We start from the raw sequence: 57,671 nt of genomic DNA on the forward strand, positions 1-57,671 counted from the left end.
CAAATGACGACAGTTATGAGTTTGAAGCGTCGAAAGCCTTGACTGAAAATGACACTAAGTTTGTCGGTCTTGCTCTAGATGAAGACTCACAATATGAACTCAGCGATGAGCGTATCGCAACTTGGGTGGAGCAGATTCTGGTTGAGTACCAAGAGTCGCTTTAGAAGCAAAAATATTTATAGTAAACATCGTCTTTCCCGAGAGGAAGGAACGACCGAGTTGGGAATCTCTTAAAGCAACAGAAAAACTCAAGAGATTCCTTACTCACTCATTCTTCGTTCTAAGGAATGACAACTCCACGGCCTAAACGGCCCTAGCAACACAACCCACTTCTAAACCTCACCCAATCAAACACCAAACCCGGATCGGTTTTACGCAATGGCGCAATATATTGGTGGCCGGTAATTCTCGGCAAAGTAATCAGCGGAAATTGACTCTGTATCTGCTTGGTAAGCTCAGTCAGCGCAGCGTATTGCTCATCGGTATAGGCGACAAAATCGCTCCCTTCTAGCTCAATGCCAATCGAATAATCATTACACTTCTCTCGGCCAGAAAAACTAGAAGCGCCGGCATGCCATGCGCGGGCAATAAAAGGCACAAATTGCACTACCTCACCATCACGTCGAATCAAGCAATGTGCCGATACGCCCATTTGGTGAATAACTTTAAAAAATGGATGCTCATTAGGATCCAAATTTCCGGTGAAGAACTGTTCGATATAAGGACCACCAAATTGGCCCGGTGGCAGGCTAATATTGTGCACCACTAGCAGTGAGATATCCGCCTCATCGCTTCTTTGATCATAAAACGGCGAAGGGACATGTCTGGCTTCACTGTACCAGCCTTGGTTATCAATCATTTTTCAGCTCTTTCTATCCTAATCAATGGTGATTTTATCCCTTTGGCCATGAAATGCGAGATTAATGGCTGAATTTCACGCTGAGTCATCGTATCATGCCCACCACTTGTTCAACTGCGTATTAGATTTGCGATGAAAAACACACATAACAGCCAAGAACGCCTCGAATATTTGAAACAGCAACTGCCTTTAGAAATTGCTCGCACTGTTGCCGAAACGATTAAAGAAGATCTAGGCGGAACTCTGGATCCTGCTGCAGATATTACCGCAAGTCTAATTCCTGCTGATGCTCACAATGAAGCAACACTGATCACTCGTGAACATGGTGTCTTTTGTGGTAAAGCTTGGGCGGATGAAGTGTTCAAACAGCTCGGCGGCGAAGTGACTATCAAGTGGAACGTCGAAGATGGCGATCGCGTTGAGCCGAACCAAGTACTTTGCACACTGTCAGGCCCTGCACGTGCCCTACTGACCGGTGAGCGCAATGCGATGAACGTTATCCAAACGCTGTCTGGCTGCGCAACGATTACTGCTCAATACGCTAAAGAGCTTGAAGGCACGGATTGTCGCCTGCTCGATACACGTAAAACCATTCCTGGCCTGCGCAGTGCATTAAAGTATGCAGTTGCATGTGGTGGTGGCTTTAACCATCGTATTGGCGTGTTTGATGCTTACCTAATTAAAGAAAACCACATCATCGCCAATGGCGGCATTGCTCAGACGATCAAAACAGCTAAAGAGCTGAACCCTGGCAAACCAGTGGAAGTTGAAACAGAAAGCCTTGCAGAGCTGCAAGAAGCGATTGAAGCAGGTGCCGATATCATTATGCTGGATAACTTCACCACCGATATGATGCGTGAAGCAGTCAAGATTAATGCAGGTCGCGCTGCACTAGAAAACTCAGGTAACGTGACTCTTGAGACACTACGTGAGTACGCTGAAACGGGTGTTGACTATATCTCAGTTGGCGCACTGACTAAGCACTTGAAAGCGATGGACCTTTCGATGCGCTTTAAGTAATACAACGCTAGTGAACAGCGCTGATGATTAAATCCCAAAGCAGAGACCATTGAGTCTCTGTTTTTGTATCAATGCCAAGCTCCTCTTCGATAAACTTTGCTCTCGCTCCAATGAATATGCAAAGTAAAATCAAATAACGTAGCAAGTTTTAACAATCGACTCGGAAAGCCCTAAGCCAGCGTTACCTTCACTGATATATAGTGATTATCCTCTCTCCCACTTTTCGCATTTCGTCCATGGAGAGAAATAATGCAAACTAAACAACGCAACCATCAGGCTGGCTTTACCCTAATTGAGCTGATGATTGTTGTGGCCATCATTGGCGTGCTGGCAACCATTGCTATCCCGGCTTATACCAACTACGTCAAAAAGTCTGAAGCGGCATCAGCTTTGGCGACGCTCAAATCTCTTATTACCCCCGCTGAGCTTTTCTACCAAGAAAATGGCACCGCCTCTGCTGCCACATTGACTCAGCTAGGTACAGCTAGTGGCGTCAATAAGTTAGGCACTCTCGCGTCAGAACTGGCGAGTTCAGGCTCTACGCCGACGCTTAAGTTTACCTTCGGCTCTGACAGCTCAATGACCAGCTCAGAAGTTCTCACCTACTCTCGCGATAGTGCGAGTGGATGGAGCTGTAGCGCCACCAGCACAGTTCCAACTTTAAGCGGATGTTAGAAAGCCAACGATGCTAACCAACCTTCCTTCTATCTTACGCCAAGCTCAACTCATCGACACGGCGCAGGAAGCCCAACTGGTTGAATACGTTAAAGCTTCAGGCGTATCGGTGCCTGAAGCTGTGCTTGAATTGCGCTTCATTGAACATCGCGAGCTCACCAAACAACTCTCCGTGATTTTTGGCCTACCAGAAACAAGGCTCAGTCAGTTTAACTACCAGACTTTGTGTAACAAACTTGGCTTAAGAGAGCTTATCAGCCGCTTTCAAGCCTTACCTATCACTCAAACTTCGCAGCTTTTAACTCTAGCCGTCGCCGACCCGACCAATTTGGAGATTGAAGATGAATTTCGCTTTGCGACGGGGTTACAAGTCGAATTGGTCTTAGCTGACATAAAACAACTACAAGGTACGATTCGCCAAGTATATGGTCAGGCGATTACTGGAGAGGCCTTAGGACATAATAAAGATCTCAATGAACAAGAGCTTGCCTCATTGGTCCAAGTCTCTGCAGATGAGCTATCAAACATTGAAGATCTGAGTACCGATGAAGCACCAATCAGCCGCTTCATCAATCAAGTCTTGCTTGATGCCGTGCGAAAGCGGGCGTCTGATGTTCATTTCGAACCCTATGAGCACCTTTACCGAATTCGGCTACGTTGCGATGGCATTTTGGTTGAAACTCAGCAACCTGCCCACCACCTTAATCGCCGCCTTGCTGCACGACTAAAAATACTCGCCAAGCTCGATATCGCCGAAAAACGCTTACCTCAAGATGGGCGAATTAAACTCAAGCTGAATTCAGAGACCTCGGTGGATATGCGAGTCTCGACCTTACCTACACAATGGGGAGAAAAAATTGTTCTGCGCATTTTAGACAGCAGCAGTGCAAGCCTCGACATCGATAATCTCGGCTATAACGCTCAGCAGCAAGCGCTGTACTTGTCCGCTTTAAGCAAGCCGCAGGGGATGATTTTAATGACTGGGCCGACAGGGAGTGGCAAAACCACCTCACTCTACACTGGGCTGAAAATTCTCAATACCAGCGAGGTGAATATTGCCACCGCCGAAGACCCAATAGAAATCAACCTAGCCGGAATCAACCAAGTACAAGTCCAGCCACAAATTGGTTTTGGCTTTGCACAGGCATTGCGTGCTTTTCTTCGTCAAGACCCAGATGTGGTGATGGTTGGCGAAATTCGCGACTTGGAAACCGCCGAAGTTGCCGTTAAAGCGGCTCAAACAGGCCATTTAGTGCTATCTACCCTGCATACCAATTCCGCCGCTGAGAGCGTGGTTAGAATGCGCAATATGGGCATTGAAGCATTTAATATCGCATCCTCATTGAGCTTAATCATTGCCCAGCGTCTGGCGAGAAAACTCTGCCGCCACTGCAAGCAGCCAACCACTCTGCCTCCCCCATTGGAACAACAGCTGAACCTTACTCCTGAGAGCGTGATTTATCAGGCCAATAAGCGAGGCTGCAGTGAATGCAACCAAGGCTACTCAGGACGGACAGGGATCTATGAAGTGATGGCGTTTAACCACTGCCTTGCACAAGCTATCAGTGAAGGTTTAACGGTAGAACAACTCGAGGCTCTCGCCAAACAGCAAGGTATGCAGACCTTAAAAGAGTCTGGTATTGAAAAACTTCTTGCGGGAATAACCAGCTATGACGAGTTGCAGCGAGTGCTCTACATTTAGCAGGGAATAAAAATGGCAAAGCGCTCACAAGCTCAATTAAAAAACTATCGTTGGAAAGGTACTCATCGCTCAGGCAAGCGAGTCTCCGGTCAACTGCTGGCGTTAAATGAAACCGAAGTGAGGGATAAGCTTAAGCAACAAAAGATAAGAATTAGAAGACTCAAGGCGAAGCGGATTTCCACCTTTACTCGTTTAGCTCAGCGAGTAACAAGCAAAGATGTCACGCTGTTAACTCGACAGCTTGCGACCATGCTCGCTACAGGGGTGCCAATCATCCATGCTCTAAAACTGGTGGCCGATAACCACCGTAAAGCGGAAATGAAATCGATACTGGCACACATTTCCAAAGCGGTTGAGTCAGGTACACCAGTATCAAAAGCAATGCACACAGCAAGTCGCCACTTTGACAGTTTATATGTTGATCTTGTCACAACGGGAGAACAAACCGGCAATCTTGCTGACGCCTTTGAGCGTATTGCCACTTATCGAGAAAAGTCAGAGCGGCTCAAAGCGAAAGTCATTAAGGCTTTAATTTACCCCGGTATGGTTGTCGTCACCGCACTAACGGTGTCCTACCTAATGCTTACTATAGTCATTCCTCAATTTGAATCGATGTTTAAAGGCTTTGGTGCGGACCTACCATGGTTTACCGAAAAAGTTCTGCAGCTCTCTTATTTCACTCAAACTTACGGCTCGAGCGTACTCTTAGCTCTAGGGGGCTTGGTCTTCATCATGAGTCAAATCAGTAAGCGCTCTTCTCACGCTCGTTTGGCCGCGAGTCGACTTGGACTAAAAATACCAATAATTGGCGCTGTCATGGGTAAGGCTTCGATCGCAAAGTTCAGCCGCACATTAGCAACTAGCTTAAACGCAGGTATCCCAATTCTTAGTTGCTTAACAAGCTCAGCCAAAACGGCAGACAGCACTTATTATCAACAGGCTATTGAGCGTATTTATGATGACACAGCAGCCGGAGTACCTATCTATATTGCTATGCGTAACGCAGACTGTTTTCCGGAGATGATCTTGCAGATGGTCATGATTGGCGAAGAATCTGGTCGCTTAGATGATATGCTCAACAAAGTAGCCGCGATCTATGAGTTTGAAGTGGAGAATACCGTCGATAACCTGAGCAAGGTGCTAGAACCTATGATTATTGTTTTTCTTGGCGTAGTCGTGGGCGGATTAGTGATCGCAATGTACCTACCTATCTTTAACTTAATGAGTGTCTTAGGATAATATACAAATCAACACTCTTTACTGGCGACCAAGCTGCACCTATTTATGGATATTTTTTATTATTACCCTTGGCTATTTCCCGTATTGGCCGCTATCTTCGGTCTGATAATAGGCAGCTTCCTTAATGTCGTCATCCACCGCCTACCGATCATGATGGAGCGCGAGTGGCGTAAAGAGTGCGCTGAAAGCTTCCCTGAGTATAAAATTGAGCCGCCACAAGGCACTTATAACCTAAGCATTCCAGCTTCTACCTGCCCAAAATGCGACACCCGCATCCGCATTATCGATAATATCCCGGTCATTAGCTGGCTACTACTGAGAGGTAAGTGCCATCAGTGCAGCAATAAAATTAGTGCGCGCTATCCGCTTGTCGAGCTCCTAAGCGGAGTAATGTCCTTGATGGTGGCGGTTCAGTTTGGTTTTAGCTTCTATGCTATATGCCTGATCTTTTTCACCTTTGTGCTCATCTCCGCGACCTTTATCGACTTAGATACCATGTTGCTACCGGATCAGTTAACTCTGCCGTTAACCTGGGCAGGTATAACCATAGCACTTATTGGTATCGGTCCTGTATCATTGCAAGATGCCGTTATCGGCGCCATCGCTGGATACTTATCACTGTGGGTTGTCTATTGGGCATTTAAGCTTGCGACAGGCAAAGAAGGTATGGGCTATGGCGATTTTAAATTACTCGCCGCTTTGGGCGCTTGGTTAGGCTGGCAGTACCTACCTATGATCATTTTGCTCTCTTCATTGGTTGGCCTGGTGTTTGGATTGATTCAATTACGACTCAAGCGACAAGGTATTGATAAAGCCTTCCCTTTTGGTCCTTACCTCGCCATTGCCGGTTGGATCGGTTTAATGTGGGGAGATCTTATCCTTGACTGGTATTTAGGCAACTTTGTAGGTATTTAATATGGCCTTAGTTATTGGATTAACTGGTGGAATTGCCAGTGGTAAAACAACCGTAGCGAACCTTTTCAATCAAGAGTTTGCTATTGAGATTGTTGATGCCGATATTGTCGCTAGACAAGTTGTTGAACCCGACACGCCGGGGCTCAATGCCATCACCGAGAAGTTTGGCAATCAAGTGATTCAAAAGGACGGTACGCTAGATCGAGCAAAGCTCAGAGAAATCATATTTAGCCAACCAGAAAGTAAAGCATGGCTAAATCAACTGCTGCATCCGATGATCAGAAAACAAATGCTGGATGAGCTTACCAAGGTCAAATCTGACTATGCATTACTGGTCATCCCGTTAATGGTCGAAAACAACTTACAATCTTTGGCAGATAAGATTTTGGTTGTCGATGTCGATGAAGAAACTCAGATCCAACGCACCGTAGAACGTGATAAGGTAGACGCATATCAAGCAAAATCTATCCTAGCCTCTCAAGCAAGCCGAGAGCAACGACTGGCCATTGCTGACTATGTGATTAAAAATGATGCAAAAAACCAAAAACTTTTGCCTCAAATCACAGAATTGCACCAAAAGTTCCTAGAAATATGCAGTGAAAATCTGTGAGAATAGGATGACAAGAACCCAGAGCTGCATATTAATGACAACCCACTACTTCGAACACCCACTCAATGAAAAGACCCGTATTTACCTGAGAGTAGAAGCCCTGCTCAATCAGCTAAATATTGCGGCGAAGTTTAGTGACGACATGCAGCACCTGACCTTCTATCGTTCTCTGTTTGATATCGTCGAAATCTTTGAGCAAATTCAACTTAAGAGTGAATTGGCTAAAGATATCGAAAAGCAGCGTCTTGCTTACCGCTCTTGGCTTAATGTCGAAGGTGTCGATCAAGCAATGCTGAAAAATGTGTTAAGCGAAGTTGATGCTGCGCACGCAGGCTTAATGGGTGCAGAACGTTTCGGCCAAAGTTTAAAAGAAGATCGTTTCTTAAGTGCCATCCGCCAACGTTTCAATTTACCAGGCGGCTCATGTTGTTTTGACTTACCTGCGCTGCATCACTGGCTACACCTACCTATCGAGAAAAAGCGTGCCGATGCGAACAAATGGTTAAGCTCATTAGAGCCTCTCTCAATCGCTCTAAAACAGTGGCTCAAACTCACCCGTGAAACTGGTCATTTCCGTGCAATCCAGGCTAAATCAGGCTTTTACCAAAGTGATGCTGAAGACGCGAATATTCTCCGTCTAGAACTGCCCGTTCATTATGGGGTGTATCCGATGATTTCCGGCCACAAAAATCGCTTTGCGATTAAGTTTATCGAGTTTGAATCAGGCCAAGCCTCAACCGCCGAGATAGACTTCAAGTTAGCCGTTTGCTGCTAATCCACCCCGAATATTCTTATTATTCCTAGTATACTAGCGATATCGTTCGCCTTAAGTTAGAGAATTACCATGTCAAAAATTACCATAGTGCCATGTCCGCAATGTGGCCAAGACGTTCCATGGGGTGAGCAAAGCCCTTTCCGTCCATTCTGTAGTAAGCAGTGCCAAATGATCGATTTCGGCGAGTGGGCTGATGAAGAAAACACAATTCCAGGCGCGCCTGATATGTCTGATTCAGATGGTTGGTCAGAAGACCAATACTAGTAAGTCGAGAGCGCTGCACCACAGGATATGAAAGAAAAGAAGCTGATGTAAGAACATCGGTTTTTTTGTATCCGTCGCATTACTTGGGCTGTCATGTCATACGTTATTTTTAGCTTAGAACGTAGATATTTGCCTTTCTACCTAGGAAGTGGCGCGGAGTTTACGCCAGTAAATGAGCACCGATGACAACGGTAGAGAGGGAAATAGCAAGTTATAAGCAAAGAATAAAAAAGCGGAGGCCAAATGGCCTCCGCTAATACTATGAGAACGCTAGTTATAGCATTACTTCTTAGCAAGTTTCTCTTTGATACGAGCTGACTTACCAGAACGCTCACGTAGGTAGTACAACTTGGCACGACGTACTGCACCACGGCGTTTAACTTCAATGCTATCAACCATTGGAGAGTGAGTTTGGAACGTACGCTCTACGCCTTCACCGTTAGAAATCTTACGTACAGTGAATGCAGAGTGTAGACCACGGTTACGGATTGCGATTACAACGCCTTCGAAAGCCTGTAGACGCTCACGGTCACCTTCTTTTACCTTAACTTGAACAACAACTGTATCACCAGGTGCGTAGTTAGGTAGGTCTTTTTTCATTTGCTCTTCTTCAAGAGCCTTGATGATGTTACTCATTTTTTATATTCCTAGAATAAACTGATACTAAATTTAATAGGTTACTGCTTACTTCTTATCAGAGCGGTGCTCTTTGATAAATTCGGCCAGTAATTGTTCCTGTTCGTCAGTCAGAGCTAGGTTTTCCAGGAGTTCTGGTCTTCTAAGCCAAGTACGGCCTAACGACTGTTTAAGTCGCCAGTGACGAATATCCTTATGGTTACCAGACTTGAGTACCGAAGGTACTTCTTTACCGTCTAACACCTCAGGACGCGTATAGTGTGGGCAATCTAACAAGCCATTCGCGAAAGAGTCTTCTTCCGCAGACGCAAAATCTCCAAGCACTCCCGGAATAAACCGAGACACTGAGTCAATTAACGTCATGGCTGGGATTTCCCCACCTGTCATCACAAAATCCCCAATTGACCATTCTTCGTCAACTTCAGATTGAATGATGCGCTCATCTACCCCTTCATAGCGACCACAAATCAGAAGCAAGTTCTCATTTGTTGCCAACTCTTCGACTCCTTTTTGATCGAGCTTGCGACCTTGAGGAGAAAGGTAGATGACTTTCGTCTTACCTGGTGAGGCTTGCTTAGCTGTCTGAATAGCATCGCGCAAAGGCTGTACCATCATCAGCATACCTGGGCCACCACCATAAGGTCTGTCATCAACAGTGCGATGTTTGTCGTGCGTGAAATCACGAGGATTCCAAGTCTTAATCGACAAAAGACCTTTTTTAACCGCTTGACCTGTTACTCCAAAATCGGTAACAGAACGGAACATTTCAGGAAATAGGCTTATTACGCCAACCCACATGTTTATCTCGCTCTGAATATTTGGAGTTTAGAATCCAGGATCCCAGTCAACTTCGATCCGTTGAGCTTCACGATCAATATTTTTGATCACTTGCTCTTCAAGGAACGGAATTAATCGTTCCTTTTGCCCGAAAGCATCTTTAAGATTTGCTTTAATTACCAAAACATCGTTGGAGCCAGTTTCTAGCATGTCAGAGACAGTACCTAGATCGTAACCTTTATCAGTTACTACTTGCATTCCAATCAAATCACGCCAATAGAACTCGTCTGATGGCAATTCTGGTAATACCGCAGGGTCAATTAGAATCTCAAAGTTTGTCAGTAATTGCGCTTCTTCGCGCACATCCAGACCTTCCAGCTTTACCACCAAACCTTTGTTATGGCGCTTCCAGCTTTCTGCTTTGTATTCAACCCACTGACCACCTTGGTTAATCCACCAAGGAGCGTAATCAAATATGCTTTCAGCATTGTCTGTGTAGGATAAAACTTTAAGCCATCCACGAATGCCGTAAGAAGCACCGAACTTACCCACAACAATCTTGTTATCGCTCATCGTTTCATTACCTTTCATCGACATAAGCTAATTTCTTCTTTTGGTAAGAATTAAGCCGCTTTTTGAGCGTCTTTAACTAGCTTAGCAACGCGGTCAGATAGAGATGCGCCTTGACCAACCCAGTGGTTAACGCGATCTAGATCTAGACGTAGACCTTCTTCTTGACCTTGAGCTGTTGGGTTAAAGAAACCAACTTTCTCGATGAAACGGCCAGTTGCTGCATTGCGGCTGTCCGCTACTACGATTTGATAAAATGGACGCTTCTTAGCGCCGTGACGTGCCAAACGAATGGTTACCATGTCGTCCTCTTTGCTTCTCAAAAATAAAATTAACCCCAGAGATCATTTATTGCTAAATGATTTGGGGCTCGTGCCAAAATAAAGCTCCGGAATTTTACTCTTATTCCGGAGCAATGCAAGGTCTTTAGCTACTTTTTCACCAACATAAAACTGGTTTTAAGTTTGTGAGCTAGCTAACACCTTGAAATTTTTATCGCTAGACGAAATTAACGACCGAATGGATTAAAGCCGCCACCGCCGCCCATTCCACCCATGCCGCCCATCATGCCTTGCATGTTGCGCATCATGCCTTTCATGCCACCTTTCTGCATCTTCTTCATCATCTTCTGCATTTGGGTGAACTGCTTCAGCAATCGGTTTACGTCTTGTACTTGAGTACCAGAACCCGCCGCAATACGCTTCTTACGCGAACCTTTGATCAATTCAGGGCGCTGACGCTCTTTCATCGTCATTGAGTTGATGATCGCTTCCATCTGCTTAAACATCTTATCGTCAACTTTATCTTTCACGTTGTCCGGAAGATTGTTCATGCCTGGCAGCTTATCCATCATGCCCATCATGCCGCCCATGTTTTGCATTTGTCCTAGCTGCTCACGGAAGTCTTCAAGGTCAAAGCCTTTCTTCTCTTTGAACTTCTTAGCCAGTTTCTCTGCTTTTTCGGTATCGACATTACGCTGAAGGTCTTCAATCAGTGACAGTACGTCACCCATACCAAGAATGCGTGAAGCGACACGATCTGGGTGGAACGGTTCTAGTGCGTCAGTTTTTTCACCAACACCTAAGAACTTAATCGGTTTACCTGTAATATGACGAACAGACAGCGCAGCACCACCACGCGCATCACCATCGACTTTGGTTAGAACCACACCCGTTAGTGGTAGGGTATCGCCAAAAGCTTTTGCCGTATTCGCCGCATCTTGACCTGTCATTGCATCAACAACGAATAGCGTCTCAACTGGTTTAATTGCACTATGTAGCTGTTGAATTTCAGCCATCATATGCTCATCAACCGCTAAACGACCTGCGGTATCGACAATAAGCACGTCGTAGAATTTCTTCTTCGCGTGGTCAATCGCTGCGTTAGCAATATCGATAGGCTTCTGATCGGCTGTCGATGGGAAGAAGTCCACACCAACATCAGTGGCCAATGTTTCTAGCTGTTTAATCGCCGCCGGGCGGTAAACGTCGGCAGAAACAACCAAAACTTTCTTTTTATCACGCTCTGTTAAAAGTTTGGATAGCTTACCTACAGAGGTCGTTTTACCTGCACCCTGCAGACCGGCCATTAAGATCACAGCTGGCGGTTGAGCAGCTAAGTTAAGAGCCTCGTTAGACTCTCCCATTACTGCTTCTAGCTCAGATTGAACAATCTTAATGAACTCTTGTCCTGGCGTTAGAGATTTCGACACCTCTACACCCACTGCACTCTCTTTAATACGTTTAATAAAGTCACGTACTACAGGCAGTGCTACGTCAGCTTCAAGAAGTGCCATGCGCACTTCGCGCAACGTATCTTTAATATTATCTTCGGTCAGTCGACCTTTACCGCTGATGTTTTTCAGCGTTTTGGATAATCGATCCGTTAAATTCTCAAACATCTTTGTCTCTTTACCTAGACGGTTGCAAGTAGGCTCGCCCATCACTTTTGGCGAAAATTACTATGAGTATACCTTAGCCAACCCAAGCTTGACACTGCCTAGATTACTTTTGATATCTCATGCTGAGGAAATGAAAGTGATAATTCATAGCTCAAGCCGTTGATGCAGGGTATAATTTGTTAAAAATCCACCAGCTGTTAGAGAATAATGGACAACTTAATTGCCGTTGTTGCTGCAATACTCTATTCATTAGCGATTGCAACCATAGTTCCGGGACTTGTTCATCAAACAGGGATCCGCGTTAAAACCGTTTTCGTCAGTGCTATTCTTGCGCTGGCTTTTCATGCGTGGTTGCTTAGCGATCTTATCTTGGGCTATTCAGGTCAAAACCTAAGTATCCTGAACGTGGCTTCTCTGATTAGCTTTATCATTTCTTTGGTGATGAGCGGGGCAATGCTTAAAACTCGCCTGTGGTTCTTATTACCTGTGGTATACAGTTTTTCAGCGCTTAACTTAATCGCAGCTGCTTTCTTACCAAGCACCTATATTACTCACCTTGAGCAAGACCCTAAACTGCTGATTCATATCTCTTTAGCGCTATTTTCCTATTCAACCTTAACCATCGGTGCTCTATATGCACTGCAGCTGGCTTGGCTAGATCACAAGCTGAAAGCGAAGAAAGCGCTAGCAATCAATCCAAACTTGCCGCCATTGCTGATGGTCGAGCGTCAGCTATTCAATATTATTTTGATCGGTAACGTGCTACTGACAGGCACACTATTGACTGGCTTTGTATTTGTTCAGGATATGTTTGCTCAAGGTAAAGCGCATAAAGGGATTCTCTCCTTTATTGCTTGGGTGGTTTACTCAGTCCTACTTTGGGGTCATTACCGCAAAGGTTGGCGCGGTCGCAAAGTAACCTGGTTTGCAGTCGCTGGTGCAACCTTGTTGACCTTAGCCTACTTCGGCAGTCGCTTTGTCCGCGAGATCATTCTTAACTAATCGAGAGAGAAAGGTGCATCAAGTGCACCTTTCTTTTACAATACCTCACTCTGTATTTGAAATTGACTTAACGCGCAGTTTAGGTCATAAATTAACCAAACAATCATAAGGAAAAGATAAGCTTTGGACGACATATCAACGGGTATCTTATTTGCGCTACTCGCGTGTCTTATCATTATTTCAGGATATTTTTCAGGCTCAGAGACAGGGATGATGTCTTTGAACCGCTACCGCCTCAAGCACCTAGCCAACAATGGTCATAAAGGGGCAAAACGGGTAGAAAAGCTGCTCGACCGTCCAGACCGCCTTATAGGGCTTATCTTAATTGGCAACAACCTCGTTAATATTCTCGCTTCGGCTATCGCGACCATCTTAGGTATGCGCCTTTATGGCGATCTCGGTGTCGCTATTGCGACTGGTGCTCTGACTATGGTGGTGCTTGTTTTCGCTGAAGTGACACCAAAAACACTTGCCTCGCTTTACCCTGAGCGCGTTTCTTACGCCAGCAGTATTGTTCTGACCATTTTAATGAAGCTACTCTCGCCGCTAGTGATGTTAATTAACTTCATTACCAATGGTTTCATTCGCTTGCTGGGTATCAAAGTCGATCACGGCGGTGATGACCATCTCAGTTCGGAAGAGCTCCGCACCGTAGTAAATGAAGCCGGCAGCCTGATCCCACGCCGTCACCAAGATATGCTGATTTCGATTCTCGACTTAGAGCACGTCACGGTAAACGACATTATGGTGCCGAGAAATGAAATTACCGGAATCGACATCAATGATGATTGGAAGTCGATTGTTAGACAGCTAACTCACTCTCCTCACGGCCGCGTGGTTCTCTACCGCGATCAGATTGATGAAGTGGTTGGTATGCTGCGCCTGCGTGAGTCATATCGTTTAATGCTGGAGAAGAATGAGTTCACCAAAGAGACGCTGCTCCGCGCCGCTGATGAGGTGTACTTTATTCCAGAAAGCACCCCGCTTAATGTCCAACTGCTTAAATTTCAACGCAATAAAGAGCGTATTGGTCTTATTGTCGATGAGTATGGTGACATTATTGGCCTAGTGACCTTAGAGGATATTCTGGAAGAGATCGTCGGTGAATTTACCACATCGATTGCACCAAGCTTGTCTGATGAAATCACGCCACAAGGTGATGGCAGTTTCCTTATCGAGGGCAGTGCCAATATCCGTGATATCAACAAAGGCTTAAAGTGGACGCTGCCAACCGATGGCCCGAGAACACTCAACGGTCTGATCTTAGAACATTTAGAAGACATTCCAGAAAGTCATTTAAGTGTCCAGGTATCAGGACATCCAATGGAAATCGTCGAGCTCGAAGAGAATCGCATTAAGCTGGTCAAAGTATTCCCGGTGATTAAGGCAGACTAGTCTTAAGCTGTACAATCAAAAAAGCCTCGGTAATCCGAGGCTTTTTTTCATCTTTATCACGCTTAATCTTCTGCCACACTAAATAGGTTTTCCATATTCAAACCTTGTTTGATCAGAATCTCTCTTAAACGGCGTAGCCCTTCGACCTGAATTTGACGAACACGCTCACGAGTTAGATTGATTTCTCGACCTACTTCTTCCAGTGTTGATGGCTCATAACCCAGTAAACCGAAACGACGCGCTAGCACCTCTTTCTGCTTAGGATTCAGCTCATCTAACCAATGGATAAGTGAGCTCTTAATATCATCATCCTGAGTCGAAACTTCAGGGTCAGAATTGTTAATATCAGGAATGATATCAAGCAGAGCTTTTTCCCCATCACCACCAATTGGTGTATCAACTGAACTAATACGTTCATTCAAACGTAGCATTTTGCTCACGTCATCAACGGGTTTATCAAGCTGAGTGGCAATCTCTTCCGCCGTTGGCTCATGGTCAAGTTTTTGCGAGAGCTCACGAGCAGTACGCAGATAAATATTGAGCTCTTTAACGACGTGGATAGGTAAACGGATGGTACGTGTTTGGTTCATCAGAGCACGCTCTATGGTTTGACGAATCCACCATGTTGCGTAGGTAGAGAAGCGAAAACCGCGTTCAGGGTCAAACTTCTCTACCGCTCGGATTAAACCGAGGTTTCCTTCTTCAATAAGATCAAGTAGTGCCAAACCACGATTGCTGTAACGACGGGAAATTTTCACTACTAAGCGAAGATTACTTTCAATCATACGTTTACGCGCAGCTTCGTCACCTCGTAAGGCACGACGTGCATAAAGAACTTCTTCTTCGGCGGTAAGTAGTGGAGAAAAGCCAATTTCGCCTAAATAAAGTTGTGTCGCATCTAGACTTTTCGTCGATGCATCAAACTCTTCTTTAGCCTCTTCAGCTTGTGTAGGTTTGGTCGGTTTTTTCTTTTGAAACGTTTGAACTGTTTCTTGATCGATTTCGAATTCTTCGACTTTCGTTGCTGCATTGCTGATACTCATAGCGCCTCCCCCTGGCGAGCTAGCAAGACATTACTACGTCTAATGTCGCTATATTACCTAACAGTAAATTTTTACGGCAAGTAGCGTTTTGGATTCACTGACTTACCTTGATAGCGAATTTCAAAGTGTAAGCGAACACTGCTGGCTCCAGAGCTGCCCATTGTTGCGATTTTTTGACCAGCTTTGACACTTTGCCCTTCGCGTACTAGCAACCGATCATTATGTGCGTATGCACTTAGGTAATTGTCGTTATGTTTTATAATCACGAGATTACCGTAACCACGTAGTGCATTGCCCGAATAAACCACGGTGCCGCCTGCTGTAGAAACAATGGATTGCCCACGCTGCCCTGCGATATCAATCCCCTTGTTCCCTTGATCCCCAGCAGAAAAGTTCTTGATTACTCTCCCTTTAGTTGGCCATAACCACTTGGAAACTTTATTGTTGTTTGTCGATGTACTACTGGTATTTTTGTTAACATTTTGTTTACCAGTAGATTCAACATACTCCTTTGATTTCGATTGATCAACCTTCTTTGGTGGTTGTTTTGCCACCGTTTGTTGATTGTTTTTTGAACTGGACGTATTAACTGCCTGAGTAGAGTTTTTGCTCGATGCCGTATTCTGTTTTGGAATAGAAGGGGTCGCAACAGCAGCTACAGCGACGCCAGCCCCAGTGCCACCGTACGCTGGCGCATTATAAGCAGGTTGCCAAAGTTTGAGTTTTTGACCAGGGAAGATGGTGTAAGGCTTGGTTAAACCGTTGTAACTAATGATTTCACTTACATCTTTGTCTGTGACATAGGCTATAAAATACAGCGTATCGCCCTTTTCGACCTGATAGTAACTTCCTCGATAACTCCCTCGAGAGACCGAGCTATAGTCTTTCTTCAATCCAGTCACAGGCGCAGGGGAATGCGCAGCACATCCTAATAATGTACTGCAAATACCTAAGACTAATAGAAAGTAAGACTTAAACTTCATCGCTAAGCTAGATCACCAGCAACCAGAGGAACAAAACGAACCATTTCTACCACTTGAGAGAGAAACTCATCGCCACTACGAACGATTTTTAGCAATTGCTGCTCATCCGTTCCAACAGGGATCATCAATATCCCGCCCTCTTTCAGTTGCTCTAAGAGTGCAGAAGGAACAGATTCAGCAGCTGCAGTAACAATGATGGCATCAAAAGGGCCTTTCGCTGCCCAGCCTTGCCAGCCATCACCATGCTTAGTGGATATATTGTAAATATCCAGCTGCTTTAGACGACGCTTTGCTTCCCATTGCAGAGTCTTAATACGTTCAATCGAATAAACGTGCTCAACAAGCTGAGACAACACCGCTGTTTGATAACCAGAGCCAGTACCAACTTCAAGTACCTTACTGCTGCGTGTAAGCTCCAACATCTCTGTCATCTTCGCCACTATGTATGGCTGAGAAATAGTTTGCCCTTGCCCTATCGGCAACGCATTGTTGTCATAAGCTTGATGAATCATCGCCTGAGAGACAAATTGCTCTCGCGGCAATCTATAAATTGCATCTAGCACTTTCTGATCTTGAATCCCATTCGCAACCAGAAATTCGCGCAATCTATCGGCATGTGGGTTTGTCATGCTTAACTATCCTTTAACCAATTACCCATGCTTTGTATCGACTCATGCGCCGTTAAATCCACCTGTAATGGTGTGATTGAAACAAAGCCTTGTTCGATAGCATTAAAGTCCGTGCCCTCTCCTGCATCCTGTTCTTTGCCCGGAGGGCCTAACCAATAAATATCATGCCCACGAGGATCTTTCTGCTTAATCATCGCTTCAGCGTGATGACGCGCACCGAGTCGGGTGACTTGCGTCCCTTTTAGCGCATCATAAGCTAAATCAGGCACATTGACGTTTAACAAACGGTTAGTCGGGATTGGCTTATTCGCATGCTGCGAAACCAATTGTCGCGCTATCACTGCCGCTGTAGCAAAGTTTTCCTTACCCACCAGCGAGAACGCGATAGATTGCACCCCGAGGAAGTGCCCTTCCATCGCGGCAGCCACCGTACCGGAGTACAGGACATCATCACCAAGATTCGCACCGTGGTTAATCCCTGTCAGCACTAAGTCTGGCAGTTCATCTTTCATCAACTCATTAAGAGCAAAGTGAACACAGTCTGTCGGCGTGCCTTGCACCGAATACACTTTCGGCGCAATTTCATTAACACGTAAAGGCTGCTCGAGCGTTAAGGAATTCGATGCACCAGAACGATTTCGGTCTGGTGCAACAATCGTGACTTCAGCCATATCACGCAATGCATCAGCCAGGGTATGAATACCTTCAGCGTGCACGCCATCATCATTACTTATTAAGATTTTAAGTAAGTTGTCGCTCATTAATACTGGCGCTCCACTTCAACTTCTTCAATCAGCTCTCGGATGATTGCGGTAGCAAAACAGCCTGCGTCTAATGAAAAACGTAGCGTGATGTTATCGCCATCAACTTGCCAAGTTAAATCCTGAGGCATTAACGAAATAGCGCGGCGGTCATGGCGCATGCGATTACCACGAATTAACGCCATGAGATCCGGTTCAGCATCTAAGTGAGGCTGCTCAAGAGCTAATGCCTGATCGGTTGTCGGCAATGCATTATCACCAGCAAGTGCTGCTGTTAGCAGTGTCGTACCTTCAGCAATACCATTATTAAATGATTCAACCGCGTCGGCTATCACTGACTCTTGCTGACCATTAACCTCTACAAGATCGCCCACTAGAACTTGGTCAAAGCAGCCCTTTTCAATGCGCTCAGAAACAATGGTATTAAAAATCCAAGAGCGAGCAGCAGATAGATAAAGGCTACGCTTATTCTGATTACGGGTACGAACGTTTTCACGCCCCCAGCGGCGAGCCTCATCGAGATTGTTGCCTTGATTACCAAAACGCTGGCTGCCAAAGTAATTTGGTACACCTGTTTTCACAATAGACTCGAGCCGTGCTAATACTTCATCCACATCGCTGACATCGGATAACGTCACGGCAAACTGGTTGCCAACTAAGTCACCTGGGCGGAGCTTTTTGTTGTGACGGTCAGTCGCTAAAATTTCAATGCTTGGGTACTGAGCCAGAAATTGACTGAAGTCAGGCGTATCACCTTTCGGTAAGTGAACACTTAACCACTGCTCTGTCACCGCATGACGGTCTTTCAAACCAGCCCAACTCACATCTTTGGATTTAACGCCACAAGTCTTGGCCAGTTCATTGGCAACAAAGCTAGTGTTCTCACCGGTTTTACGAATACGCACCATCAGATGCTCACCCGAACCGGTAAAGTCGAAACCTAGGTTTTCGTTAACTTGAAAATGTTCAGCTTTGGCTTTTAATTTGCCTTTCGCATTTGGCTTGCCATTCAGGTAAGCCAAAGAAGATAAAATATCAGACATACTCTTTCCACTCTAGGTCGCTTTAGATAGTGTAAAACAACCTAGCATTTATTATTTTTTAAGCAGCAGTACAACCGCTTCCGTTGCAATGCCTTCTTTACGACCAGTAAAACCCAGTCGCTCAGTCGTTGTCGCTTTGACGTTGACATTACCCAGTTCGGTTTCAAGATCTTCGGCAATCACTTGGCACATAGATTCTATATGAGGAGCCATCTTAGGTGCTTGAGCCATAATGGTAATATCAGCATTGCCTAACACGTAGCCTTTTTCTTTTACACGGCGGTAGACATCTCTTAGCAAATCTCGGCTATTCGCCCCTTTCCACTTATCATCAGTATCAGGGAAATGACGACCAATGTCGCCCTCTGCGATAGCACCTAACAGCGCATCACACAGTGCATGCAGCGCCACGTCACCGTCAGAGTGAGCAATCAGCCCTTGCTCATACGGAACCGCAACACCACCAATAATTACCGGGCCTTCGCCACCAAATTTATGCACATCAAAGCCGTGGCCAATTCGAATCATGAGTTATCCTTTGTTTCTATTTAGATAAAACTCGGCTAATGCTAAGTCTTCAGGCTGAGTTATTTTTATATTGTCTGAGCGACCTTGAACTAGAGCTGGCTTAAGGTTTAGCCACTCGATAGCTGAAGCCTCATCAGTAATTTGGACGCCTTGTTTCAAGGCGTCAGCCAAAGCTTGCGTTAGCATCTGAGTTTTAAACATCTGTGGAGTAAGTGCGTGCCACAGTGCTTCCCTATCTACAGTATGATCAATCTCTTGATTCTGGTTTGAGCGTTTCATCGTATCTCGAACCGGAGCTGCGAGGATCCCCCCGAGTTGATTGGCTAGGGCAGACTCAATCAAACGATCAATATCTGCTAAATCAACACACGGTCTTGCTGCGTCATGAACCATGACCCACTCAGATAATTGGTGCTGCTTCACATAGTGTAATGCAGATAATACCGAATCAGCGCGCTCTTTGCCGCCTGCCACACGAATGACTTGCGGATTTGATGCTAAAGAGAGCTCAGGAAAGTATGGGTCACCATCAGTAATTGCGACCACCACATGACTCACCGCAGAGTGAAGTAATAACTTCTCTATGGTGTGCTCTAGTACCGTCTGTTGATTGATCTGAAGGTATTGCTTTGGTCGATCCGCTTTCATGCGGCTACCGACACCCGCCGCTGGAACAATTGCGACAATCGATGGAGAGATTGCAGACATCTAGTTATCGTCTCCAATAATTCGATAAAACGTTTCGCCTTCTTTAATCATACCCAGCTCATGCCGGGCACGTTCTTCAATTGCATCAAGGCCTTGGCGCAAATCATCAATCTCAGCGAACATTTCATTGTTGCGCCCTTGAAGGTTGCTATTGACCTGATGCTGCACCTGAGTTTCCGCATTGACCGCTTGAAAGTCAGAAATTCCATTTTTGCCGAACCACAATTCAGCTTGTAGCCAGCCTAAAACTAAGAGTAGGGTCAGAGCAAAAATTCGCATATCGTCAATTAAAGAAGAGAGAAAAAGAAAGACCACATATATATCACAATGTCGCTGCTGGCGCGAGATTGGACAATGTGGTCTTACAAAGAAAAGACTGATATTTAACGATTAGTTGAGTGCTAGGAAAGCAAACAAACCTAAACCAAGTAACAGTCGATAAATAACAAACGGTGTCATACCCATCTTAGAAATCAGCTTCAAGAAGAAGTGAATACAGATATAAGCACTAATGAATGACGTTACGATACCCGTCATTAAGAAGCCAAAATGAATCGGTTCACCACTGGTAACCAGCTTCAAGCCTAAATAGCTGCCTGCTAGTAAGATGATTGGAATCGACATTAGGAACGAGAAACGCGCTGCTGCTTCACGGGTAAAGCCAAGATAAAGCGCCGCAGTAATCGTCGCCCCCGAGCGAGAGGTACCCGGAATCATTGCTAACGCTTGGCTAATACCGATAAACAGTGCTTTTTTCCAGTCTGCTTGGTATTCGTCATCCGCCAATTTAGAGTTTTTATCGACATACCAAAGCAGTAAACCAAATACGATGGTCGTCGTCGCAATCACCCACGCACTGCGTAAATAAAGCTCGATGAAGTCTTTCATCAATAAACCAAAGATACAGGCAGGAATCGTCGCAATAACAATCATCCAAGCTAATTTGGCTTCTTTACTGCGCTCACCTTTAAAGATAGAAGCAAAGAAAGCACTCAACAAAGAGACCACTTCTTTGCGGAAGTAGATGATGACCGCCGCTAACGTACCAACGTGTACCGCGACATCAAAGGCTAAACCTTGATCTTCCCAACCTAGAATAGCCGATGGTAGGATCAGGTGCGCCGAGCTTGAAATCGGCAAAAATTCGGTTAAGCCTTGAATCAAAGCAAGGATAAAAGCTTCAAAATAACCCATTAGATTCTCTTAATTATTAACTAAACCACTTTGCTACTGGTGAAAGCGGTAATTCAAACTGAAACTGTTGAGCGATCTGTTCGATCGTTCGACCATCGTTAGGGACCACCAACTGAGGGCAGAGTTCCAACAACGGTTGCAACACAAAGGCATATTTGAAGATATCACTACGCGGCAACTCTGGCGTATCTTGGGAAATCTGTTCACCAAATAGAATGATATCGAGATCAACCGTTCTTGGCTCCAATTTACCCGCATCGACTGCGCGGCCCCATTTGAACTCAATATCACGTAATTGGCGTGAAAATTCCGTTAAATCAAACTGCGTCTTCATTTCTACAACTAGGTTGTAAAATGGCTGACTTTCAAACCCTACCGCTTCACATTCATAAATCGTCGAGATTCGCAGTTCAGCATCTAAGGCTCTTAGTTCGCCGATTGCCGCTTCAACGTGCTTATGCCGGGCTATGTTTGAACCTATTCCGACATAAACAGTAATCATGCATTGCCTCGCTCAATGACCACGCCGACACCTTTCGCTTGAGCAACAGCACCAGGCTTGGTTAAACGAATTTTAATCCAAGGAACATTAAATCGTGCCATTATCAATTCCGCCACTTCTTCAGCAACACGTTCAACCAACAGGAAGCGTCCGCCTTCGATATGGTCTAATACCGCTTGGCTTACTTGCGAATAATCAAGCGCATCGACAACATCATCACTCTTACCCGCAGGACGATTATCATGTGCCATTTCAATATCAAGCACGAGTTTTTGCTTAATCTCTTGCTCCCAGTCATAAACACCAATGGTAGTGATTACTTCTAATTGCTCGATAAATACTTTATCCATGTGTTAATTCCTTTAGAGGTCGGATACCCAAGCTAGGTAAAAAGTCGTACTATTTCAATCTCAAACACTCTTGCGGTAGTTTGAGCGTGTCAGGCGCGATATAATATCAATTAGTTGCTTGACTAACACCTGTTTCAGACGAGTTACCTTACTATGACCCCATTAGCACTGGTTATGATCATTGTTGCCTACCTTCTAGGCTCGATCTCGAGTGCTGTTTTGATCTGTCGTATTCTACGTTTACCTGACCCTCGCGGCGTTGGTTCAAATAACCCCGGCGCCACTAATGTGTTGCGTATCGGTGGGAAAAAAGCGGCGGCAGCTGTTTTACTCTGCGACATGTTAAAAGGAACGCTTCCAGTCTGGGGCGGTTACTTCCTTGATATTGAGCCAGTCATCTTAGGCGTGATTGCTATTGCCGCCTGCCTAGGTCATATGTATCCACTCTTCTTTCATTTTAAAGGTGGAAAAGGCGTTGCGACCGCTTTAGGAGCAATTGCGCCAATCGGCTTAGATCTGACGGGAATGATCATTGCGACCTGGTTAAGCGTCGCTTTTGTGTTTCGCTACTCTTCTCTGGCCGCCATCGTCACAGTTCTACTGGCGCCGTTTTACACTTGGATGATTAAACCTCAATACACTTTGCCTGTGGCTATGCTGTGCTGCCTGATTGTTTTTCGCCATCATCAAAACATCAAGCGACTTATTGATGGGACAGAGCCCAAAGTGGGTGAGAAGAAGAATGGATTAAATAAAGCCTCTTAATATAGAGGCTTTATTTTTATAGAAGCTTTATGTTTAAGCCAGGCTAAGCGTAAACGCGCGATAAGAAGTTTTTCAGCATCTCAGTGACAAACTCTGGCTGTTCAAGATTTGAAATATGCCCCGCCTTAGGGATCTGAATCAACTCCGAACCAGTAATGCAATCGTGCATCAGATAAGACTCAAGTACCGGGCGAGGCTTATCTTCTTGGCCTACTGCGATCAACACAGGCAGAGCAAAATTTTCAATCTCTTCGATTTGATCGCGTCGACCAAAGACCATTCGACCGACTCTTGCCACTTCAACTGCTTGCTCGCCTTGTAACTGACTCAGAAAGTGAGAGAACTGCTCTACTAACTTCGGATTGTCCTGACTAGCATTATTAGCAAAAAACAGCGGCGTAACCGCTTCTACAATTGGCGCCGGAACCGCTTTAGCCTGAGTAATTGCATCTAACATGCCAAAGTATTTTTTATGGGTAACTTCTGGCTCTAATCCGACAAAGGTATCCATCAATACCAGTGAGTGAACGCGTGAAGGAACCAAAGAGGCCACTTCTGTTCCCCACATCCCGCCGACCGATAGACCAACAATAGAGAAATGTTCAATCTGTAAATGGTCCAAAAGAGCCACTACCTGCTTGGCATAATCTGACAATGAGCGGGTTGTTTCTGGCGCTGCATCAGACTCACCATGAGCCCATAACTCAGGCACAATGCAACGATAGTGCTGACTGAGCGCTTCTACTTGTGGCGCCCACATCTTGCTATCCCATAAATAGCTATGACCAAACACCAATACTGGCCCTGTACCTACATCTTGATAAGCCATTTCTCGGCCATCGACAGCAAACTTGTGCATACTTCTATCCATTGATTATTTTTATAAAATCGGAGGGTAACATTATTTCCTCAACTAAGAAGTCGGAACTCTCTTGGTTCAGATAAAGAAAAGGCCGCCATGATAGCGACCTTATTTAAACAGATTATGACGATTACGCGATCGGTTCCAATTGATCAATTGGCCAACGCGGTGTGGCTTGTACCGATAAGTCAGCCACTTCACCATTTTTAAGTCGTTGCATACCTGCATAGGCAATCATTGCACCGTTATCGGTACAAAACTCAGTGCGCGGATAATAAACTTCACCACCAATCTTCTTCGCTAACTGCTCAAGATCAGCGCGTAAACGTCGGTTAGCACTTACCCCACCGGCAATAACAATACGCTTGAAGCCAGTTTGCTCTAATGCGCGTTTACACTTAATGGTTAACGTAGCACATACCGCTTCTTCAAAAGCTAACGCAATATCCGCACGAGTTTGCTCATCATCACCATTGGCGGCAATGGTATTGGCAGTAAACGTTTTAAGACCAGAAAAGCTCATATCAAGTCCAGGACGATCGGTCATTGGACGTGGGAATTTAAAGCGACCCGGCGTGCCTTTTTCCGCCAATTTAGATAGTAGCGGGCCACCTGGGTAATCAAGCCCCATCAGTTTAGCGGTTTTATCGAATGCTTCACCAGCAGCATCATCAATCGACTCACCGAGGATCTTATATTCACCAATCCCTTTCACTTCAACCATCATGGTGTGACCGCCTGACACCAATACCGCTACAAATGGGAATGGCGGTGGGTTATCTTCAAGCATCGGCGCTAATAAGTGACCTTCCATATGGTGGACAGGTACCGCTGGTACGCCCCACGCATAAGCGACACTACGGCCAATCGTTGCACCAACTAGTAGTGCACCCACTAAACCAGGACCAGCGGTGTACGCCACACCATCGATATCTTTTGGTGTGAGGTTCGCTTCTTTTAATGCCGCTTTAATAAGAGGAATAGTCTTTTTCACATGATCACGGGATGCAAGCTCTGGTACTACACCGCCGTAATCAGCATGCAGTTTTACCTGGCTATATAATTGATGAGAAAGCAGTCCTTTCTCATCATCATAAATTGCAATTCCTGTTTCATCACAAGAGGTTTCGATACCAATAATGCGCATGCTTTGTCCCGGATGTATTTGTCTCTAATTCAAAATTGGCGCAATCTTACCTCGCCTTGGCTTCGCAAACAAATTTTGTGCAAACTCTACCCAACAAAATACTTTACAAAGGCTATGCGATCGGATTAAAATTCCGCACCATTTTTGATCAAGCTGGTTTGAGACCGAACATCAGTGTTTGGCTCACTAACGTTCCAGCATTAACGAATTAACCCCTGAGGTGAAAGGCATATGCCAGTAGTTAAAGTACGTGAAAACGAACCGTTCGACGTTGCTCTACGTCGTTTCAAACGCTCTTGCGAAAAAGCAGGTATCCTTTCTGAAGTGCGTCGTCGTGAGCACTACGAAAAACCAACTACAGTTCGCAAACGCGCTAAAGCAGCAGCTCAAAAGCGTCACGCTAAGAAGCTAGCTCGCGAAAACGCACGTCGCGTTCGCCTGTACTAATAACTAAGTCCTAAAGGATTATAGTTATGGCTCTTATTGACACGCTCAAAGAAGAGCAAAAATTAGCGATGAAAGCCAAGGACAAACCGCGCCTTGGCACTATCCGTTTAGCTCTGTCAGCAATTAAGCAACGTGAAGTCGACGAACAGATCACTCTGGGCGATGACGACATTCTTGCTGTGCTAACTAAAATGGTTAAACAGCGTCGCGACTCTGTAGCTCAATTTGAATCTGCTAATCGTCAAGATCTAGCAGACGCTGAGAAAGCTGAAATCGCTGTACTTGAGGACTTTATGCCTCAACCGCTTACTGATGAAGAAGTAACTGCACTAGTTGAAAGTGCGATTGCCGAATCTGGTGCTGCGGGCATGCAAGACATGGGTAAAGTGATGGGCGTTCTTAAGCCTCAAATCCAAGGGCGCGCAGATATGGGTAAGGTAAGTGGTTTAGTTCGCGCTAAACTGGCTTAATCTCCCACCCTATTGCAACAAGCCGTGCTATCCTCTGGAATGCGCGGCTTGTTTGTATCTACCCTCTCTAATTGTTAGTGCATTTTTCTAAGGTTTTATGGCAGGACACATCCCTCGTAGTTTCATTGATGACCTCCTTGCTCGACTCGATATCGTCGACATTATTGATGCTCGCGTAAAACTTAAGAAAAAAGGCAAAAACTACGGTGCTTGCTGCCCGTTCCATAACGAAAAGACCCCTTCATTTAGCGTCTCGCAAGAAAAGCAGTTCTATCATTGCTTTGGTTGTGGCGTACACGGTAATGCCATCGACTTTATGATGGAGTACGAGCGCTTAGAGTTTGTTGAAGCAATTGAAGAGCTGGCATCATTCCTTGGTTTAGATGTTCCAAGAGAACAGCACCAAGGCGGTAGCTTCCAATCCAATCAACCTAAAGCCAACTCAGAGCAAAAGCGCAATCTCTATGACTTGATGGGCAGTATCGCTCAGTTCTATCGTGATCAACTCAAGCAGCCAAAAAGCAAAGTTGCCATTGATTACCTAAAAGATCGTGGGCTTTCAGGCCAGATTGTGCAGAAGTTTGGTATCGGTTATGTCGCTGATGAGTGGGATTTAGTACGTAAGAACTTCGGTCAAACGCCGCAAACTCAAGAGATGCTTGTCTCTGGCGGCATGTTGATTGAAAACGATAAAGGCAACCGCTACGACCGATTCCGTGGTCGAGTGATGTTCCCTATTCATGACCGCCGTGGTCGAGTCATCGGTTTTGGTGGCCGTGTTCTGGGTGACGGAACGCCTAAATACTTAAACTCACCAGAAACCCCTATCTTCCATAAAGGCAAAGAGCTCTACGGCCTGTATGAAGTGATGCAAGCTTATCGCGAGCCACCGAAAGTCTTGGTGGTGGAAGGTTATATGGATGTGGTCGCTTTGGCCCAGTATGGTGTCGATTACTCAGTAGCCTCACTAGGCACATCGACAACTGGCGATCATATTCAGCTATTGTTCCGCCAAACCAATACAGTGGTTTGTTGCTACGACGGAGATAGAGCGGGTAAAGAAGCCGCTTGGCGCGCTTTAGAAAACGCTCTGCAATATCTAAAAACAGGCAATACGCTTAAGTTTTTGTTCCTCCCTGACGGTGAGGACCCAGATAGCTACGTACGTAAGCATGGCAAAGAGGCGTTTGAGCAGCAGATCGAACACGCAACACCACTATCAAGCTATCTATTTGATAACTTAATTGAAATACACCAGCTAAACCTTGGCAGTAACGAAGGTAAATCCGCACTGCGAGCACACGCCAGCGCTCTGATTGATAAAATACCCGACCCTTACTTCCAAGAACTGCTAGAAAAACTGCTCGATGAGCGCACCGGTTTTGACAACCGACGACGCCAGCCTCGCAAGAAGCAAAGTAACAGTCGACCTCAACCGCATAAAGAGATCAAACGTACGCCAATGCGTGAAGTGATCGCTTTGCTTATCAAGAATCCGAGCTATGCTCAAATGGTACCAGATCTCTCAAGTGTGAGAGAGTTAACAGTGCCAGGGCTAAGTTTATTTGTCGAAGTGCTTGAATATTGTCATCAACATCCCAATATAACTACGGGCCAGTTAATAGAACATTGGCGAAACAGTAGCCACGAGGCACTCTTATCTCGACTTGCAGGGTGGGAAATCCCCCTCGATGAAGATAATGAACAAGATATATTTTTAGACTCATTGGACAAAATACTTGCCCAGTGCGTCGAAAAACAAATTGAAAACCTGCAGGCTAAAGAAAGAAGCGTCGGTTTATCAACCGAAGAAAGAAGGGAGCTGCTAGCGTTAATGCTAGATTTAAAAGCGTAACCCTGTTCGATTAGTCAGCAATAAATAAATTTGTTAAGATGTGTGGTTTGCAACTCGCATACTAATTCCTTCACCAGATACTAAGTTGGATACCGTCTATGGATCAAAATCCGCAGTCACAGCTGAAACAACTTGTCATTAAAGGCAAGGAACAAGGCTATCTGACCTACGCAGAAGTAAACGACCACCTGCCCGCAGAAATCGTCGATTCAGAGCAGGTCGAAGATATCATTCAGATGATCAACGATATGGGCATTCGAGTAGTTGAAACTGCTCCTGATGCCGATGATCTTGCACTGAATGATGACGATACAATCACCGATGAAGATGCGGCAGAAGCTGCAGCCGCTGCGCTATCTAGCGTAGAAAACGAAATCGGCCGAACCACTGACCCAGTACGTATGTACATGCGTGAAATGGGTACTGTTGAGCTATTGACTCGTGAAGGCGAGATCGATATTGCTAAGCGTATTGAAGATGGTATTAACCAAGTTCAAAATGCAGTGGCAGAGTATCCAGGCACCATCCCATACATTCTTGAACAGTTTGATAGAATTCAAGCAGAAGAACTACGTCTTACTGACCTTATCACGGGCTTTGTTGATCCTGATGCTGACGAAACGGCAGCACCTACAGCGACTCACATCGGCTCTGAACTTGCAGAGTCTGAACTTGAAGATGAAGACGCTGAAAAAGAAGAGTCTGACGACTCTGACGATGATGAGGAAGAAGAGGAAGATACAGGTATTGATCCTGAGCTTGCTCTAGAGAAGTTCACTGCGCTTCGCAATACGTTCCAAAATTACCAGTTGGCATGTAACGAGTACGGCAACGAAAGCCCGAAAGCAACACTTGCTCACGAAATGGTTATCGACGTATTCAAAGAGTTTCGTCTTACTCCAAAGCAATTTGACTACCTAGTTGAAGAGCTGCGCACGTCAATGGAACGTGTACGTACTCAAGAACGTCTTATCATGAAGGCGACGGTTGAATACGGTAAGATGCCTAAGAAGTCATTCATTACTCTATTTACAGGTAACGAATCGACTGACGCTTGGTTAGATGAAATTCTTGCATCTGATAAGCCATACGCTGAAAAAGTTCGCCGCAGCGAAGATGACATTCGTCGCTCGATCTCTAAATTGAAGATCATCGAAGAAGAAACATCTCTAACGGTTCAAAACATCAAAGATATCAGCCGTCGCATGTCTATCGGTGAAGCGAAAGCTCGCCGTGCGAAGAAAGAGATGGTTGAAGCAAACTTACGTCTGGTAATTTCTATTGCGAAGAAATACACCAACCGTGGTCTACAGTTCTTGGATCTAATCCAGGAAGGTAACATCGGTCTGATGAAAGCAGTAGATAAGTTCGAATACCGTCGTGGTTACAAGTTCTCGACTTACGCAACGTGGTGGATCCGTCAGGCAATCACTCGTTCAATCGCAGACCAAGCACGTACGATTCGTATTCCGGTACACATGATCGAAACGATCAACAAGCTGAACCGTATCTCTCGTCAAATGCTACAAGAGATGGGCCGCGAGCCACTACCGGAAGAACTGGCAGAGCGTATGCAAATGCCAGAAGATAAGATCCGTAAAGTACTGAAAATTGCTAAAGAGCCAATCTCTATGGAGACACCAATCGGTGACGACGAAGATTCGCATCTAGGTGATTTCATTGAAGATACAACGCTTGAGCTACCACTAGACTCTGCAACTGCAGGCAGCCTAAAAGTAGCGACAAAAGACGTTCTAGCGGGCCTTACACCACGCGAAGCAAAAGTACTGCGTATGCGTTTTGGTATCGACATGAACACTGACCATACTCTTGAAGAAGTAGGTAAGCAGTTCGACGTTACTCGTGAACGTATCCGTCAGATCGAAGCAAAAGCACTGCGTAAACTTCGTCACCCAAGCCGCTCAGAAACTCTGCGCAGCTTCCTAGACGAATAATCGACTTGATGTTTGATTGATTAAAAGGTGAGCACTTGCTCACCTTTTTTGTCTCTAGGGATTTAAGTGGATAAAAACTAAGCGCATTTAGCCTTAATCGCGTCTAGACAGCCCGATCCTCATCCCCTATAATCGTTGACCTATTAAGGCCCCTTAGCTCAGTGGTTAGAGCAGTCGACTCATAATCGATTGGTCCGCAGTTCAAGTCTGCGAGGGGCCACCAAATACAGAAAAGGCGCATAGAGCAATCTATGCGCCTTTTTCGTTTTAAGCTAAAATCACCAATCTAAAAGCCTTTGGCCTTCTTGATTAAGTCGTAAGCATTTTGAATTTCTTGGGCTTTTTCTTTCGCCACATTCATCATTTCAGGCGGCAACCCCTTGGCCATCAGTTTGTCTGGGTGATGCTCGTTCATCAGTTTACGATAAGCGCGCTTAACCGTTTTAGCATCAGCATTACCATCCACGCCAATCAATTTGTATGCATCACTTAACTGCTCTGCACTAGACGCTTGTTGCCAGCCACCTCCTGAATGGTGAGAGCCTCCACCCGCTTGGCCCCCAAAACCACCTTGCTGAAAACGAAATGCCGCTTCTTGCATTCTTAGTCGTTGTTCAAGCTGCTCAGAAGAGAAATTCAAGCCACGAGCAATTTTGTGCAGTACATTACGCTCACTTGGGTGGATATCACCATCAGCAAACGCTGCCGAGATCTGTAGCTCTAAGAAAAACTGCATAAGGTCAAAACGACCACCTGCCGAGATACGAACTCGCTCTAGCACGGTATCTAAAGGAAAGTCACTCTCTTTGCCTTCACGAAACGCATTTTGCGCTGCTTTGCGTTGCTCGCCGTGTAGGCTCATGCGATCCATCATGGTGCTCGCAAGCTGGATCTCTTCTTTAGTGACCTGTCCTTTCGCTTTTGCAACATGGCCCATGACCGCGAATGCGGCTTTAAAGAACTCCTCTTGACGCTGAGCTTGGCTTGGTCCACTGCCAAAACCAGTATTAAACCCAGCTTGACGTAAACGACGAGCTTTATCGAATTGGTGACCTATAAATAAGCCGAATACAGCGCCAAATGCTCCCCCAAATAGGAAACCAAAGAAGGTGCCAAGAATTTTGCCAAAAATATGCATTATGTGCTCTCAATCTCTGAATTTTTTCGCCGTGAAGCGGTCTGATAGTGCCGTAAGCTTCAAATTACTTTATTATAAGGACCGTTTTATTTTACATTCGGTCACCTATTCACCGGATATATCAAGTTCAACAGGATAGTCAAACTCGATGTTACGTTTTCCACGCTCCTTGTTAGCCGCTTCAATCAGTGCTGCTTTTGTAGTGCCTCAGACTCAAGCAGAAACTATATCAGACGATAGTGTGCAGGAACTGCCCGCTGTAGATCAATGTTTGATCAACGAACCTGAGCCTGAAAACCCAAATCAACTACCTGTAAACGTCGAAGCAGATAGCTTAGAAGCTATTAACGGTGAAAAAGCGACCTACCGTGGTAATGTTGTTGTCGTGCAGGGTAAAAAGCGTATGCTTGCTGACAATGTTACTTTGCACCAGCAAGAAAATGTGGTTGTAGCAGAAGGTAATGTGACCTTCAGTGATGGTGAAGTTAAGACGATTTCAGACAAAGCCACCAACAACCTAAATACTGATTTTGTTACGCTTGAGAATACCAATTATCAGTTCTTGTGTGAACCTGGTCGTGGGGAAGCCGTTTATGTCTCTAAGACCGGTAAATCCGTCTACGAAATAGAAGATGGCTCTATCACCTCTTGTCCTGAAGGTGATAACTCATGGCGTATGGTAGCTTCGAGTATTGACATCGACCAAGATGAAGAAGAAGCGACCTTCTACAACCCCCGCTTTGAGGTTGTTAGTGTCCCTGTATTCTATCTTCCGTATCTTACTGTGCCGATTGGTGATACGCGTAAAACAGGTTTCCTTTACCCAACTGCGTCTTACGGTTCAAGTGACGGCTTTGAAATGGAGGTTCCTATCTATTGGAACCTCGCGCCTAACTACGATCTAGAGACCACGTTTAAATATATGCAAGAGCGCGGAACTCAGCTCAACAGTGAACTGCGCTATCTATCTGACTTAGGCTTTAGCTCTTTCAAATCAGAATATCTTCCTGATGATAAAAAATACACTGAGTATGGCGATCGTTGGGGCTTCCAATGGCAGCACTCTGGAATTTTCCAGAAGAATTGGAAGTTTGAGGTCGACTATTCTAAAGTCAGTGATATTGCCTACTTCTCACATATCGACTCATCAATCGGTAATCGAGAAGATGGTCAGCTAATCCAAGAAGCACAAGCTACCTATCGTTCAGAATCATGGGACGCATCGCTTCTAACACGTGATTTCCAAGTTCTAACGACCAGTAACAACTTGCCTTATCGCTTACTACCTCAATTAGAGTATAACTATTACGCTCCTGAGCTTATGCGTTACCTCGACTTTGATATGACAAGCCATATTTCGAGATTCGATACCGATGCGGAAGGTAAACCGTCAGCGACTCGCGTGCATATCGAGCCAGGTCTAACCATCCCTATAGGTACAACCTGGGGCAGTTGGACTACAGAAGCAAGGTTACTTGGTACTTACTATCAACAGGATCTTGATGGCGTAGATACCACCAGTGGCGACAAAGATTCAAACCCGTACTACGGCCTTGAAGAGAATGTCTCACGCGTTATTCCGGAATTCCGAACTCATGCGGGTGTAGTGCTAGAGCGAGATACCACTATCTTTAATGGCTACACTCAAACACTGGAACCACAGGTTCAGTATGTTTACGTACCAGAAGAAGATCAAAGCAGTATAGGCAACTACGATACGACACTGCTACAAACTGACTACTACGGCCTATTCCGTAGTCGCAAGTACAGCGGCGTAGATAAAATAGCTAAGGCGAACCAATTTAGCTACGGTGCCTCTTCTCGCTTCTTTGATGACGGTTACAAAGAAAGGCTGAATATCTCTTTTGGTCAGATTTTCTATATCGATAAAGACACTAAGAGCGATACCTTTAACTCGGAAGACACAAGAAAGTCTAATTACTCAGCGTGGGCTGTCGAAATGGACTTTAACTATGATGATTACCTGTTTTATCATGGTGGTATCCAATACGATATTGATACCAGTGAAGTTCAGCTAGGTAACAGCACTCTTGAATACCGTTTTAATGGTGGCTACGTCCAAGGTAACTACCGCTATGTGACTAAGGATTACTTGCAAGATACCGTAGATTTTGATGTTAGCGACATCACATTGGATGGTATTTCACAAGCGGGCTTACTGGCTGGTTATCAAATTAATCGCAACTGGAACACCAGTGCACAATATTTCTACGACTTAACCACTGAAGAGTCACTAGAATGGCTAGCACGTCTTAATTACACATCAGACTGCTGGTACGTTGGGTTTACCTATACCAAACAGCTACAAAGCTGGGATCCAAGCTTCTCAAGCTACCCTAACTCAAACCCTGTCTATGAAAACAACTTTAGCCTCAACTTCGGCATCATTGGTTTCGGTACAAGAATTGGTGCAGATTCAGGGATGACCGGATTAGATAGCGCAGGTAACTCATTAGGTTACGGTCGCCCATTCTTCTTAAACAACTAATTAGCAAGCCTGATGTCTAAGACATCAGGCGATTTGAATTTATAGGACTTTCAATGAAGTTTTGGAAACAAACATTACTGACACTGATGATCGCAAGCCCGCTAGGCTTAGTGCAGGCAGAGCCTGTCGCACTAGATAAAGTCGCTGTGATAGTAAACACAGGCGTTGTGTTACAAAGTGATATCGATACCTCAATTAAAACGCTTAAGGCCAATGCAAAGAAAAAAGGTCAATCTTTGCCATCAGAAGAGATTCTAACTGAGCAAGTAACCGAAAAGCTGATTGTCGACACGATTCAACAGCAAGAAGCGGAACGCCTAGGTGTGCGTATTGATGATAATCGCCTTAACGAAGCGATTGGCGAAATTGCGAAAAACAACCAGCAAACCGTAGAACAACTGCGTGCCTCTATTGCCAGTGAAGGCCTAAGCTATGCGGAATTTCGAGAGCAGATCCGTAAAGAAATTGCCGCCAGTGAAGCTCGCAATGCGCTAGTTCGCCGCCGCATCAACATCTTGCCAGCAGAAGTTGATAACTTAAGTGAGTTATTAGCCCAAGAGACTAATGCCACGGTTCAATACAAAATTGGTCACATCCAACTGCGTGTAAATGACGGTGATGATAAATCACAAATCGAAGCTCAGGCTAAAGAGTTGGTAAAAGAGCTCAATAATGGCGCTGACTTTAGCACTATGGCTTACACCTACTCCAAAGGCCCTAAAGCACTACAAGGTGGCGATTGGGGTTGGATGCGTAAAGAAGAAATGCCAACCATTTTCGCCGATCAGATTAAGCTACAAAACAAAGGCAGCATCATTGGTCCATTCCGCAGCGGCGTTGGTTTCCATATTCTAAAAATTGAAGATGTGAAAGGTCTAGAAACCGTTGCGGTGACTGAGGTCAATGCTCGCCATATCCTTATCAAACCGACTGTCATCCTAAGTGATGACGGCGTGAAAAACACCTTAAACAACATCATCCGTCAAATCAAAGCCGGTGAAGCGACCTTTGGTGAACTGGCTCAACAATACAGCCAAGATCCTGGCTCTGCCGCGCAAGATGGTGAATTGGGTTATCAAACATCTGATCTGTATGTTCCAGAGTTCAAACACCAAGTCGATACACTGCCTGTTGGCCAAATCAGTGAACCATTTAAAACCGTTCATGGCTGGCATATTGTTGAAATTCTCGATCGCCGTGAAGTAGACCGTACCGACTCTGCACTAAAGAATAAAGCTTACCGAATTTTGTTTAACCGTAAGTTCAATGAAGAAGCAAGTGCATGGCTACAAGAAATTCGCGCCAGTGCCTACGTAGAAGTCATTGAGGATACAGAGCAAGATGAACTGTAAACGAATTATTGTCACCGCTGGTGAGCCGGCGGGTATTGGGCCAGACTTAGTACTGGCTCAGTCCAAAGAAAGCTGGAATCACCAAATTGTGGTTTGCGCTGACAAAACAATGTTAGCAGAGCGCGCGCAACAACTTGGTATTGATGTCGAACTGATTGACTATCAACCCGATGCCCCGATAGTGGCGCAAAGAGCTGGGACCTTAGTTGTTGATCATATTCCACTAGCAACTAGCGCTGTCGCGGGCCAATTGGACGAAGCTAACGGCCATTACGTATTAAATACATTAGAAAGAGCCGCTTTAGGCTGTATGAATGGTGAATTTGATGCTATTGTCACCGGCCCTGTGCACAAAGGGGTTATTAACCGTGCAGGCGTTGCCTTCAGCGGCCATACTGAGTTCTTTGCAGAGAAGTCGAATACCCCGTTAGTCGTTATGATGCTAGCAACCGAAGGACTACGAGTCGCGTTGGTTACAACGCACATTCCGCTAGCGTATGTATCTCAAGCAGTAACGGAAGAGAGACTCGAAAAAATCATCGCGATTTTGCACAAAGACCTGGTCGAGAAGTTCGCTATCTCGTCACCGAATATCTATGTATGTGGACTCAATCCACATGCCGGAGAAGATGGTGTGCTCGGTAAGGAAGAGATCGAGACAATCACTCCAACATTAGACAAACTGCGCCAACGTGATGGGATCAATCTTATTGGACCATTACCCGCTGATACTATCTTCAATGAAAAGTACCTTGAAGATGCTGACGCAGTGCTTGGAATGTACCACGATCAGGTACTTCCTGTACTAAAATACAAAGGCTTTGGCCGCTCGGTTAATATTACCTTAGGGCTGCCATTTATCAGGACCTCCGTTGATCACGGCACTGCGCTTGACCTAGCAGGAACAGGTAAGGCAGATACAGGAAGCTTCCGAACGGCTTTAGCTCATGCCATTGAGCTAGTCGATAAGAAATCGAAATAACTTGAGAATACTATGAGAAACGATGTCCACTTAGGGCACAAGGCGAGAAAACGCTTTGGTCAAAACTTCCTTAACGATCCATACATCATTGATGGAATTGTCTCCTCGATCAACCCTAAACCGGGTCAAAACCTAGTTGAAATCGGTCCAGGTCTTGGTGCAATCACAGAACCTGTAGGGAAGGAAGTCGACAAGTTTACCGTTATTGAGCTTGACCGCGATCTCGCTGAACGTCTACGCAATCACCCTGAACTTGGTGATAAACTGACGATTCATGAAGGTGATGCGATGCGCTTTGACTTTACTCAGCTAGTAAAGCCAAACAATAAGCTACGTATTTTCGGTAACCTGCCATACAACATCTCAACACCATTGATGTTCCACCTTTTTGAGTTCCATAAAGACATTCAAGACATGCACTTTATGCTGCAAAAAGAAGTGGTTAACCGCTTAGCAGCAGGCCCTGGTACAAAAGCTTACGGTCGCCTTACGGTGATGGCACAATACTTCTGTAAAGTCGTGCCTGTACTTGAAGTACCACCAACCGCGTTCGTTCCACCACCAAAAGTAGATTCAGCGGTTGTTCGTCTCGTGCCTTATGAAGAGATCCCTCACCCTGTAAGCGATCTTAAATACCTAGACCGAGTATGTCGTGAAGGCTTTAACCAGCGCCGTAAGACAGTGAGAAATTGCTACAAAGGCTTACTAAGCGCTGAAGTACTGGAAGAGCTAGGCGTTAACCCAAGCATGCGACCAGAGAACCTAACCTTGGTTCAATTCGTCGATATGGCGAACTGGTTAGCTGCCAACAGCAAATAGTTTCAGCTAAAATGAAAAGGTGATAGACCGTTGGTTTATCACCTTTTTTGACTTTATAAAGGAGTTTATATGGAAGCTACCCCTTGTATCAAAGTCCAAGTCCACACTAAATACATTCCGGATCAGTCCCAGCCTGATGCTAAGCGCTATGTATTTGCCTATATCATTACCATTAAGAACTTAAGCCAACAGAACGTCCAGTTAATGAGCCGCCGTTGGTTAATTACCGATTCCAACGGTCGACAAATGACGGTCGAGGGAGAAGGTGTCGTCGGTCAGCAACCCTTTATTTCTCCGAATGACGAGTACACCTATAACAGTGGTACTGTAATTGAAACGCCCGTCGGAGTGATGCAAGGTCAGTACATCATGCATGATGAAGGCGGCAAAGAATTCGTTGCTGAAATTGATCCTTTCAGACTCGCGATTCCCAATATTCTTAACTAGGACAACCCTTTGGCTAATTACATTGTTGGTGACTTACAAGGTTGCTTTGACGAACTGCTTCTTTTACTTAAACAAGCTGACTTTGATGCGAGTGAAGACACCTTGTGGGTTGCCGGAGATCTAGTCGCACGCGGACCAAAGTCACTCGAAGTATTGCGCTTTATTCGCTCTCTTGGTGACAGTGCAAAAGTCATTTTAGGCAATCATGACCTTCACCTGCTAGCAGTATCATTAGGCTTATTTAAGGTCAAAGAGAAAGATCAAACCGCACCAATTTTTAATGCTGAAGATAGAGATGAGCTGTTAGATTGGCTTCGTCATCAACCACTCATGGCGGAACATCATGAGTTTGTCATGTGTCACGCGGGCATTTCTCCACAGTGGACGCTAGAAGATGCTCGTAAAGCGAATAAACAAATCACTGAGATTCTACACAGTAAAGATTGGCAATGGCTGATCGAAAATATGTACGCTAACCAACCTGATCTTTGGAGTGAAAGCCTCGATGGTATTGAGCGCTATCGTTATATTATCAACGCTTTCACCAGAATGCGTTTTTGCTTTCCTGATGGGCGTTTAGATATGGAGTGTAAGCTTCCACCTAAACAGGTCAACGATGGCTCACTGATCCCTTGGTTCCAACTTGATCGCCGCAATAAGCTTGAGAAACCTGTGCTATTTGGCCACTGGGCAGCGTTGGAAGGCTATGAAGGTGAAGAGGTTATCGGTTTAGACACTGGCTGTGTTTGGGGTGGACATTTAACTATGCTGAGATGGGAAGATAAGCAGTTTTTTACTCAGCCAGCTTTATAGTTTCGAGTAACGAGCTTCGAGCAAAATAACTTCAACTCGCCACTCGTTGCTCGAAGCATAGCGAACTCGTTACTTTTCTAAAACGACAAAACGCATATTGTAAGCGTTCTTTTCATCCGCGGAATACGCCTCAGAGTAAGTTTCTTTAAACTCATCCCCCCATGCTGGGAACTGTGTATCGCCTTGAATCTCTGCTTCAATATGAGTGACATACAGTTTATTAGCTTTTGCTAGGCAAGCCTCATAGATAGTGCCGCCACCAATGATCATCACTTCTTCAACTGAGCCTGCAACGGTTAACGCTTCGTCAATCGAGGTCACTGTGGTTACCCCTTCAATCACCAATGAAGCATCACGGCTGATCACAATGTTCTGACGTCCCGGTAATGGGCGGCCAATTGAGTCATAAGTCTTGCGCCCCATTACAACGGGCTTACCCATAGTGCAACGTTTAAACCAAGCAAAGTCAGCAGGAAGATGCCATGGCATTTGATTGTCTATTCCAATAACTCGATCTTGTGCCATTGCGGCGATCATACTAATGATCATTTCCTTACTCCTCAGGACTTATACGATGGGTTTGCGGCGATAGAATAGCAAGCCTGGCATAGCTAAGCCAACCGCTAAACCAGCAATAATAAACATCGCTTTAAGGAAGTTCTCCATTAACATCGCAACCAACTCTGGAGAGTAACCTTGGTTATTGAGCTCCACCAAGGCGATCATCGCTTTAAAGGCGAATACCCCTGGAACCATAGGAATCAAGGCTGCGACGGTAAACACTTTTGGATGGGCAAGAAAACGTGCTGACCAATGAATGCCAACCATGCTCACAATGATAGCGGCAAAGAAGGTCGCCCACTCAATAGGAATACCAAAGTGCATCATTAAATAACGCGAGCCATGACCTATCGCACCACCTAAGGCGCAATAAACTAATGCCTTTTGCGGCACATTGAACACCAAAGCAAAGCCCACAGCAGGAATCGCTGCAAAAAACATATCATTCAGCAGACCGAATAATAGATCCAAGTTGATCATACAACCCACCCCGATACACCAACGAGACTCATAGCAGCAACAATTCCGAGACTGGTTGCGAGAGTCAACAAACTCGCCATGACAAATCGAGCGATACCCATATTGATGTAGCCTTTAAGCATATCCGCAACAGAATTGATCAATGGAAAACCAGGAACCAGCATCAGCACCGAAGAAGCCATAACCAGTGATGGTGAGTTACCTAACTGATAAATCACAGCTTGAGCAGATACTACTGTGGTAACAAAAGCAGTTGCGGTGAAGTTCATCAGTGGATTGAAATGGCGATGGCCAATTTCTTGTCTCACCACCATTCCTGTAGAAGAAGCGATAAAAGTCATCGCAAATACCACCCAATCGCCACCAGCTAAATGGCTAAAAGCAGCACAAGACAAACCAATCATGAAAACTACTAACCAGCGGTTATAACGCTCAGGGCTGATAGCATTGAGTTTTTCTTGGGCGAGTGAATAATCGATAATACCGCGCTCGAGCATAATGCAGATGCGTTGAACTTGGGTAATGGCCCACATATTGATGCCGCGATCGGGACAGCGACGAGCAGTGGTGATGCAGTGCTCTTGATAAACGGTAGTAACGACTAATGAACTAGCGGATAACGACACTTCAACTTCGTCCATACCGGCCGCTAAACCAAAGCGACGCATAAGGTCACCAACGAGAGTGCTTTCTGCTCCATGAGCCAAAAGCATTTGCCCTGCTTGGGCGATTAAACGAGACACAGCTCGTTGCTTGGATGCCATGATTCTATCCTACTCCTTTAGAATGCACCTATTTTGCAGAGAAATGCTCTGGCATGATTTGATATAGACACAAAAAAGCCGCAATAAACATTGCGGCTTAAACTTTTCTTAACTGTTATTCGCGGACGTAGACAACGTGACCGTCATCTTCTTCATCGTCCCAGTCATCCCAGTCGTCGTCATCATCTTCTTCAGTGATAACATCTTTACCTGCGATCGCATCTTTGTGGTAATCATCCCACATGAAGTCGACTTTCTCTTCCTCAGAGATTTCTTCTTCTTCACGCGGTAGGTTTTCCATAAAGTCAGCTAACTTGTAGCATAGCTCTTTAGTACCATCGCGGTTTACAGCAGAAATCTTGTAGTAATCCTCATCCCAGCCTAGAGCGTCAATAATGTTTTGGATCACTTCATTCGCTTCTTCCTCTGGCATCAGATCAACTTTGTTGAAAATTAACCAACGAGGTTTACCAGCCAGCTTCTCGCTATATTGCTCAAGCTCATCAATGATCGTTAGTGCATTTTCAACTGGATCAGTTTGATCAATTGGCATGATGTCGATCATATGTAGTAGAACACGACAACGCTCAAGGTGCTTCAAGAAACGAATACCAAGGCCTGCGCCATCTGCTGCGCCTTCAATCAGACCAGGGATATCGGCAACAACGAAGCTTTTCTCAGGTACAACACTCACTACACCCAAGCTTGGGATCAATGTAGTAAACGGGTAGTCCGCCACTTTAGGTTTAGCTGCAGATACTGCGCGAATAAAGGTTGATTTACCTGCATTCGGCAAGCCAAGCATACCTACGTCAGCAAGCAGCAGTAGCTCTAAACGAACTTCGCGGATTTCACCTTTAGTACCTAGTGTCTTTTGACGTGGTGCACGGTTAACTGAAGATTTAAAACGGGTGTTACCCAGACCATGCCAACCACCTTTTGCGACCATGACTTTTTTGCCATGTTCAGCAACTTCAGCAACAATCTCATTAGTATGGATATCAACAGCGCGAGTACCGACAGGCACGCGAAGCACTTTGTCTTTACCACGCTTACCTGTACAGTTACCACCACGGCCATTTTCACCACGTTCCGCTTCATAGAAGCGCTGGAAGCGGTAATCAATTAGCGTGTTAAGGTTTTCATCAGCTTGGATGTATACATCACCGCCGTCACCACCGTCGCCACCATCAGGGCCACCTTTCGCAACGAATTTCTCACGCCAGAAACTCACTACACCGTTACCGCCATCACCGGCTTGAACTTTTACTACCGCTTCATCAACGAATTTCATCTCTTACTCCGCCCTTGTGCTATGTGCCATAGCTGCGTTGCAAATATCATCTCAGCTCTCCCTATCTCATTAGGAAAAGTGAATGATATAAATTCTAGCAGATTCCAGTTTCAGACTGATCACCTGAGATCTTCACTGCTCTGCTACTGGAACAAATATGAAGGGACTCTTTACAGAGTGCCTTAGTATTGATTCCACCGTACTGGCAAACTCAAACTCACCATAAATAAAAAACCCCGCCGAATCGGCAGGGCTTTTGAATTCAGCTTGAAAGCTAATGAATAAATTAAACTAGGTTTAAATTACTCAGCTTCGATGCTAACGAATTTACGGTTTTTAGGACCTTTCACTTCGAATTTCACTTTACCTTCAGTAAGAGCGAAAAGAGTGTGGTCTTTACCGATACCAACGTTAGTACCAGCGTGGAACTTAGTACCACGTTGACGAACGATGATGTTACCTGCAAGAACAGACTCACCACCGAAACGCTTAACACCTAGACGTTTGCTTTCTGAATCGCGGCCGTTACGAGTAGAACCACCAGCTTTTTTGTGTGCCATTGTTAAACTCTCCTAATCGATTAAGCGTTGATACCAGTGATTTTCACTTCCGTGAACCACTGACGGTGACCAGCTTGTTTGCGAGAATGCTTACGACGACGGAATTTAACGATTTTAACTTTATCGCCACGACCGTGTTGTACAACTTCTGCAACTACTTTGCCGCCCTCTACAAGAGGAGCACCAACTTTAATGTCTTCACCGTTAGCAACAAGAAGAACTTTATCAAATTCAACAGTTGCACCAGTTTCAACGTCTAATTTCTCTAAACGAAGAGTTTGACCTTCGCTTACACGGTGTTGTTTACCACCAGATTGGAAAACAGCGTACATATCTTACTCCGCTTTTTCCGCACAGCCGTATGCTATTTGAGCATCAAGGGTGTGCGCTAAACTAATCATCAATAGGGCGCAGATTCTACAGAAAGGTCGCACCTATGACAAGCCATATTTTGAAAAAATTGGCGAAAAGCTAATCGCCAATGAAAAGTGCCGAGATCATGCCCGTTAAGCATGTATTAATCAACGTTTTTTAGTGTATTATTCAGCAAATAAACTCGATAAGAATACCTTACAAGTTCTAACTTCAGCCGGATTTACAATGGATTTTAAAGCTATCCAAGCACTCACCGCCGATGACATGGCAAAAGTGAACGAAACAATTCACGCACAACTCAACTCTGATGTCTCTTTAATCAATCAACTGGGTTTCTACATCGTTAGCGGTGGTGGTAAACGCATTCGCCCTCTTTTGGCTGTTTTATCTGCTAGAGCCCTAGGCTACCAAGGTGAAGCACATACAACTTCTGCAGCGTTTATCGAATTCATCCATACTGCAACCCTGCTTCATGATGATGTTGTTGATGAGTCCGACATGCGCCGCGGTAAAGCGACAGCCAACGCAGCCTTTGGTAATGCGGCAAGCGTTTTGGTTGGCGACTTTATCTACACACGCTCATTTCAGATGATGACCGAGCTAGGATCTTTAAAGATCCTTAAGCTGATGAGTGATGCGGTAAATATCATCGCCGAGGGTGAAGTTCAACAATTAATGAACTGCAACAACCCAGACACGACAGAAGAAAGCTACATGCAGGTCATCTATTCTAAGACTGCCCGCCTGTTCGAAGCCGCAACGCAAATTGGCGCAATTCTTAATGACGCCCCTGAAGAAGTCGAACTTGCGCTGCAGAACTACGGCAAATACTTGGGTACTGCGTTCCAGCTTATTGATGATGTGATGGATTACACATCGGATGGCGATGAGATGGGCAAAAACGTTGGTGATGATCTTGCGGAAGGTAAGCCTACCCTACCACTGCTTTATGCAATGAAAAACGGCACGGCTGAGCAAACCGCAATGATTCGTGAAGCGATTGAGAAAGCGAATGGAATGGAGCGCCTAAACGATATTCTGGAAGCGATGGAGCAAACTGGCTCGCTAGAATACACTCGCCAAAAAGCTTACCAAGAAGCAGACAAAGCCATTGCGGAGCTTAGCGTATTAGCAGAGTCGGAGTACAAACAAGCACTCGTCACCATTGCGCATATGGCTGTACATCGCACCAGCTAGCTCTACCTCTATATAGATAAAAAGCCTGAGTACTCGCTCAGGCTTTTTATTATCTGGCATATACAACAACGGGAACCTAAGGTTCCCGTTTTACCTCTTAAGATGAGGTATTCCAGATCAGCAAAAACGAAGGTAATTTGGCTGCTATCCTCACTAAGGTCTAACGCCTGTATGTTACAGTGATAGCGATACCCGCATATAAAACTTAGCAACTAAACTTTAGGTTAGATACGAAATTAGTATATTTTGTGAGCGATATATTTTTTAGATTAATTAAATAATCATTATTACACCGCGTAAGCCAAAAAACGCCAAATTCTTACCGCTGTCACTAAAATGCCCTCTTGTTTCATCTATCTCTCATTAAATTGAAGCGTCAATGTCATATCAGCCCCATACCCTCGAATGAAACTCGGCACTATTGTGAGGACATATGGAAGTCTCTAGCCCTTTTCGTTTACCAACTAAAACTCCTTTTCGACTTGGCGAACATTTCACTGAGTGGGCAACCGGTCTCTCTAAGCTAGACAAGTTCTATGCAGAGCGTCCTGCAGGTTGTGATACACAACAATTTCTCAGGTTCACCTTAGAAGTACTTGGCATCGATTATCAAGTTCACAAAGGCACACTGGCACATATCCCAACATCAGGTGCGACCGTCGTTGTCGCTAATCACCCTTTCGGCTGTGTCGAAGGGGTTATTTTGGCAGAGCTGCTGTTACAAGTGCGTAGTGACGTACAAATTCTGGCCAATCAATATCTGAAAACGGTTCCTGAACTTGACCAGCTATTTATCGGAGTTGATGTATTTGATGGTCAGAATGCTCATCAAGCTAACCTCACGGCACTGCGTCAAGCCCATCAACATTTAGCCAAGGGTGGGCTGTTACTGCTTTTTCCTGCCGGAGAAGTCTCGCAGTTAGTCGACAAAAAGAGCAATAAAGTGACCGACAAAGCTTGGAGTCATTCCGTTAGCCGCTTAATTAGAAAATCACGTGCGACCTCAGTGCCTATTTTCATTGAAGGACAAAACTCCAAGCGATTCTATCTAGCAGGAAAAGTTCACCCTCTACTTAAAACCTTATTACTCGGCCGAGAACTACTCAATAAGAGCAATGAAAAGATCCAGCTCTCTATTGGTACAGCGATCAAATATAAAGAAGTGAATGGATTGTCTGACGAGCAAATGACTAGCTACCTGCGTCTCAATACCTATCTTCAGCAAGAAGGTACGATTCACTCTTCACCAGCGGATATTAAAACTCCGCCAGTTCCGATCAACGATCCTGTCGCACTCCAAGATCAACTTAATGATCTTGCCGCTCTTGATCACCAACAGCTCCTGCTTACTAGTGGTGAGTTCGATGTTTATTGCACGGCATCTGAACGTATTCCTTCGATCATGCATGAAATTGGGCGGCTGCGTGAAATCAACTTCCGAAAAGCTGGAGAAGGTACGGGGAGAAATCTCGACATAGATAAGTACGATCGAGACTATCTGCAGCTATTTATATGGGATCGCGAAAACCAAGCTCTGGTTGGTGCTTATCGCCTTGGACTGGTAGATAAACTGATCGACAAACACGGTATTTCAGGCCTTTACTCACGCACTTTATTTCATTTCAACCAACCTTTTATCAATAGCATGGGACCGGCTATCGAGATGGGACGTTCAGTGATCGATGAAAAGTACCAAAAATCGATGGCGCCATTACTGCTGCTTTGGAAAGGAATCGCTGCCTATGTAGAGCGAAACACAAAATACACGCATCTATTTGGCCCGGTCAGTATCAGCAATGACTATAGCGAACGAACCAGACATTTACTGGCGGAAACCATGACCCTTCATCATTATCACTCTGAGATGGCCGAACATGTCACCCCTTCCAACCCTCTACCGCGACAAGATAAGAATTGGAATACATCCATGCTTACCGCACTGAATGACATGCAATTACTCTCACGCCTAATTGCAAGAATAGATGAAGGGAAAAATGTCCCTGTGCTACTGCGTCAGTACCTAGGGCTGAACGGCAAGCTGATCTCTTTCAATGTGGATCCTTGCTTTAATAACGCACTAGACGGATTGATCATGGTCGATCTTCGCCAAGTACCACTGAGGACACTGGCGCGCTATATGGGCTCAATTCAAGCTGAGCACTATTTGAAGCAACATGGTCAGCTACGCAATTGATTAAACCAAGATGTGCTGCGTGACCTATGCAGCACTTCTATTATCAAGTTACTTTCCCTTCTCAATCACTTTCTACTGCGTCATTGCATTAACCATCTAATAAAAACCAGTTATTTAAACTAGCAAAGTATTTATTTATAGAACCTCTATCTATGACTCCCTCTATATAGAAGCAAAATTCAGATTGACGAAAAATCAAACAGGATAAAAGCTAGCGGCATATAACAATCACAATGATAAGGAAGTCATTACGTCATGCTGAAAATAAAATCCCCCTTACGTACTCTGTTTACAGGAGCACTTTCACTGTCGCTAATGGTTAGCTCATTTTCTGCTTTTGCTGCAGAAAAAGTTTATCGTCTTAAGCTTGCTGAGACTTGGGGACCAAATACTCCAATTTTGGGTGATGCCACCAAGAACATGGCCCAGTTAGCCGAAGAGATGTCCAATGGACGGCTCAAGATTCGTATTGATTCAGCCAACAAGCACAAAGCACCATTGGGTATTTTTGATATGGTTAAATCGGGTCAGTATGACTTGGGCCACTCAAGCTCGTACTACTGGAAAGGAAAAGTCCCTAACACGCTTTATTTCTCTTCAATGCCGTTTGGTATGATTTCGACTGAGCAGTACGCTTGGTTCTATCGCGGTGGTGGCATGGAGTTAATGGAGAAGGTCTACGCACCGCATAACCTACTTTCGTTCCCTGGTGGTAACTCTGATATTCAAATGGGCGGTTGGTTTAAGAAAGAAATCAATTCAATTGAAGATCTACAAGGGCTAAAAATACGTATTCCTGGATTTGCTGGAGAAGTGATGGCACGCGTTGGCGCTAAGCCGACCAACATTGCACCGGGCGAACTGTATACCTCTCTGGAACGCGGTACGATTGATGCTTTGGAATGGGTTGGCCCAGCATTTGATTTACGTATGGGTTTCCAGAAAATTGCCCCGTATTACTACACGGCATGGCATGAACCGGGTTCTGAAACGCAATTCCTAGTTAATAAGAAGACATGGGATAAACTGCCCGCTGATCTTCAGACCATTCTAGAGACCGCTTTCCGCGTAGCCGCCTTCGATATGTATACCCAAGCTGTCGACGCCAATGCCAATAGCTGGGCAACCATGAGTGCTGAGTACCCAGATATTAAGGTGCGAGACTTCCCACCAGCTGTACTTGAGGCAATGCAAACAGCGACTAACGAATTACTGGCAGAGCAAGCTAATAAAGATGCATTAGCTAAAGAAATTATTGAGTCACAGAAGCAGTACTTAACCAAAGTTCGTGCTTGGACGGATATTTCGTCGAAAGCTTATCTAGATAGCAATAACTAAACTCTCCGCACGCAAAGAAACACTTTGCGTGCGCTTTTCTCATAACAGAAAAAAAGCCTAAGATTCTTCATCTTCGCACAGATAAGTGCACATTATTTGATCTAAAATAAGAGAAAAACCGCGCCTCTCCCGCAAAAACGCTAGCTTAAAATTCGCTCTTATTTTACAATGCAAATTAAGCATTACATCTGACAATTTTCTATAGGAAAGACAAATGAGACTGATTCCTCTAAATAACGCTGCACAAGTTGGTAAATGGGCAGCGCGTCACATTGCAAACAAGATCAACGCGTTCAACCCAACAGCAGATCGTCCATTTGTTCTTGGTCTACCAACGGGTGGTACTCCTCTAGCAACTTACAATGCACTAATTGAACTGCACAAAGCGGGTGAAGTAAGCTTCAAGCACGTTGTGACATTCAACATGGATGAGTACATCGGTATCCCAGCGGATCACCCTGAGTCATACCGCTCTTTCATGTACAACAACTTCTTCAACCACATTGATATTCAAGAAGAAAACATCAACCTGCTAGACGGCAATGCAGCAGACAACGATGCAGAATGTCAGCGTTACGAAGATAAGATCAAATCTTACGGCAAGATCAACCTATTCATGGGTGGCGTAGGTAATGACGGTCACATCGCATTCAATGAGCCAGCATCTTCTCTATCTTCACGCACTCGTATCAAGACGCTAACTGAAGATACTCGTATCGCAAACTCTCGTTTCTTTGATGGTGACATCAACCAAGTACCTAAATACGCACTAACTATCGGTGTTGGTACACTACTAGATTCTGAAGAGATCATGATCCTAGTAACAGGTCACAACAAAGCACTAGCACTAGAAGCAGCAGTTGAAGGCAGCGTAAACCACCTATGGACTGTATCTGCACTTCAGCTACACCCGAAATCAGTGATTGTTTGTGATGAGCCATCAACTCAAGAGCTAAAAGTGAAGACAGTTAAATACTTCACTGAGCTAGAAGCTGAGAACATCAAAGGTTTCTAATTCTCGCTTAATAGTGATGAACCAATTTAAAAGGCAGCTTGTGTAAGCTGCCTTTTTTGTATTTATTGTTTTCTTACCGCAACCCACTCGTTACAAACTTTCAATAAATCAAAAATAGTGATCTTAATCACTAAACACTCCTCAAGATACCAATTAGTAAATGAGATCAAAATCACAAAACAATTTAAACCCAAGATCCAAGAAAACATTTACGTGATCAGAATCACCTTTAGGGTTAATTTTAAATTTAAATAAATGAGACGTGAGGCAACTTGTTTTTATTGACTTAATATTATTTTGTATTTTGTCATTAACTTTCAGTGTCAAAGACTGAACAAGATCACTAAAAAAGTATTTGGTAGGGCTATTTTTAAGGGGGTAATCACAAAAAACCCGTCGTCAGTTCCAATTGGAAAATGTGTGGTAGATTGATTGGGTACTAAGCAATCAGACGGTTTTGGCGAACCGCTACTACTACAACATTCATCAGAACATCGAACGGGGAACAGTTATGATATCACCAGATGCTAAGATCAAGATACAGAATTTTGGTCGTTTTCTGTCAAACATGGTAATGCCTAACATCGGCGCATTCATTGCGTGGGGTTTTATCACCGCTCTATTTATTCCAACCGGATGGCTACCAAACGAAACCTTGGCCTCCATGGTTGGTCCTATGATTACCTACTTGCTGCCACTACTTATCGGTTACACTGGTGGTAAATTGGTTGGTGGCGACCGCGGTGCTGTCGTCGGCGCAATCACAACCATGGGCGTAATTGTCGGCACAGACATTCCAATGTTTATGGGCGCTATGATGGTTGGCCCAATGGGCGGCTGGGCGATTAAAAAGTTTGATAACTACATTGATGGCAAAGTAAAAAGCGGCTTCGAGATGTTGGTCAACAACTTCTCTGCCGGCATCATCGGCATGCTATGTGCCATCCTTGCTTTCTTCTTTATTGGCCCATTTGTCAAAATTCTATCTGGTGGTTTAGCCGCTGGAGTCAACTTCTTAGTTGCAGCGCACCTTTTACCTTTAACCTCTATCTTCGTTGAACCAGCAAAGATCCTGTTTCTAAATAACGCGATCAACCACGGTATTTTCTCTCCACTAGGTATTCAACAAGCGTCTGAAGCAGGTCAATCGATCTTCTTCTTAATCGAAGCAAACCCAGGTCCTGGCCTAGGTATCTTGCTAGCGTACATGGTGTTTGGTAAAGGTACCGCTCGTCAAACTGCAGGTGGTGCATCAATCATCCACTTCTTCGGCGGTATCCACGAGATTTACTTCCCATATATCCTAATGAACCCTCGCCTAATCCTTGCGGCTATCGCAGGTGGTATGACTGGCGTATTCGTTCTGACAATGTTCAACGCGGGTATCGTATCTCCAGCGTCACCAGGCTCTATCTTCGCCATCTTGTTGATGACTCAGAAAGGTTCAATCGTTGGTGTACTCGCATCTATCGCAGCCGCAACTGGCGTGTCATTCGCAGTAGCTGCGCTACTAATGAAGACTCAAACGTCAACAGAAGAAGACGGTGATGAAGCAGCGCTAGAGAAAGCAACATCACAAATGAAAGACATGAAATCTGCATCTAAAAACGATGCGGTGGTAAACAACCAAAGCAAAGGTGACGTAGACCTAGCGACAGTACAAAGCATCATTGTTGCTTGTGATGCGGGCATGGGCTCAAGCGCAATGGGTGCGAGCATGCTACGCAAAAAAGTTCAAAGCGCAGGTCTGAACATCCACGTAACCAACCTTGCTATTAACAGCTTACCAGAGAGTGCAGATATCGTGATTACTCATAAAGATTTAACGGATCGTGCACGTCAGCATGCTCCAAACGCACACCACATTTCATTGACAAACTTCCTAGACAGCGAAATGTACAACCAGCTAGTCACCAAACTACTGGCAGCACAAAACCAATCCGCAGCCAATGACGACCAAATGGTAAAAGTGTCGGTCATGGCAGCGAACGATGACAGCTTTGAACCACAGCAACCATCGATATTCCAAATCCAGCGTGAGAACATTCACTTAGGTTTGCACGCAGCCAACAAAGAAGAAGCGATTCGCTTTGCGGGCAACAAACTGGTTGAACTTGGCTACGCAGAACCTGAATACGTAGACGCGATGTTTGAACGTGAAGCATTAGTTCCAACTTACCTAGGCGAATCTATCGCAGTGCCTCACGGTACAGTAGAAGCGAAAGACCGCGTCAAGAAAACCGGCATTGTAATCTGCCAATACCCAGCGGGTATCCAATTTACTGAAGACAACGATGATGTAGCGAAACTGGTTATCGGCATTGCCGCTAAGAACGATGAGCACATACAGGTGATTACCACCATTACCAACGCGCTCGATGAGCCGGAGGCAATTGAGAAGCTAACCAGCACCCAAGATGTCGAAGAGATTCTAAACATCCTTGGCGGCCAGCAAGCGGCTTAATCACTCCTTTTATTTGCTCCTGAGCAAACCGAGGTCAGCTGTCACCCCCTATGCGGTTGGCCTCACCCTAGATTCGTTTTAGTCAATATTTCAGACATTGGTAGGTAAGCATTATGAAAAACGCAGTTCATTTTGGCGCAGGTAACATTGGTCGTGGTTTCATCGGTAAACTATTGGCAGACGCAGAAGTCGAAGTCACGTTCGCGGACGTAGATGCACCGCTGGTCGACCAACTGAGCCATAAACAAGAATATAAAGTAAAAGTGGTGGGGACTGAGTGCCAAATCGACACCGTTACTCACGTCACCGCAGTTAACTCCGCCAGCGAAGATGTCATCGACCGCATTGTAAAAACCGACTTGGTAACAACGGCAGTGGGTCCTAACGTACTAGACATCATTGCAAAAACCATCGCGACTGGCATTACAAAACGCTTTGCGGCAGGTAATGAAAAACCATTGAACATCATCGCATGTGAAAATATGGTTCGCGGCACGACTCACCTAAAAGGTGAAGTGTACAAACACCTAAATGAATCATTGCATGCAAAAGCAGACGAGTTGGTTGGCTTTGTCGATTCAGCAGTGGACCGCATTGTGCCACCAGCAGAAGCGGCGAACGATGACCCACTAGAAGTAACGGTAGAAAGCTTTAGCGAATGGATTGTCGATGAGCAGCAATTCAAAGGCGAAATCCCAAACATCGCAGGCATGGAAAAAACCAATAACCTGATGGCGTTTGTAGAGCGTAAGTTGTTCACCCTCAACACTGGTCACTGTATCACCGCTTACCTAGGTTGCTTAAAAGGCCATCGCACCATTCGTCAAGCGATTGAAGATCCAAGCATTCACACTGAAGTAAAGCAAGCAATGCAGGAGAGTGGTGAAGTACTGATCAAACGTTACGGCTTTGACCGCGATATGCACAACGCGTACATCGAAAAGATCTTAGGTCGCTTTGCCAACCCATTCTTAGTCGATGAAGTTGACCGCGTAGGTCGCCAACCAATTCGCAAATTAGGCGCCAACGATAGATTAGTGAAGCCTTTACTCGGTACAATTGAGTATGGCACTGAAAATCAAACACTTTTGAAAGGCATTGCCGCTGCGTTAAAGTACATTAACGACACAGACCCACAAGCAGTAGAACTGCAAAACTCAATAAAAACAGCGGGAGTGAAGAAGACGCTCGCGACATACACAGGTCTTGCAGAAGATAGCGCTGAAGTGACTCAAATAGAGGCACTTTACAACCAAATTTAAACATCAGGGGAGCATTAGCTCCCCTTATATAATTATTAGAAATGTATTCAGTATATGGCAGATAGTATCAACGAAACCGAGATCATTGAGCGATTAAATAGCGCACCTTCGGTACGAGGCTTTTTTATTGCGACCGTCGATGTCTTCACAGACTCAATTGACGGCCTAGTACAGCGAATTTTTCGCAAAGATAACTTCGCCGTTCAGTCGGTCGTAGGTCCGCTGTTGCAAGATACTGGGCCACTTGGCGATCTATCGGTGCGTTTGAAATTGCTGTTTGGTTTAGGTGTATTGCCTGATGATATCTACCACGACATTGAAGATATTATTAAGCTAAAAAATGAACTCAACAGCGACGCATCCGATTACGAATTTACCGACCCCAATATTCTCGCCCCGATCAAGAAACTCAATTTGGTGAAGAAGATGGGCATGGTGCAACTAGAAGTCGCCGAGCCGGATGATGACATTGACCTAGAGTTTTACCAACTACAGCTACAACGTCAGCAACAGATCATTAAATCAGGACTATCACTTGCTATCGTCGAGATTTGCAATGAACTCGGCAAGGATAGTCCATTCTAACACCTCAAGTACTTCTCAGCGCGGCGCTGTACTTTCACTCAAAACCACGTCTTTCAAATATAAAATAGGCTGCTCAGGACGAGCAGCCTATGTCTTTTAAAACAAGAAATGGTTACGCCTAAACCTTAAATTGCAGTGTATATGCATTAAGCTCTTCCGCCGATTGAGCCACTTCATGGCTTGCCCCTGCGAGCTGCTCGGCACTTGCCGAAGTCTGTAGCGACATTTCACTGATGGTAGTAATGCTGCTACTCACGGTATCGGTCACTTTGGCCTGTTCTTCAGCGGCCGTCGACACTTGATCCATCATTGAATTAATGTGGTTAATCGACTCCAGTATTCCGACAAAGTTGGCTTTGGTTTGCTCAGACAGCTCTTCTGTCATTTTGACCTGCTCTTCACAACGCGTCATGTTACTGCTTGCCGAGTTAGCTGCTTGCTGAACTGAAGAGATCATTTGCTGTATTTCCGATGCAGATGTTTGCGTTCGCTGTGCCAGTGTTCTTACCTCATCGGCAACCACAGCGAAGCCACGTCCTGCTTCACCCGCTCGAGCCGCCTCAATCGCCGCATTCAGCGCCAGCAAGTTAGTTTGCTCTGCGATTTCTTGAATCACGACTAAGACATGACCAATTTCGTTGCTCTTGAGCTGCAAGGTTTTCATATCTTGGTTCGCAGCAAACACTTCTTGAACCAAACTATTAAGCGCCATGCTGCCTTTATCTAAGGTTTGCTGGCCAAAGGCACTGGTATCGCGCGCCGCGATCGAGGCCTGGGCAACATCGTGGGTACTGCGGGCGACTTGTTGAATCGATACGGTCATCTGTTCAATCGCAGAAGCAACCGACTCTGTCTCTCGATGCTGAGTGGTCACCGCATGAGTCGTTTGCTCACTGGCGACCGAGGTTTCCTCTGCTGTCGATGCAAGGCTTTGACTCGCTTCAACAATATGAGCAATCAGCTGTTTGAGGTTGTCTGACATCTCACGCAGGGCGCCATATAAGCTATCGGCAGGAGCCTGGCGATCAAATTGATAAGTTAGATCACCTTTTGCCACTTGCTGAGCCAGCAACATCATTTCTCTCGGCTCTCCACCAAGAGGCTTCTTGATCACCTTGGCTAGATAAACGGCGAGAGCTACGGTGAACAACAGTGTCCCTATCATTAGATAAACAATACTGCTGCGAATCTTAGCCACTGACGCAAAGGCTTCGCTTTGATCAATTTCAGCTACCAATGCCCAACGGAAATCACCGATATCCAGCGGAGCATAAGACGACAACACTTGGTTACCGTTATAATCGGTGATGATCTTAGCGCCTGAGTTACCTGCTAGGGCTTCCAATGTCGCCTCTGTTTTAACCCCATTGCTTTCCACACTACCAGCAAATGAAGCTGTCACAGAATGGGCTTCAGGACTCAAGTAAGAGTCAGAGCGCATACGATAATCAGAGCCCACTAAGTAAGACTCTCCACTTTCGCCCATACCTTCACGCAATTGCATCACAGCATTAATCGCATCCAATGATAATTGCAACGCAACCACCATAATGACTTCACCCTGCTGATTTAATATTGGTTTAGCAATAAACGCAGCTGGCGCATCATTAGATGGGGCATAAGGTGCAAAATCAACAATCCCATATTGCTTGCTACTCAACACTTCACGCACTAACTGACCAAGATTGCTTGAAGCATAACGACCGTTAACTAGGTTAGTTTGATAATCGGCTTCTTTGGTCACGGTATAAAAGGCTTCACCACTTGGGTCGATCAAAAACAGGTCGTAGTAACCATAACTTTCGATGTATTTTTGATAGAAATCGACACCTTGGTCATCTTTAGGTACGAAGGCCTCTGTAACATCTTTTTCAGAAATGATCCCCCACTGATGCTGATCATCTAACGTGATCGACTGCCATACCGACAACACTAGGTTGCCATTGTAATCCGTGATGATACTAGAGCCCGCTTGCTTAAAAACTTGCTCAGAGGCTTGAGTCTCTACTCGAGTATTATTTTGGAACGACGCGACCACAGAGTGGCCAACAGGATCTAGACGGGAGTCAGAACGCATCAAGTTATCACTGCCAATCAGATAGGTTTCGCCAGTCTCGCCCATACCTTGGACTTGACCAGTAATCGAGTTGACTTTATCGATTGGAAACTGAAGTGCCGCGTAGCCAATCACCTTATTTTGCTGATCGCTAATTGGAGTAACAAAAAATCCGGCCGGAACGCTATTGGAGTAGTGATAAAGGGTAAAGTCACCAAAGTAGACGTGACCAAGCTGAGTAGACTGCTGCGCGCGACTGAAGGCTTTCTCTAACCCCGAACCGATAATATTACTCGAGCGAACATTTTTGCCGATATCCTGTTCACGGTTGGTGGTATAGACAATGTCACCATTGGTATTAATCAAAAATGCATCATACCAACCAAAGCTTTGCTGAAAGCGATCGACCTCTTCACCATACTGCTCTGCAACGCTACTCCACTGGCGACCAGTAATCTTGCCACCTTGGTTCTGAAAAGCTCGTTCAACCTCCTGCATCACCATTTTTGTGGTATAGGAATCAGCAAATAAACGCAGACTAAGTTTTAGCTGATCAACATATTCGCTGGCCTGATTCGCCTGCGACTGATTAATCGCCTCTAGTTTTCGAAAACTCTCCAATTGAAGTGTGTTAGCAACATCAACCAGAACATCCATATCTCCTTGCCGCTCAGCAAAAAATGCATTGATTTGAGCAGACTTGATGCTCCTGACTGTATCAAGCTGATTGTATGACCGCTCAGTTAAAGCGCTTTGACTTAACCACACTGAGTTTATACCCAGAATCACCGCAGGCACTACACCGATAAAAACTAACGCCCCAATAATCAATTGAGAGAGTTTGAGTCGACCTAACCACTGGCCCATATCCATCCCTATTCTATTTATTCGAAATAATTGACGCTTATGACGACAACATTCAGTTTTTTGACGCTAAAAAGCGCAAAAAGACCAAAAATTTAAAGGTTAACCAAAGCGACACGTTTATAAAAAACAGTGGTCAAGAGAACAATGATTAATGAATGAAAACAACCGTAGGTAAGACTTTGTAACATCTATCAATAACATGACTTGTACAGGCTAGTTTACATAGAATCCGAGCGGATAAGAGGTTGTTCAGAAAAGAATAAATGGATACTTCAATAAATCGATAAAACTGAATTAATAGCGCCAAGCCAGTTAATAGCTAACCTATCAGTGAATCGACTTACCCATTACCACTCGTCATTCGCTCCAGCAAGGTGCTTGGTTGACATGTAAACCTGATTGTGCAGTGATTAGAGATAAGCAATTGAAAGTTTTGAATAAATAATTGCCGAGATTTATTTGAAGTAACCAGTGCAACAAAAAAGCGGTGCATTAGCACCGCTTTTGTTAATAACCCACTTCTAACTATTCTACGGTTACCGCTTTCGCTAGGTTACGAGGTTGGTCAACATCCGTCCCTTTGATTAAAGCGACATAGTAAGATAGCAGCTGCATTGGGATCGTGTAGTAGATAGGCGCTGTAATATCGCTGACATGCGGCATAGTAATGATCTTCATCGTTTCATCCGCTTCAAAGCCGGCTTCTTCATCGGCGAAGACATACAACAAACCACCGCGCGCACGTACTTCTTCGATATTCGATTTCAGCTTCTCTAACAATTCATTGCTTGGCGCAACAACCACAACTGGCATATCGGCATCAATCAGTGCAAGAGGGCCATGTTTCAATTCACCCGCTGCGTAGGCTTCAGCGTGAATGTAAGAGATCTCTTTTAGTTTCAGAGATGCTTCCATCGCGATTGGATAGAACTCACCACGGCCTAAGAATAGAGTGTGGTGCTTATCAGCAAAATCTTCTGCTAGCGCTTCAATGTCCTTTTCAAATGAAAGTGCGGCATTGATTTGTGCTGGCAGTGCGTGCAGTGCTTGTACGATCTCTTTTTCTTTCTCTTTAGAGACGCGATCTTGCTGCTTACCTAGCGCGGTCACCAACATCAGCAATGCAGATAGTTGAGTAGTAAAGGCTTTGGTTGATGCCACACCAATCTCGACACCTGCACGAGTCATAAAGGCAAAGTCCGACTCACGAACCAGCGAAGAGCCCGCCACGTTACAAATTGTCATTGCAGCCATGTAGCCTTTCTCTTTGGCTAAGCGCAGAGCGGCCAAAGTATCGGCGGTTTCACCAGACTGAGATAGCGTAATCAACAGACTATTTGGACGAGTAACAAATTTGCGGTAACGGAATTCAGACGCGATTTCGACATCACAGCTAACACCGGCGATATCTTCAAACCAGTAGCGTGCTGTCATACCCGCGTTATAAGAAGTACCACAAGCTACGATCTGAACATGTTCAACTTTGCTTAAGATATCAGCCGCGTTAACACCGATCGCTTCAGTCACCACAGCGTCATCACTAATACGACCTTCCATCGTATTGATAAGCGCCGTTGGTTGTTCGTAGATCTCTTTTTGCATGAAGTGACGGTATTTACCTTTATCACCCGCGTCATGCTCAGCGTTTGATTCAGTAATATCACGCTCAACACGCTCACCTGTCATATCAAATACGGTCACTTCACGGCGAGTAATTTCTGCCACGTCTCCTTCTTCTAGATACATAAAGCGGCGTGTTACGTTAAGCAGAGCCAGTTGGTCTGAAGCGAGGAAATTTTCGCCAACACCGAAACCAATCACAATTGGGCTACCAGAACGAGCAACGACGATGCGAGAAGGATCTTTACGATCCAGTGCAACTGTACCGTACGCACCTTCAAGCTGCTGAGCGGTTTTTTGGAACGCTTCAACCAGTGACGCAGAGGTACGAAGTTCCCACTCAACTAGATGAGCTATCACTTCCGTATCTGTCTGAGATTGAAATACGTAACCGCGTGACTTAAGAAGCTCACGGAGTTCTTCGTGGTTTTCAATGATGCCATTGTGCACGACTGCAATATCACCAGACATGTGTGGGTGAGCATTCGCTTCTGAAGGTTCACCATGGGTTGCCCAACGTGTATGTGCAATACCAGTACCACCGACAACACTCGCTTGTTCTACTGCATCAGCCAGCTCTTGCACTTTGCCCAAGCGACGTACACGGGTTAAGTTAGAATCACCATCAACAACCGCTACCCCCGCAGAGTCATAGCCGCGGTACTCTAAGCGACGTAGACCTTCGACCAAAATTTCTGCTACATCACGCTGTGCTACCGCACCAACAATTCCACACATGTTTTACTCCATTTTTTTCAATTCCGATTGGCAGCAAGCAAAGGCCATATTCGGTAAGTTTTTAGATTCGTTTATTTGTTTATGCGCAAATCACTTTGATGCCATGAGATTCGATTTTTTGTTTGTACTCAGGCTCTAAGTCTTTATTTGTAATCAGGATATCGATGGCATCCCACGCCAATTCTAGGTTTGGGATCTTGCGAGCGATCTTTTCTGACTCAACCATCACAATCACTTCACGTGACACTTCTGCCATCACCTTGCTCAAGCCAACCAACTCATTAAAGGTTGTGGTACCTCGGTCTAAGTCGACGCCATCCGCACCAATAAATAACTGGTCAAAGTCATATGATCGTAGAACAGATTCAGCAACTTGCCCTTGAAACGACTCTGAATGTGCATCCCAAGTGCCGCCAGTCATCAACAAAGTCGGCTCACTCTCTAACTCGTTAAGGGCATTCGCTACGTTGAGCGAGTTGGTCATCACCACCAATCCATTCATGCCATCAAGCTGTTTAATCAATGCCCCTGTCGTGCTGCCACTATCGATAACAATTCGATTATGTTCACGGATCAATTTGGCAGCAGCTTGAGCCAATTCATTCTTTCGAATCGAAACATTTTCACTCATTTCATCACTAACCACTTCTTTTGGTAGTG

General features: G+C 45.1%; 58 protein-coding genes and 1 tRNA gene (2 of these 59 running past the window's edge). 30 read left to right on the forward strand and 29 right to left on the reverse strand.

The annotated features are described in order from the left end of the window. Positions 1-164, forward strand: the 3' portion of a protein-coding gene (gene fldB, locus ACHUFZ_RS15710) for a flavodoxin FldB (RefSeq protein ID WP_394127883.1). Its footprint begins 358 nt before the window's first position; 164 of the gene's 522 nt are visible here — the last part of the coding sequence; its start codon lies off the left edge, out of view; the stop codon is at positions 162-164. A gap of 149 nt (positions 165-313) precedes the next feature. Here fldB and ampD read toward each other — a convergent pair whose 3' ends face one another. Beyond that, complete coding sequence (gene ampD / locus ACHUFZ_RS15715) at positions 314-859, reverse strand: 1,6-anhydro-N-acetylmuramyl-L-alanine amidase AmpD (protein ID WP_394127884.1); 546 nt, start codon at positions 857-859, stop codon at positions 314-316. Between the two features lie 132 nt (positions 860-991). Between ampD and nadC the strand changes: the two genes are divergently transcribed. The 8 genes from nadC to yacG all read left to right on the forward strand — a co-directional run bounded on the left by nadC (position 992) and on the right by yacG (position 8,059). After that, positions 992-1,879, forward strand: a complete 888-nt coding sequence (nadC, locus tag ACHUFZ_RS15720) for a carboxylating nicotinate-nucleotide diphosphorylase (protein ID WP_394127885.1) — start codon at positions 992-994, stop codon at positions 1,877-1,879. A gap of 249 nt (positions 1,880-2,128) precedes the next feature. Continuing rightward, positions 2,129-2,554, forward strand: coding sequence for a type IV pilin protein (locus ACHUFZ_RS15725; protein WP_394127886.1), 426 nt, complete (start codon positions 2,129-2,131; stop codon positions 2,552-2,554). A gap of 10 nt (positions 2,555-2,564) precedes the next feature. After that, positions 2,565-4,256, forward strand: a complete 1,692-nt coding sequence (gene pilB / locus ACHUFZ_RS15730; protein ID WP_394127887.1) for a type IV-A pilus assembly ATPase PilB — start codon at positions 2,565-2,567, stop codon at positions 4,254-4,256. A 12-nt stretch (positions 4,257-4,268) separates the two neighbouring features. Further along, positions 4,269-5,495 (forward strand): type II secretion system F family protein, encoded by a 1,227-nt coding sequence (locus ACHUFZ_RS15735; RefSeq protein WP_394127888.1) that lies wholly within the window; start codon positions 4,269-4,271, stop codon positions 5,493-5,495. 45 nt (positions 5,496-5,540) lie between these two features. After that, on the forward strand, positions 5,541-6,410 hold the full coding sequence (locus ACHUFZ_RS15740) for a prepilin peptidase (RefSeq protein WP_394127889.1): 870 nt from the start codon (positions 5,541-5,543) through the stop codon (positions 6,408-6,410). Between the two features lies 1 nt (position 6,411). Next, the gene (coaE, locus tag ACHUFZ_RS15745; protein ID WP_394127890.1) at positions 6,412-7,020 is read left to right on the forward strand and encodes a dephospho-CoA kinase; all 609 of its coding nucleotides are present in this window, start codon (positions 6,412-6,414) and stop codon (positions 7,018-7,020) included. 34 nt (positions 7,021-7,054) lie between these two features. Then, positions 7,055-7,795: a cell division protein ZapD gene (gene zapD / locus ACHUFZ_RS15750; protein ID WP_134835567.1), complete on the forward strand. Its 741-nt coding sequence runs from the start codon at positions 7,055-7,057 to the stop codon at positions 7,793-7,795. A 69-nt stretch (positions 7,796-7,864) separates the two neighbouring features. Continuing rightward, positions 7,865-8,059, forward strand: coding sequence for a DNA gyrase inhibitor YacG (yacG, locus tag ACHUFZ_RS15755; protein WP_053441124.1), 195 nt, complete (start codon positions 7,865-7,867; stop codon positions 8,057-8,059). 282 nt (positions 8,060-8,341) lie between these two features. Here yacG and rplS read toward each other — a convergent pair whose 3' ends face one another. From rplS to ffh, 5 genes are all read right to left on the reverse strand, one after another. Continuing rightward, positions 8,342-8,695 carry a 50S ribosomal protein L19 gene (gene rplS / locus ACHUFZ_RS15760; RefSeq protein WP_004410033.1) on the reverse strand — a complete coding sequence of 118 codons (354 nt, stop codon included), beginning with the start codon at positions 8,693-8,695 and terminating at the stop codon, positions 8,342-8,344. Between the two features lie 48 nt (positions 8,696-8,743). Continuing rightward, positions 8,744-9,493 (reverse strand): tRNA (guanosine(37)-N1)-methyltransferase TrmD, encoded by a 750-nt coding sequence (trmD, locus tag ACHUFZ_RS15765; protein WP_394127891.1) that lies wholly within the window; start codon positions 9,491-9,493, stop codon positions 8,744-8,746. 27 nt (positions 9,494-9,520) lie between these two features. Then, on the reverse strand, positions 9,521-10,069 hold the full coding sequence (gene rimM / locus ACHUFZ_RS15770) for a ribosome maturation factor RimM (protein ID WP_053441122.1): 549 nt from the start codon (positions 10,067-10,069) through the stop codon (positions 9,521-9,523). 26 nt (positions 10,070-10,095) lie between these two features. Then, positions 10,096-10,344, reverse strand: coding sequence for a 30S ribosomal protein S16 (rpsP, locus tag ACHUFZ_RS15775; RefSeq protein ID WP_004410028.1), 249 nt, complete (start codon positions 10,342-10,344; stop codon positions 10,096-10,098). 206 nt (positions 10,345-10,550) lie between these two features. Next, positions 10,551-11,942 (reverse strand): signal recognition particle protein, encoded by a 1,392-nt coding sequence (gene ffh, locus ACHUFZ_RS15780; protein WP_394127892.1) that lies wholly within the window; start codon positions 11,940-11,942, stop codon positions 10,551-10,553. Positions 11,943-12,149: 207 nt separating this feature from the next. On the opposite strand from ffh, the gene ACHUFZ_RS15785 reads away from it, so the two are divergent. Both ACHUFZ_RS15785 and ACHUFZ_RS15790 read left to right on the forward strand, forming a co-directional pair. Then, positions 12,150-12,944, forward strand: a complete 795-nt coding sequence (locus ACHUFZ_RS15785; RefSeq protein WP_053441121.1) for a cytochrome C assembly family protein — start codon at positions 12,150-12,152, stop codon at positions 12,942-12,944. Between the two features lie 123 nt (positions 12,945-13,067). Continuing rightward, a complete protein-coding gene (locus tag ACHUFZ_RS15790) occupies positions 13,068-14,339 on the forward strand; it encodes an HlyC/CorC family transporter (protein ID WP_394127893.1) in 1,272 nt (423 codons plus the stop codon). Between the two features lie 62 nt (positions 14,340-14,401). On the opposite strand, the gene rpoS is transcribed toward ACHUFZ_RS15790, so the two are convergent. From rpoS to folB, 11 genes are all read right to left on the reverse strand, one after another. Further along, positions 14,402-15,382, reverse strand: a complete 981-nt coding sequence (rpoS, locus tag ACHUFZ_RS15795) for an RNA polymerase sigma factor RpoS (RefSeq protein WP_053441119.1) — start codon at positions 15,380-15,382, stop codon at positions 14,402-14,404. A 71-nt stretch (positions 15,383-15,453) separates the two neighbouring features. Further along, entirely contained in the window at positions 15,454-16,365 is a 912-nt protein-coding gene (gene nlpD, locus ACHUFZ_RS15800) for a murein hydrolase activator NlpD (RefSeq protein ID WP_394127894.1), read from the reverse strand. A 2-nt stretch (positions 16,366-16,367) separates the two neighbouring features. Further along, positions 16,368-16,994: a protein-L-isoaspartate(D-aspartate) O-methyltransferase gene (locus ACHUFZ_RS15805; RefSeq protein WP_134835574.1), complete on the reverse strand. Its 627-nt coding sequence runs from the start codon at positions 16,992-16,994 to the stop codon at positions 16,368-16,370. Between the two features lie 2 nt (positions 16,995-16,996). Then, on the reverse strand, positions 16,997-17,755 hold the full coding sequence (gene surE / locus ACHUFZ_RS15810; RefSeq protein ID WP_394127895.1) for a 5'/3'-nucleotidase SurE: 759 nt from the start codon (positions 17,753-17,755) through the stop codon (positions 16,997-16,999). Further along, complete coding sequence (truD, locus tag ACHUFZ_RS15815) at positions 17,755-18,798, reverse strand: tRNA pseudouridine(13) synthase TruD (RefSeq protein ID WP_394127896.1); 1,044 nt, start codon at positions 18,796-18,798, stop codon at positions 17,755-17,757. The genes surE and truD overlap by 1 nt, the downstream gene beginning before the upstream one ends. 51 nt (positions 18,799-18,849) lie before the next feature. Next, complete coding sequence (gene ispF, locus ACHUFZ_RS15820) at positions 18,850-19,326, reverse strand: 2-C-methyl-D-erythritol 2,4-cyclodiphosphate synthase (RefSeq protein WP_394127897.1); 477 nt, start codon at positions 19,324-19,326, stop codon at positions 18,850-18,852. 3 nt (positions 19,327-19,329) lie between these two features. Next, on the reverse strand, positions 19,330-20,034 hold the full coding sequence (ispD, locus tag ACHUFZ_RS15825) for a 2-C-methyl-D-erythritol 4-phosphate cytidylyltransferase (protein ID WP_394127898.1): 705 nt from the start codon (positions 20,032-20,034) through the stop codon (positions 19,330-19,332). Beyond that, on the reverse strand, positions 20,035-20,313 hold the full coding sequence (gene ftsB / locus ACHUFZ_RS15830; RefSeq protein ID WP_004410007.1) for a cell division protein FtsB: 279 nt from the start codon (positions 20,311-20,313) through the stop codon (positions 20,035-20,037). Between the two features lie 111 nt (positions 20,314-20,424). After that, entirely contained in the window at positions 20,425-21,228 is an 804-nt protein-coding gene (locus ACHUFZ_RS15835) for an undecaprenyl-diphosphate phosphatase (protein ID WP_004410006.1), read from the reverse strand. 16 nt (positions 21,229-21,244) lie between these two features. Next, positions 21,245-21,730 (reverse strand): 2-amino-4-hydroxy-6-hydroxymethyldihydropteridine diphosphokinase, encoded by a 486-nt coding sequence (folK, locus tag ACHUFZ_RS15840; RefSeq protein WP_394127899.1) that lies wholly within the window; start codon positions 21,728-21,730, stop codon positions 21,245-21,247. Then, positions 21,727-22,080: a bifunctional dihydroneopterin aldolase/7,8-dihydroneopterin epimerase gene (gene folB, locus ACHUFZ_RS15845; protein WP_053441110.1), complete on the reverse strand. Its 354-nt coding sequence runs from the start codon at positions 22,078-22,080 to the stop codon at positions 21,727-21,729. Before folB ends, folK begins: the two co-directional genes overlap by 4 nt. A gap of 153 nt (positions 22,081-22,233) precedes the next feature. Between folB and plsY the strand changes: the two genes are divergently transcribed. Next, entirely contained in the window at positions 22,234-22,845 is a 612-nt protein-coding gene (plsY, locus tag ACHUFZ_RS15850) for a glycerol-3-phosphate 1-O-acyltransferase PlsY (protein WP_394127900.1), read from the forward strand. Positions 22,846-22,888: 43 nt separating this feature from the next. Here plsY and ACHUFZ_RS15855 read toward each other — a convergent pair whose 3' ends face one another. Both ACHUFZ_RS15855 and tsaD read right to left on the reverse strand, forming a co-directional pair. Further along, entirely contained in the window at positions 22,889-23,704 is an 816-nt protein-coding gene (locus tag ACHUFZ_RS15855) for an alpha/beta fold hydrolase (RefSeq protein ID WP_394127901.1), read from the reverse strand. A 133-nt stretch (positions 23,705-23,837) separates the two neighbouring features. Next, a complete protein-coding gene (tsaD, locus tag ACHUFZ_RS15860; protein ID WP_394127902.1) occupies positions 23,838-24,854 on the reverse strand; it encodes a tRNA (adenosine(37)-N6)-threonylcarbamoyltransferase complex transferase subunit TsaD in 1,017 nt (338 codons plus the stop codon). A 231-nt stretch (positions 24,855-25,085) separates the two neighbouring features. Here tsaD and rpsU point away from each other — a divergent pair, with 231 nt between their 5' ends. The 5 genes from rpsU (at position 25,086) to ACHUFZ_RS15885 (ending at position 29,804) form a co-directional block, all read left to right on the forward strand. After that, a complete protein-coding gene (gene rpsU, locus ACHUFZ_RS15865) occupies positions 25,086-25,301 on the forward strand; it encodes a 30S ribosomal protein S21 (RefSeq protein WP_001145625.1) in 216 nt (71 codons plus the stop codon). 26 nt (positions 25,302-25,327) lie between these two features. After that, a complete protein-coding gene (locus tag ACHUFZ_RS15870; protein WP_053441106.1) occupies positions 25,328-25,771 on the forward strand; it encodes a GatB/YqeY domain-containing protein in 444 nt (147 codons plus the stop codon). A gap of 97 nt (positions 25,772-25,868) precedes the next feature. Next, entirely contained in the window at positions 25,869-27,626 is a 1,758-nt protein-coding gene (dnaG, locus tag ACHUFZ_RS15875) for a DNA primase (RefSeq protein ID WP_394127903.1), read from the forward strand. A gap of 98 nt (positions 27,627-27,724) precedes the next feature. Continuing rightward, positions 27,725-29,581, forward strand: a complete 1,857-nt coding sequence (gene rpoD / locus ACHUFZ_RS15880; protein WP_394127904.1) for an RNA polymerase sigma factor RpoD — start codon at positions 27,725-27,727, stop codon at positions 29,579-29,581. 147 nt (positions 29,582-29,728) lie between these two features. Then, positions 29,729-29,804: transfer RNA gene (locus ACHUFZ_RS15885), tRNA-Ile, on the forward strand. Between the two features lie 63 nt (positions 29,805-29,867). On the opposite strand, the gene djlA is transcribed toward ACHUFZ_RS15885, so the two are convergent. Next, entirely contained in the window at positions 29,868-30,719 is an 852-nt protein-coding gene (gene djlA / locus ACHUFZ_RS15890) for a co-chaperone DjlA (RefSeq protein ID WP_394127905.1), read from the reverse strand. 148 nt (positions 30,720-30,867) lie between these two features. Here djlA and lptD point away from each other — a divergent pair, with 148 nt between their 5' ends. The 6 genes from lptD (at position 30,868) to apaH (ending at position 37,641) form a co-directional block, all read left to right on the forward strand. After that, positions 30,868-33,228, forward strand: a complete 2,361-nt coding sequence (lptD, locus tag ACHUFZ_RS15895; protein WP_394127906.1) for an LPS assembly protein LptD — start codon at positions 30,868-30,870, stop codon at positions 33,226-33,228. 53 nt (positions 33,229-33,281) lie between these two features. Further along, positions 33,282-34,580, forward strand: a complete 1,299-nt coding sequence (surA, locus tag ACHUFZ_RS15900; protein WP_394127907.1) for a peptidylprolyl isomerase SurA — start codon at positions 33,282-33,284, stop codon at positions 34,578-34,580. Continuing rightward, on the forward strand, positions 34,570-35,562 hold the full coding sequence (gene pdxA / locus ACHUFZ_RS15905) for a 4-hydroxythreonine-4-phosphate dehydrogenase PdxA (RefSeq protein WP_394127908.1): 993 nt from the start codon (positions 34,570-34,572) through the stop codon (positions 35,560-35,562). Before surA ends, pdxA begins: the two co-directional genes overlap by 11 nt. Positions 35,563-35,574: 12 nt before the next feature. Then, entirely contained in the window at positions 35,575-36,381 is an 807-nt protein-coding gene (gene rsmA, locus ACHUFZ_RS15910; RefSeq protein WP_394127909.1) for a 16S rRNA (adenine(1518)-N(6)/adenine(1519)-N(6))-dimethyltransferase RsmA, read from the forward strand. Positions 36,382-36,450: 69 nt separating this feature from the next. Beyond that, positions 36,451-36,828: a Co2+/Mg2+ efflux protein ApaG gene (gene apaG, locus ACHUFZ_RS15915; protein WP_053441086.1), complete on the forward strand. Its 378-nt coding sequence runs from the start codon at positions 36,451-36,453 to the stop codon at positions 36,826-36,828. A gap of 9 nt (positions 36,829-36,837) precedes the next feature. Next, positions 36,838-37,641 (forward strand): bis(5'-nucleosyl)-tetraphosphatase (symmetrical) ApaH, encoded by an 804-nt coding sequence (gene apaH / locus ACHUFZ_RS15920; RefSeq protein WP_394127910.1) that lies wholly within the window; start codon positions 36,838-36,840, stop codon positions 37,639-37,641. Between the two features lie 69 nt (positions 37,642-37,710). Here apaH and folA read toward each other — a convergent pair whose 3' ends face one another. The 6 genes from folA to rplU all read right to left on the reverse strand — a co-directional run bounded on the left by folA (position 37,711) and on the right by rplU (position 41,632). Continuing rightward, positions 37,711-38,190 (reverse strand): type 3 dihydrofolate reductase, encoded by a 480-nt coding sequence (folA, locus tag ACHUFZ_RS15925; protein WP_394127911.1) that lies wholly within the window; start codon positions 38,188-38,190, stop codon positions 37,711-37,713. Between the two features lie 18 nt (positions 38,191-38,208). Continuing rightward, entirely contained in the window at positions 38,209-38,682 is a 474-nt protein-coding gene (locus tag ACHUFZ_RS15930; protein WP_167489297.1) for a threonine/serine exporter family protein, read from the reverse strand. Beyond that, on the reverse strand, positions 38,679-39,446 hold the full coding sequence (locus ACHUFZ_RS15935) for a threonine/serine exporter family protein (RefSeq protein WP_394127912.1): 768 nt from the start codon (positions 39,444-39,446) through the stop codon (positions 38,679-38,681). Before ACHUFZ_RS15935 ends, ACHUFZ_RS15930 begins: the two co-directional genes overlap by 4 nt. A gap of 115 nt (positions 39,447-39,561) precedes the next feature. After that, positions 39,562-40,740 carry an Obg family GTPase CgtA gene (cgtA, locus tag ACHUFZ_RS15940; RefSeq protein ID WP_394127913.1) on the reverse strand — a complete coding sequence of 393 codons (1,179 nt, stop codon included), beginning with the start codon at positions 40,738-40,740 and terminating at the stop codon, positions 39,562-39,564. A 302-nt stretch (positions 40,741-41,042) separates the two neighbouring features. Further along, entirely contained in the window at positions 41,043-41,300 is a 258-nt protein-coding gene (gene rpmA / locus ACHUFZ_RS15945) for a 50S ribosomal protein L27 (protein ID WP_004409945.1), read from the reverse strand. Positions 41,301-41,320: 20 nt separating this feature from the next. Beyond that, positions 41,321-41,632, reverse strand: a complete 312-nt coding sequence (gene rplU, locus ACHUFZ_RS15950; RefSeq protein ID WP_038207969.1) for a 50S ribosomal protein L21 — start codon at positions 41,630-41,632, stop codon at positions 41,321-41,323. 268 nt (positions 41,633-41,900) lie between these two features. Here rplU and ispB point away from each other — a divergent pair, with 268 nt between their 5' ends. The 7 genes from ispB (at position 41,901) to ACHUFZ_RS15985 (ending at position 51,730) form a co-directional block, all read left to right on the forward strand. Next, complete coding sequence (gene ispB, locus ACHUFZ_RS15955) at positions 41,901-42,872, forward strand: octaprenyl diphosphate synthase (protein ID WP_394127914.1); 972 nt, start codon at positions 41,901-41,903, stop codon at positions 42,870-42,872. Positions 42,873-43,305: 433 nt separating this feature from the next. Continuing rightward, a complete protein-coding gene (locus ACHUFZ_RS15960; RefSeq protein WP_394127915.1) occupies positions 43,306-45,066 on the forward strand; it encodes a lysophospholipid acyltransferase family protein in 1,761 nt (586 codons plus the stop codon). A 315-nt stretch (positions 45,067-45,381) separates the two neighbouring features. After that, positions 45,382-46,404, forward strand: a complete 1,023-nt coding sequence (locus ACHUFZ_RS15965) for a TRAP transporter substrate-binding protein (RefSeq protein ID WP_394127950.1) — start codon at positions 45,382-45,384, stop codon at positions 46,402-46,404. A 214-nt stretch (positions 46,405-46,618) separates the two neighbouring features. Then, positions 46,619-47,419, forward strand: coding sequence for a glucosamine-6-phosphate deaminase (nagB, locus tag ACHUFZ_RS15970; protein WP_004409930.1), 801 nt, complete (start codon positions 46,619-46,621; stop codon positions 47,417-47,419). A gap of 511 nt (positions 47,420-47,930) precedes the next feature. Continuing rightward, positions 47,931-49,883, forward strand: a complete 1,953-nt coding sequence (locus ACHUFZ_RS15975; RefSeq protein WP_394127916.1) for a PTS mannitol transporter subunit IICBA — start codon at positions 47,931-47,933, stop codon at positions 49,881-49,883. Positions 49,884-49,996: 113 nt separating this feature from the next. Next, positions 49,997-51,145 (forward strand): mannitol-1-phosphate 5-dehydrogenase, encoded by a 1,149-nt coding sequence (locus tag ACHUFZ_RS15980; protein WP_394127917.1) that lies wholly within the window; start codon positions 49,997-49,999, stop codon positions 51,143-51,145. Between the two features lie 54 nt (positions 51,146-51,199). After that, positions 51,200-51,730, forward strand: coding sequence for an MltR family transcriptional regulator (locus ACHUFZ_RS15985; protein ID WP_394127918.1), 531 nt, complete (start codon positions 51,200-51,202; stop codon positions 51,728-51,730). 118 nt (positions 51,731-51,848) lie between these two features. On the opposite strand, the gene ACHUFZ_RS15990 is transcribed toward ACHUFZ_RS15985, so the two are convergent. The 3 genes from ACHUFZ_RS15990 to ACHUFZ_RS16000 form a co-directional block, all read right to left on the reverse strand. Then, positions 51,849-54,653, reverse strand: coding sequence for a methyl-accepting chemotaxis protein (locus ACHUFZ_RS15990; RefSeq protein WP_394127919.1), 2,805 nt, complete (start codon positions 54,651-54,653; stop codon positions 51,849-51,851). A gap of 525 nt (positions 54,654-55,178) precedes the next feature. Further along, entirely contained in the window at positions 55,179-57,011 is a 1,833-nt protein-coding gene (glmS, locus tag ACHUFZ_RS15995; RefSeq protein ID WP_394127920.1) for a glutamine--fructose-6-phosphate transaminase (isomerizing), read from the reverse strand. Positions 57,012-57,090: 79 nt separating this feature from the next. Further along, positions 57,091-57,671: the 3' portion of a DeoR/GlpR family DNA-binding transcription regulator gene (locus ACHUFZ_RS16000; protein ID WP_394127921.1), read on the reverse strand. Its footprint extends 181 nt past the window's final position; 581 of the gene's 762 nt are visible here — the last part of the coding sequence; the start codon falls outside the window, past its right edge — the gene reads right to left on this strand; its stop codon occupies positions 57,091-57,093.

This window comes from Vibrio hepatarius, from assembly GCF_043642085.1.
GTDB classification, from domain to species: domain Bacteria; phylum Pseudomonadota; class Gammaproteobacteria; order Enterobacterales; family Vibrionaceae; genus Vibrio; species Vibrio hepatarius_C.

What these genes read in the sequence shown, in the direction of transcription:
- ACHUFZ_RS15935 (WP_394127912.1), bottom strand. Translation starts at nt 39,446, where the DNA reads ATGGCATCCAAGCAACGAGCTGTGTCTCGTTTAATCGCCCAAGCAGGG.
- truD (WP_394127896.1), bottom strand. Translation starts at nt 18,798, where the DNA reads ATGTCTGATATTTTATCTTCTTTGGCTTACCTGAATGGCAAGCCAAAT.
- ispB (WP_394127914.1), top strand. Translation starts at nt 41,901, where the DNA reads ATGGATTTTAAAGCTATCCAAGCACTCACCGCCGATGACATGGCAAAA.
- ACHUFZ_RS15975 (WP_394127916.1), top strand. Translation starts at nt 47,931, where the DNA reads ATGATATCACCAGATGCTAAGATCAAGATACAGAATTTTGGTCGTTTT.
- nadC (WP_394127885.1), top strand. Translation starts at nt 992, where the DNA reads ATGAAAAACACACATAACAGCCAAGAACGCCTCGAATATTTGAAACAG.
- ACHUFZ_RS15740 (WP_394127889.1), top strand. Translation starts at nt 5,541, where the DNA reads ATGGATATTTTTTATTATTACCCTTGGCTATTTCCCGTATTGGCCGCT.
- ispF (WP_394127897.1), bottom strand. Translation starts at nt 19,326, where the DNA reads ATGATTCGAATTGGCCACGGCTTTGATGTGCATAAATTTGGTGGCGAA.
- ACHUFZ_RS15985 (WP_394127918.1), top strand. Translation starts at nt 51,200, where the DNA reads ATGGCAGATAGTATCAACGAAACCGAGATCATTGAGCGATTAAATAGC.
- plsY (WP_394127900.1), top strand. Translation starts at nt 22,234, where the DNA reads ATGACCCCATTAGCACTGGTTATGATCATTGTTGCCTACCTTCTAGGC.
- surE (WP_394127895.1), bottom strand. Translation starts at nt 17,755, where the DNA reads ATGAGCGACAACTTACTTAAAATCTTAATAAGTAATGATGATGGCGTG.
- lptD (WP_394127906.1), top strand. Translation starts at nt 30,868, where the DNA reads ATGTTACGTTTTCCACGCTCCTTGTTAGCCGCTTCAATCAGTGCTGCT.
- nagB (WP_004409930.1), top strand. Translation starts at nt 46,619, where the DNA reads ATGAGACTGATTCCTCTAAATAACGCTGCACAAGTTGGTAAATGGGCA.
- ACHUFZ_RS15725 (WP_394127886.1), top strand. Translation starts at nt 2,129, where the DNA reads ATGCAAACTAAACAACGCAACCATCAGGCTGGCTTTACCCTAATTGAG.
- trmD (WP_394127891.1), bottom strand. Translation starts at nt 9,493, where the DNA reads ATGTGGGTTGGCGTAATAAGCCTATTTCCTGAAATGTTCCGTTCTGTT.
- surA (WP_394127907.1), top strand. Translation starts at nt 33,282, where the DNA reads ATGAAGTTTTGGAAACAAACATTACTGACACTGATGATCGCAAGCCCG.
- ACHUFZ_RS15965 (WP_394127950.1), top strand. Translation starts at nt 45,382, where the DNA reads ATGGTTAGCTCATTTTCTGCTTTTGCTGCAGAAAAAGTTTATCGTCTT.
- rplU (WP_038207969.1), bottom strand. Translation starts at nt 41,632, where the DNA reads ATGTACGCTGTTTTCCAATCTGGTGGTAAACAACACCGTGTAAGCGAA.
- ACHUFZ_RS15805 (WP_134835574.1), bottom strand. Translation starts at nt 16,994, where the DNA reads ATGACAAACCCACATGCCGATAGATTGCGCGAATTTCTGGTTGCGAAT.
- tsaD (WP_394127902.1), bottom strand. Translation starts at nt 24,854, where the DNA reads ATGCGCATTATTGGTATCGAAACCTCTTGTGATGAAACAGGAATTGCA.
- rpmA (WP_004409945.1), bottom strand. Translation starts at nt 41,300, where the DNA reads ATGGCACACAAAAAAGCTGGTGGTTCTACTCGTAACGGCCGCGATTCA.
- pilB (WP_394127887.1), top strand. Translation starts at nt 2,565, where the DNA reads ATGCTAACCAACCTTCCTTCTATCTTACGCCAAGCTCAACTCATCGAC.
- pdxA (WP_394127908.1), top strand. Translation starts at nt 34,570, where the DNA reads ATGAACTGTAAACGAATTATTGTCACCGCTGGTGAGCCGGCGGGTATT.
- folK (WP_394127899.1), bottom strand. Translation starts at nt 21,730, where the DNA reads ATGATTACTGTTTATGTCGGAATAGGTTCAAACATAGCCCGGCATAAG.
- folA (WP_394127911.1), bottom strand. Translation starts at nt 38,190, where the DNA reads ATGATCATTAGTATGATCGCCGCAATGGCACAAGATCGAGTTATTGGA.
- djlA (WP_394127905.1), bottom strand. Translation starts at nt 30,719, where the DNA reads ATGCATATTTTTGGCAAAATTCTTGGCACCTTCTTTGGTTTCCTATTT.
- ffh (WP_394127892.1), bottom strand. Translation starts at nt 11,942, where the DNA reads ATGTTTGAGAATTTAACGGATCGATTATCCAAAACGCTGAAAAACATC.
- zapD (WP_134835567.1), top strand. Translation starts at nt 7,055, where the DNA reads ATGACAACCCACTACTTCGAACACCCACTCAATGAAAAGACCCGTATT.
- ACHUFZ_RS15930 (WP_167489297.1), bottom strand. Translation starts at nt 38,682, where the DNA reads ATGATCAACTTGGATCTATTATTCGGTCTGCTGAATGATATGTTTTTT.
- apaG (WP_053441086.1), top strand. Translation starts at nt 36,451, where the DNA reads ATGGAAGCTACCCCTTGTATCAAAGTCCAAGTCCACACTAAATACATT.
- ACHUFZ_RS15735 (WP_394127888.1), top strand. Translation starts at nt 4,269, where the DNA reads ATGGCAAAGCGCTCACAAGCTCAATTAAAAAACTATCGTTGGAAAGGT.
- cgtA (WP_394127913.1), bottom strand. Translation starts at nt 40,740, where the DNA reads ATGAAATTCGTTGATGAAGCGGTAGTAAAAGTTCAAGCCGGTGATGGC.
- rimM (WP_053441122.1), bottom strand. Translation starts at nt 10,069, where the DNA reads ATGTCGATGAAAGGTAATGAAACGATGAGCGATAACAAGATTGTTGTG.
- coaE (WP_394127890.1), top strand. Translation starts at nt 6,412, where the DNA reads ATGGCCTTAGTTATTGGATTAACTGGTGGAATTGCCAGTGGTAAAACA.
- folB (WP_053441110.1), bottom strand. Translation starts at nt 22,080, where the DNA reads ATGGATAAAGTATTTATCGAGCAATTAGAAGTAATCACTACCATTGGT.
- ACHUFZ_RS15785 (WP_053441121.1), top strand. Translation starts at nt 12,150, where the DNA reads ATGGACAACTTAATTGCCGTTGTTGCTGCAATACTCTATTCATTAGCG.
- rpoD (WP_394127904.1), top strand. Translation starts at nt 27,725, where the DNA reads ATGGATCAAAATCCGCAGTCACAGCTGAAACAACTTGTCATTAAAGGC.
- rpoS (WP_053441119.1), bottom strand. Translation starts at nt 15,382, where the DNA reads ATGAGTATCAGCAATGCAGCAACGAAAGTCGAAGAATTCGAAATCGAT.
- ACHUFZ_RS15835 (WP_004410006.1), bottom strand. Translation starts at nt 21,228, where the DNA reads ATGGGTTATTTTGAAGCTTTTATCCTTGCTTTGATTCAAGGCTTAACC.
- ACHUFZ_RS15960 (WP_394127915.1), top strand. Translation starts at nt 43,306, where the DNA reads ATGGAAGTCTCTAGCCCTTTTCGTTTACCAACTAAAACTCCTTTTCGA.
- ACHUFZ_RS15870 (WP_053441106.1), top strand. Translation starts at nt 25,328, where the DNA reads ATGGCTCTTATTGACACGCTCAAAGAAGAGCAAAAATTAGCGATGAAA.
- ACHUFZ_RS15990 (WP_394127919.1), bottom strand. Translation starts at nt 54,653, where the DNA reads ATGGGCCAGTGGTTAGGTCGACTCAAACTCTCTCAATTGATTATTGGG.
- nlpD (WP_394127894.1), bottom strand. Translation starts at nt 16,365, where the DNA reads ATGAAGTTTAAGTCTTACTTTCTATTAGTCTTAGGTATTTGCAGTACA.
- ftsB (WP_004410007.1), bottom strand. Translation starts at nt 20,313, where the DNA reads ATGCGAATTTTTGCTCTGACCCTACTCTTAGTTTTAGGCTGGCTACAA.
- ACHUFZ_RS15855 (WP_394127901.1), bottom strand. Translation starts at nt 23,704, where the DNA reads ATGCACAAGTTTGCTGTCGATGGCCGAGAAATGGCTTATCAAGATGTA.
- rpsU (WP_001145625.1), top strand. Translation starts at nt 25,086, where the DNA reads ATGCCAGTAGTTAAAGTACGTGAAAACGAACCGTTCGACGTTGCTCTA.
- rsmA (WP_394127909.1), top strand. Translation starts at nt 35,575, where the DNA reads ATGAGAAACGATGTCCACTTAGGGCACAAGGCGAGAAAACGCTTTGGT.
- glmS (WP_394127920.1), bottom strand. Translation starts at nt 57,011, where the DNA reads ATGTGTGGAATTGTTGGTGCGGTAGCACAGCGTGATGTAGCAGAAATT.
- ampD (WP_394127884.1), bottom strand. Translation starts at nt 859, where the DNA reads ATGATTGATAACCAAGGCTGGTACAGTGAAGCCAGACATGTCCCTTCG.
- dnaG (WP_394127903.1), top strand. Translation starts at nt 25,869, where the DNA reads ATGGCAGGACACATCCCTCGTAGTTTCATTGATGACCTCCTTGCTCGA.
- ispD (WP_394127898.1), bottom strand. Translation starts at nt 20,034, where the DNA reads ATGTCTGCAATCTCTCCATCGATTGTCGCAATTGTTCCAGCGGCGGGT.
- rpsP (WP_004410028.1), bottom strand. Translation starts at nt 10,344, where the DNA reads ATGGTAACCATTCGTTTGGCACGTCACGGCGCTAAGAAGCGTCCATTT.
- yacG (WP_053441124.1), top strand. Translation starts at nt 7,865, where the DNA reads ATGTCAAAAATTACCATAGTGCCATGTCCGCAATGTGGCCAAGACGTT.
- ACHUFZ_RS15980 (WP_394127917.1), top strand. Translation starts at nt 49,997, where the DNA reads ATGAAAAACGCAGTTCATTTTGGCGCAGGTAACATTGGTCGTGGTTTC.
- rplS (WP_004410033.1), bottom strand. Translation starts at nt 8,695, where the DNA reads ATGAGTAACATCATCAAGGCTCTTGAAGAAGAGCAAATGAAAAAAGAC.